The sequence below is a fragment of the Pilosibacter sp. NGB245 genome, assembly GCF_057397225.1.
Map to the genome: position 1 here is coordinate 1,637,994 of NZ_CM171584.1, position 57,671 is coordinate 1,695,664.

Sequence of the window (57,671 nt, forward strand, 5' to 3'; positions counted from 1 at the left end):
TGCGAGATCCGGGATGACGGAGAAGACCTTCCTGGTGCCGGAGCTGGAGGCGGGACACTCCGGGGAATCTGTCTCTGAGACGGAAGGGGAAATTTATGGTATCGGGATCGAAAAAGGAGCCGGAAATTTGTTCTGGTTTCACAAAGAAGTACGCAGGACGCCCGGAAACTGAACTTTTTCTTGATTTTCCATATGGTATGTATTATAATTTCTACTGAAACACTGCTGTTTTATCGTAAAAACTTATAAATCAGAGGATGAAAAGCATTTATGGAGAAATCACTTACTTTAGACTGGGGAACAGATGAGCTGCACGAGGAGTGCGGCGTTTTCGGAATGTACGATCTGGACGGAAATGATGTTGCGTCTACCATTTACTACGGATTGTTCGCTTTACAGCACCGCGGACAGGAGAGCTGCGGAATCGCGGTGAGCGATACATACGGACCGAAAGGTGTTGTCAATGCCTGTAAGGGGATGGGACTCTGCAACGAAGTCTTCACGTCAGAGAAACTGGAAAAATTAAAGGGAAATATCGGTGTCGGTCATGTCCGGTATTCCACGGCCGGGAGCAGTACGATCGAGAATACCCAGCCGCTCGTTTTAAACTATGTGAAGGGAACTTTAGCGCTGGCGCACAACGGAAACCTTGTCAATGCGCCGGAGCTCCGCAGAGAGCTCGCTTACGACGGAGCGATTTTCCAGACCACGATCGACTCCGAGGTCATCGCCTACCACATCGCGAGAGAGCGCTGCAAGGTGGGAACCGCTGAGGAAGCCGTGGCAAACGCGATGAAGAAGATCAAGGGTGCCTACTCCCTTGTGATCTCCAGCCCGAGAAAGCTGATCGGCGCCCGCGATCCGCAGGGATTCAAACCGCTCTGTATCGGAAAGCGCGATAATGCCTATATCCTGACCTCCGAGACATGTGCGCTTGACACGATCGGTGCTACCTTTGTTCGCGACGTGCTTCCGGGCGAGATCGTGACGATCAATAAGGATGGCATCAAGTCCAACCTCGCGATGCATGACCCGAAAAAAGAGGCGAGATGTATTTTTGAATATATTTACTTTGCGAGACCTGACAGCGTCTTTGACGGCGTCGGCGTCTACCACTCCAGGATCTATGCGGGCCGCTGCCTTGCAAAGGATTCCCCGGTGGACGCAGATATTGTTGTCGGCGTTCCGGAGTCCGGAAATGCTGCCGCCCTCGGATATTCCATGGAATCCGGAATCCCGTATGCGATGGCGTTCGTAAAGAACTCCTATGTCGGAAGAACTTTCATCAAACCGGGACAGAGCAGCCGTGAGTCTGCGGTCCGGATCAAACTGAACGTCTTAAAAGAGGCCGTGGAAGGAAAGCGCGTCGTTATGATCGACGACTCTATCGTCCGCGGAACGACCAGCAACCTGATCGTGGATATGCTGCGTGAGGCAGGAGCGAAGGAAGTCCATATGCGGATCTCCGCGCCGCCGTTCCTTTACCCGTGCTACTTCGGAACCGATATTCCGTCCAGCGAACAGCTCATCGCCCACAACCGTACCGTGGATGAGATCTGCAAGGTGATCGGAGCAGATTCTTTAGCCTACTTAAAGATGGAGCGCTTAAGTGAAATGGCAAACGGACTTCCGATCTGTACGGCATGCTTTTCCGGAGAGTATCCGGTGGATCCGCCGGAAGAAGACATCCGCGGAAGTTACGAAAAATAATCAGGGAAATTCAACGTTCCACAAAGCTCCGCAGTTGGCGGAGAATTCGTGAAAATATATTGAATTAGAAAAACATTGAATTAGAAAAGAGGATTTTGTCATGAACGACAGATACCAGAGCCCGCTCTCTGAGCGATACGCAAGCAGGGAAATGCAGTACATTTTCTCTCCGGAGAAGAAATTCCGCACATGGAGAAAATTATGGATCGCATTAGCTGAGACAGAAAAAGAACTCGGTCTTCCGATCACAGATGAGCAGATCGAAGAGTTAAAAGCCCATGCGGAGGATATCAACTTCGAGGAAGCAAAAGCGAGAGAGAAGCTTGTCCGCCATGATGTCATGTCCCATGTATACGCTTACGGACTCCAGTGCCCGAAGGCAAAGGGGATCATCCATCTGGGTGCAACTTCCTGCTACGTCGGCGACAATACAGACATCATTCTTATGACAGAGGCGTTAAAGCTCGTCAGAAAGAAACTCATCAACGTGATGAAAGAACTTTCCGACTTTGCGGATAAATATAAAGAACTTCCGACACTGGCCTTCACACACTTCCAGCCGGCGCAGCCGACAACGGTCGGAAAGCGTGCGACCTTATGGCTGCAGGAACTCTGCCTTGACCTTGAGGACCTTGACCATGTGATCGGTTCCATGAAATTACTTGGCTCCAAGGGAACGACAGGAACCCAGGCAAGCTTCCTGGAACTCTTTGACGGGGATCATGAGAAGTGCCGCGAGGCGGACAGACGGATCGCTGCGAAGATGGGATTCTCCCAGTGCTTCCCGGTATCCGGACAGACGTATTCCAGAAAGATTGACAGCCGTGTGCTCTCTGTTCTTGCCGGGATCGCGCAGAGCGCCCACAAATTCTCCAATGATATCCGCCTTCTCCAGCACTTAAAAGAAGTGGAAGAGCCGTTTGAGAAGAACCAGATCGGATCTTCCGCGATGGCATATAAGAGAAACCCGATGAGAAGTGAGCGTATCGCTTCCTTAGCGAACTATGTGATGTCCGATATGATGAACCCGATGCTCGTCGCTTCCACCCAGTGGTTTGAGCGTACTCTTGATGACTCTGCGAACAAGCGTCTTTCCATTCCGGAAGGATTCTTAGCGATCGACGGCATCCTGGACCTCTACTTAAACGTTGTCGACGGTCTTGTGGTATATCCGAAGGTGATCGAGAAACACTTAATGGCAGAGCTTCCGTTTATGGCGACCGAGAATATCATGATGGATGCGGTAAAAGCCGGCGGAGACAGACAGGAACTCCATGAGCGCATCCGTGAGCTCTCCATGGAGGCAGGAAAGAACGTCAAAGTGGAAGGAAAGGACAACAATCTCTTAGAGCTTATCGCTGCAGATCCGTCCTTCAATTTAAGCCTCGACGAGTTAAAGAAGACTATGGATCCGAAGAAGTATGTCGGCCGCGCACCGAGACAGGTTGATGAGTTCCTTGATGAGGTTGTCCGCCCGATCTTAAAGGAAAATGCGGATCTTCTCGGAGTAAAAGCGGAGATCAATGTATAATGGAACATGCGAGCAGCATCAGTACAGAATATTATAAAGTATTTTATTATGTAGGGCGCCTCGGCAGCATTACCGCTGCAGCAGAGGCGCTCTGCATTTCCCAGCCTGCGGCGAGCCAGGCGGTCAAACAGCTGGAGAAGGCGTTGAACACGAAACTTTTCCTGCGGACCCAGAAAGGTGTAAAACTGACCACGGAGGGAAAACTCCTGTATCCTTATGTGGAGCGCGGGATGGAAAACATCCTGGACGGCGAGGAGATGTTAAAGCGCCTCGTGGATATGGACATGGGAGAGGTGCGGATCGGCGCGAGCGATATGACACTGCAGTTCTACCTGCTTCCGTACCTGGAGACCTTCCACGAGCGATATCCGAATATCAAGGTCATGGTCTCCAATGCGCCGACGCCGGAGACGATCGAGTCTCTGTACGAGGGAAAGATCGATTTCGGCGTTGTGAGCACGCCGTTTGACGCGAGACCGGAGGTGGAAGCCTTTGAGGTGAAGAAGATCCGGAATACCTTTGTCGCCGGAAACAAGTTCTGGACGCTGAAGGGAAAGCGGATGGAGTACGGGGAACTGGAGCATCTGCCCTGTATTTTCCTTGAAAAGGATACGAGTACGAGAAAGTTCATGGACCGTTTCCTGGAAAAGCGCGGGATCGTCCTGGAACCGGAGTTTGAGCTCGCCACCAGTGATATGATCGTCCAGTTCGCGATCCGGAACATGGGGATCGGCTGCGTGATGGAGGAATTCGCGAAGGAGAAGATCGAGAGCGGAGAACTCTTTGAGCTTGCCTTCCGGGAGATGATGCCGGAGCGCGAGATCTGCGTCGTGACGGACCGGAAGGTACCGATCTCACCGGCGGGAGAGCGGTTTTTAGAAGTGCTGAGGGAACGTCGGGGGTGACGGATCCGGCCGTGTATAGTAATGCATAAACTGCTATTATGGACTTCATAATAAATATTGACTTTACTTATGGAGACTTTTGTTGTAAACTATGAAAGTGTCATGAATATGACAGCTACAACTGCGTAAGACGCCGGGATGCGCAAAGTGCATTCCGTTTGAACGTCCAAAGGAGGATATTAGAACATGGTTAGAGCAATCGTAGGCGCCAACTGGGGCGACGAGGGAAAAGGCAAGATCACAGATATGCTGGCAAAGGAATCCGACATTATCGTTCGTTTCCAGGGTGGCAGCAACGCTGGTCACACAATTATCAACAATTACGGAAAATTTGCCCTTCACCTGCTTCCGTCCGGTGTTTTCTACAATCATACGACAAGCATCATCGGAAACGGTGTGGCATTAAACATCCCGTTCCTTGTAAATGAGTTAAACGACCTGACAAGCCAGGGAGTTCCGATGCCGAAGATCCTCGTATCCGACAGAGCACAGATCTTAATGCCGTACCACATTTTATTTGATACTTATGAGGAAGCGCGTCTGGCAGGTAAGTCTTTCGGCTCCACAAAGTCCGGAATTGCTCCGTTCTATTCTGATAAATACGCAAAGATCGGTTTCCAGGTCAACGAGTTATTCGGTGATGAGAAGGAACTGATGGATAAGATCAAAAACGTCTGCACACTGAAAAATGTGATGTTAGAGCATTTATATCATCAGCCGGCCCTTGATCCGAAGGAAATCTTCAATACACTTATGGAGTACAAGGAGATGGTCGCTCCGTATGTATGCGACACATCCAAATACCTTCGCGATGCGATCAAGGCAGGAAAGAATGTCCTTTTAGAGGGCCAGCTCGGTTCCTTAAAGGATCCGGATCACGGTATCTACCCGATGGTTACATCTTCCTCCACATTGGCTGCATACGGCGCGATCGGCGCAGGCATTCCGCCGTACGAGATCAAGAACATCACAACAGTCGTTAAGGCTTACTCCAGCGCAGTCGGCGCAGGCGCATTCGTCAGCGAGATCTTCGGAGACGAGGCAGACGAGTTAAGAAGACGCGGCGGCGACGGCGGTGAGTTCGGTGCGACAACAGGACGTCCTAGAAGAATGGGATGGTTCGATGCTGTTGCTACAAGATACGGCGTTCAGATCCAGGGTTCCACAGAGGTTGCCCTCACGGTTCTTGATGTTTTAGGATATCTTGACGAGCTTCACATCTGTGTAGGCTACGAGATCGACGGAAAGGTAACAAAAGACTTCCCGACAACTCCGGAGCTTGAGAAGGCAAAACCGGTATACAAGACTCTTCCGGGCTGGAAGTGCGAGATCCGCGGAATCAAGAACTACGAGGATCTTCCGGAGAACTGCAAGAAGTATATCGAGACGATCGAGGAAGAGATCGGAGTGCCGATCACCATGGTTTCCAACGGACCGGGAAGAGACGAGATCATCATGAGAAAGTAATCCTGATCGATGACCGGAAACTGCAGCGGAACATCGCTGCCGGGAACGGATATCGGATGCAGGGATCAGAGATACAAACAAGTGGAAAAAGCGGCAAATCTATGTCAGAAATGACAAAATTTGCCGCTTTTTTCTTAATTTTTCATAAATCCTGCCATCCTCCAGTTCTTAGCGCTTGCGTTCCCAAAAAAATCCCTGTATAATGGCATTAGTTGATAAAAACCCATGAAGAAGTGGATTGAAAATGAAATTAAAGAAAGTTATGCTTATGGCAGCGCTCGCTGCAGCGATCGGCAGTGTAAATATGGTGACTGCATTTGCAGATGAGACTGCTTCCGGAGAAACAAAGTACGGCTGGGAGAGTGACGCAAAAAACAACTGGCGTTATTATGACAAGGACGGAAACCTCGCAAGCGGATGGATCAAATCCGAAGAGGGAGACGGACGCGGAAATGAAGTATGGTACTATATCGATCCGGCAACCCACATTATGGTCTCCAACACCACAAGAAACATTGACGGCGTTGATTATACATTTGGTGACGATGGAAGCTGGGTAGCGCCGAGAACAACTGCTCCGAAGGGACATATCACAGGAGGAAGATATTACAATACCTGGTCGAACCTCTGCATCCCGCAGATCATCGGAACAACGGAGACAAAAGAAGATGTCGGTGACGACTATATCGGCAGCGAATATAATGCGATCGGAAACCCGTACCGCACACAGGATCTCTGCATGAGCACAGATAACGGTGATGTTGAGATCTATTATCTCGATATGAAGAATAAACCGGATATGGATGCACAGACATTTGTAAATACACTTGTCGGTATTGAGAAAGCACAGAAAGGCCAGGCAACGCAGGCTGCTGCTGTGACGATCGCAAATCAGCAGTATTACAAAGCGTCAGTAACCGGAAAGAAGACAACAAACACTTACTACTGCCGGAAATAGGATGGATATATGGTTGTGATCTATACCAACGGAAGGATCAAAAATGCAAGTGCTCTTGACAGCATTGTCATGAATATTACAACTGCACAGTAACAGGATCAAACGTGTCATTTGCACGATGCCCCCGGGTCTGATGGCTCCGGGGGTCTTTTTATAGACTCTTTTATGGATTCAGGGGGATGGGAATGGTCTTACAATCGATAAAAAGTATTTTTGCACTGTTGATATTGATCGGAATGGGCTTCTATTTCGCCGGAAAGAAATGGTTCGGAAAAAACGGAATGGATTTTCTTTCTAAATTTACGGTGGAGGCGACGCTCCCGTTCTATATGTTTTATAATATCTATCGAGACCTGGAAAGCCGGGAACGCCTTCTGTTCCTGATCACAAAGGTGCCGTATGTGTTTGCGCTGATCTTAATGTGCGTCTGTTTAGCGGCAGTGACGGCAAAGGTGTGCCGCATCAGGGAGGACAGGCGGGATACTTTTATCGTGGCAGCGGGTTTCCCGAATGTCGTTTTTATCGGATTTCCTGTGATCCAGGCGCTCTGGGGAGAGGGGATTACTTCCGTCGGCGCGATCTATTATATCGCGAGCACAGTCCTCTTCTGGACGCTGGGGATCAGTCTGCTGCAGCGGGGAGAAAAAAACGGCAAGAGTGCGAGATGGGCGCAGAATATCAAAAATCTGTTTTGCCCGACGGTCGTAGGAATGTTTCTTGGAATGGCAGCAGTCTTTTTCAGGATCGAAGTCCCTGATTTTATCCTGAAACCGCTGTCCATGATCAGCGGGGTCACATCCCCGTTGGCACTTGTGTTTATCGGAAGCGTGATCCGGAACATGGAAACATCATCGATCAGGATCGGAAAAGATATCGTTGTGGCGGTCCTTATGCGGTTTATCATGGTGCCGGCGACCGCCGTTGTGTTCCTCAGACTCCTGCCGGTGACACAGGAGATGAGAGAGGTATTCTTCATGCTGACCGTGATGCCGGCGATGGCACAGATGGGGATCATGGCGCGGGAGTATGACAGGGACTATGAGTTTGCCTGTACCGTCATCACTGTGACAACCGTGATCAGCATGGTGACGATCCCGGTGTTCATGTACCTGATGCAGAAGTTTGTAATCTTCGGATAGAGGTTCGGAACAGGATCCGCAGTCACTGCATAAAATATCCGGAATGAATCTGTCTGCGTTGGAATCTGCGTCAGATCGTGATGATGTGGGATCCGGCGTGTAAGTTTCGCCGGCGTGAGACAGGCAGGGGACAGAGGAGATGCGGCACGGCGGATATGGAAGATCAGAAGGCTGAAAATCTCTTAAATCTGGCACTTTCCGTTCCGGAGGAGACGAGAGAGCGGACAAAGGAGCTGAATATTGGATATGACAGGGCGGACCGGACCTGGGAGATCATCGTGAAATACCACGGGGATCTTGCGTCTGTGCTGAGAGAAAAATTCCCAACTGTTTCGGGGACATATCTTTTAAATGATTTTGCGATCCTCCGGATCCCGGAGCGGGATGTCCCGGGAGTGATTGCACTTCGGGAAATTGAATATGCGGAGAAACCAAAGAGGCTGTTCTTTGCCCTGAACCGGGCGAGAGCGGCCTCCTGCTTTCTTCCGTCACAGAGCGGAAATGAGGGACTCACAGGAAGAGGCGTTCTGGTGGCGGTGATCGACTCCGGGATCGATCTGTTTCACGAGGATTTCCGGAATGAAGATGGAACTACGAGAATTTTGTATCTGGACGATCAGGTCACCGGGAAGACATATGAAAAGGCGGAAATCGATGAGCTGCTCCGCGGGGAGAAAACACCAGGAAATTTCGGAAGTCCATCGTTTGACACGAGTGGTCACGGGACAGCGGTGGCGGGGATCGCGGCCGGAAACGGGAGAGCAAGCGGCGGGCTGTACCGCGGGGCCGCATATGAGAGCGAGCTGATTGTTGTCCGTCTTGGAATCCCGGATCCGGCAGGATTTCCGAGGACGGCAGAGCTGATAAGCGGGATGGATCTTGCTGTGCGAAAGGCATTGGAGCTGGGGAGACCGATGGCGGTGAACTTAAGCTTCGGAAATACATACGGGTCGCATGACGGCGGCGGACTTCTGGAGAGGTATCTCGATTCCCTGGCGCAGATGGGACGCTTCGTATTTGTGACCGGAGCGGGGAACGAGGGGGATTCCGGAGGACACGCAAGACCGGTGATCGTGCCCGGAAGGATCGCGGAAGTCCGCCTTTCGGTGGGCAATTATGAAACGGGATTCGGAGTACAGATCTGGAAAAATTATGAGGACGGGATGCGGATCTTTCTGAGAGATCCGTCCGGTGACGCGGAGTTCGAACTGCTTCCGATACGTGGGACGGACCGGATCCGGATCGGGGAGACGGAGCTTCTGATCTATTACGGGGAGCCGTCCCCGTTTAATGCCGCCCAGGAGATCTACATCGAGTTCGTTCCGGAGCAGGCGTATGTGGAGAGCGGAATCTGGATTTTCCGGTTTCTCGGAAAGGGGCGGGAAGATACATATGTGGATCTCTGGCTTCCGTCATCCGCCGCACTCGGGCAGAATACGGCTTTTCTCGAACCGTCTCCGGAGACGACGCTCACGATCCCGTCCACGGCGTTCCGTCCGCTCACTGTCGGCGCCTACGACAGCCGGACCGGGATCTATGCCCCGTTTTCCGGCCGCGGGGACACCAGAATCTACCATGCCCAGAAGCCGGATCTCGCAGCGCCGGGCGTCGGGATCATGGCTCCGAAGAGCGGAGGCGGATATGAGGCGGTCACAGGAACGTCCTTTGCGGCGCCCCTCGTCGCCGGAGCCGCGGCGCTTCTCATGGAGTGGGGGATCGTGAGAGGGAATGACCCGTACCTTTATGGGGAGAAAGTGAAAGCGTACCTGAGGAAAGGGGCGAAACGGCTGCCGTCCGAGCTGGAGTATCCGAATCCGAGATTGGGGTATGGGGCGCTGTGTGTTTCTGAAAGTATACCGGAATGAAATGTGGAAGGAACATGAACTTTGCAAATTTCTGAAATATGACAAATTTTTCTTGAAAATACCAAATATCAGAGATATTATAGAAACATATACAAAAACGAGTCCGGAATATCGAAAATCAATGCGCAAATTTTGCAACGTGGAACGATAATCTGAATTCGACTGCGGCGTGTGAAAATGCCGGGGCGTTCGATCCGGTCATTCACACAAATAAGAGATCATGAGGAGGAAAAAGCTATGGAAGCATTGTTTCAGGCCGTAAATGCCATATGCGGGAAGATCCAGATCGTCTCAAACCTGTTCTGGGATTTTCCGACAAACTTTGACTGGTATGCGAAGATCCCGATCCTCGGGAATTTCAGTCTGGCGATCATTCTTTTAGTCGGAACGGGAATTTATTTTACATTCCGTCTGCGTTTTATCCAGGTGCGGAAATTCCGCTACGGACTCCATGTCCTGATGAGGCAGAAGAGCAGCGGAACGGGAATCTCATCCCTCGCATCATTCCTCTTGTCGACGGCGATGCGTGTCGGTCCCGGAAACATCCTGGGTGTCACCGGCGCGATCTCCACGGGCGGTCCGGGCGCTCTGTTCTGGATGTGGATCTCTGCGTTCTTCGGAATGTCGACGGCTTTCGTGGAGGCGACGCTCTCCCAGATCTTTAAAGAGCGAAAAGATGATGAGTATGTGGGCGGCCTGCCATTCTACGGAAGAAGACTTTTGAAGAATGCAGCGTGGGCAGGAGCGGCGCTCAGTGTCCTCTATATTATCTACGCGTTCCTCTGCTTCCCGGCACAGGGCTTCAACACGATCTCTGCGGTCGGCGCAATCGCGGGCGTGTTTACCGGGACCGTGATTGAGACGAATTCGTCCCTTTACTGGATCTCCTTCGCAGTTCTCATTGTTGCGACGGCGATCATCAGCTTTGGCGGGATCAAAAAAGTCACAAAGGTCACAGACCTGTTAGTTCCGGTCATGGCAGTAATCTATATCCTGACGGTTGTCCTCCTCATCGTCTTTAACATCCCGAGGATCCCGTGGTTCTTCGGAGCAGTCTTCTCCGAGGCATTCCGTCCGGAAGCAGTCTTTGGCGGAGCGTTCGGCATCGCATTAAGCCAGGGCATCAAGCGCGGCTTGATGTCAAATGAGGCAGGACAGGGAACCATCACGATGCCGGCAGCGGCAGCAGATGCGAACCATCCGTGTGATCAGGGCTGTGTCCAGGCACTCGGCGTATTCCTCGACACGATCGTGATCTGCACCCTGACAGGTTTTGTCGTTGTCATGGGAAGAATGTGGCTCACGGAGGACAGTGCGGCATGGTTTGAACTCGGGAAACTTGACCGTTTCCTGACATCATGCGGCGCACTCACCGGAACCGGAACCATCTACCATCTTGTGACGATGCTCGTCAGCGTCTGCTTCGGATTGTTTGCGTTCACCTGCTTGGTAGGCTTTATGTCCTTCACGGAGATGTGCGCGAACCGGATCTCGACACGGCCTGCATTTATCAATACGATCCGTGTGCTCTGCCTTGTTGTCATTTCCTTCGGCGTCATCACAAATATTGCCGGCATGGATCTGAGTGCCCTCTGGGATCTCAGTGATTTTGCGAATATCCTCATGGTTTACTGCAACCTTCCGTTACAGTATATCGGATTCAAATATGTGCTTCGGGCGTGGGAACACTTTGAAAAGAATGACGGAACCGCGTTTACCTCGAAAGTTGCGGGGATCGATGTTCCAGTGTGGGATGAACACGCAGAGAAGAGAAAATAGAATATATAAAATATAGAAAGAATGCCGTCTGTTCACCTGGTAAAAAACGGTGACAGGCGGCATTTTGTCATGTCTCGTCTTCCTTTGCCTCCCAGAAATCCCTCTGGACAAACCGGCACACATTTTCCACATAATCAGCGATCGTGTAGTCATCGGCCAGCTCCAGGTAGGATTTTAGCGTTGTAAGGTAAAAACTTGACATAAACGAAACATAGAGCGGCATCGCGATCTTCAGGCGGTACCCTTTGCTTTCCCCGTGCCATCCGCTCTCAGCCAGGATTTCAGCGAGATCATGCTGGATCAGGAACATCAGGGACCCGTTTTTATTTACCTGGTAGATCTTCTGGTACTGGGCAAGGTTTTCCTGCGCCTGTGAGAGCAGGAACGTCAAAAAAATCCGCAGGGAGTTCATGTCCCTGAAATATAAAAGGTCCTCCACCGGACGAAGTCCTTCAATATACATTTTGATGCAGTAGTGGAGCAGATCGTACTTATCCTCAAAATACCGGTAGAAGGTAGAGCGGGAGACCATGGATACCCGGCAGATATCCGTCAGGGAAATCTTTTCAAACGGCATTTCCGCCAGCAGATCCAGAAGCGCTTTCATCAAAAGCAGGTAGGTTCTGCGGACAGAGACATGCTCTTCCTGTATAGGCAGCTTTAACATAAAGCACAAAACTCCTTTATCCATTCCAAATTGGACAAAAACACTCAAATTGTCTCATTTGGCACAATTTTTGAAAACTGGTTCTTGAGTATTTTAACATAAACATAGATAATATTGCAAGTAAAAGGAATGAAATAAAAAAGATCCTGCTGCAGGGTATGCGAGAAAGAAAGGCAGATGGAGCAGGAGAGGAAAAGCGGAGGCGATCGGATGATCAGAAAGAAAGATGTACGAAGAATGGCAGCAATCCTCTGCGTGATGACCGGAATGTCCGGGATCCCTGCCTATGCGGCAGTTCCGGAGACGCTCGGAGCGAAGCCGGGTTGGAATCAGATTTCCGGAAATTGGTACTACCTTATGGGAAACGGTGCCTGGAGCACAGATTTTATCGAGGATGAAAATACATGCTACACGTTCACAAAGGACGGGATCTTCTCCTATGCGAGGAAAAATCCGAACACGCGGGGCGGAGCGTACCCTGTTGATATGCTGGATCAGAAGGAACAGGAACTCTTTGATGAGATGAATGATGAGAAGAGCGACCTGTTTTTTGATGCTTATCCGGATGCCGAGGACGACTATGACAACGGGGATGTAGAGTTTTACGATGGGCAGGCGAGCTTTGTCCTGGACCAGACGTTAAATGAAATCGCAGAGAAACGGCTCTCTCTCGCAATGGAGAAGGGATATTCGAAGAGCAGAAATATGATCCCGGGCGAGGGAACGGTGAGCGATTACATAAAGAACGTACTTCCGGAGAGAAAGAGTGCGACATTTTTTGAGATGTACCTCTGGGGACCGGAGGAGACGTACGATCCGTATGATTCTGTCATGATCCGGATGCAGGAAAAGGCGGACCGGAAGAACGATAAAAAATATTCTCTGGAATACTACCGCAGAATGGGAATCGCCCATGAAAACAGAGACGGAAAAGACTACTATATGGTAGTTCTGGAGCGGTAAGAAAAAAGAAATGACCGGGCAGTCCCGCGCCAGATCCGCGGTGCAGGACCGGCTGCATTTCAGAATTGAAGGAGAGAAGACATGGGAGAGAAGTTAAAGAACGCGCTCCGCGGGCATAAGGAGAAGAAAAAGAGCCAGAGCGGCGGCTTTTCCTATATGCTTGCGTCGTTCATCATCCATAAACGCGCGTGGATCGAGACAGTCTTTGTGATTGGCTGTCTCTTATCACTTTTGACGATGAATTTCGTCAATGTAAACTATGACCTGACAAAATACCTTCCGGATACAGCGGAATCGGCGATCGGACTTGACGTCATGCGTGACAAGTTCGGTTATCCGGGAACTGCGCGGGTCATGGTGAAGGATGTCTCACTATATGAGGCGAAGCAATATAAAGATGAGATCGCAGAGATCGACGGCGTGGACCAGGTGCTGTGGTGCGACAGTTCCGTCAACATCTACGCCGGGGAAGATTTCATCAATGAGAGCGACATCAAGGATTACTATAAGGACAGAAACGCAGTCTTCGATATCACGTTTGTCGAGGAGAGCGATTCCAGCCGGACTTCCAACGCGATCAATGAGATGAAAAATCTTCTCGGCGACAAAGGCTGTTATGTCGGAATGGCGGTCCAGAACAAATCCATGACTGAGTCCATGGAGAGCGAGATGAGCAAGATCCTCGTGGTGGCCGTTGTCATGATCTTTGCAGTGCTTTCCGTGACGACGACGGCATGGACGGAACCGATATTATTCCTGTTGGTTATGGGTGTCGCGGTCCTCTTAAACAAAGGAACGAACATTTTTATCGGAACGGTCTCGTTCCTGACGGAAAACGTCTCGATCATATTGCAGCTGGCGACGTCCATGGACTACTCGATCTTCCTGCTCGATGCGTTCATGAATTACCGCAAACAGGGAATGAATGAGGAGGACGCGATCATCAACGCCGTTCAGGAGGCGATCAACTCGATCTTCGCCAGCAGCCTGACGACAGTCGTCGGCTTCCTCGCCCTTGTAACGATGAAGTTCTCGATCGGCTTTGACTTAGGTCTCGTCCTTGCGAAAGGTATCGTGTTCAGCCTTCTGACCGTCGTATTCTTCATGCCTGCAATGATCCTGAAGTTTGCGAAGCTCAATGAGAAGACGAAACACCGTTCCTTCATGCCGGATTTCCACGGCCTTGGAAAGGTGATCTACCGGATCCGCCCGATCGTGTTCGCGGTGATCGTCCTTGTGACGCCGCTTGCCTACACAGCGCAGGGATTAAACGACTTCCTCTACGGAAATGATTCCATGGGTGCATCGGAAGGAACCCAGGTCTATGAGGATGACCAGGAGATCACGAAGATCTTCGGACGAAGCAACATGCTGCTCGCCCTGTATCCGAACACTTCGGAGGTCAATGAGCGGGCGATGGCGAAGGAGATCAAGGATCTCTCCTATGTAAAGAGCGTGACGGCCCTGGCAGACACGCTGCCGGAGGGGATTCCGGAAGAGTTCCTTCCGAAGTCCACGGTGGAACTCTTACATAAAGGCGGTTACTGCCGGATGCTGATCTACACAAGAACAAAGACGGAGAGTACGGAGGCGTTCAAGGATTCCGATGCGATCCAGGAGATCGTAAAGAAATATTATCCGGATGGCAGCTATCTCGTCGGTGAGACGCCGTCGACCCAGGATATCAAGTCCTTCATCGTCAAGGACTATGAGAATGTAAATGTGCTGTCCCTTGCGGGCGTATTCCTCGTCGTTATGATGAGCTTCAAGTCGGCAGTCATGCCGATCCTCGTCATCATCCCGATCGAGGTGGCGATCTTCATCAACATGGCGATGCCGTATTTCCAGGGCGTTGAGATGGTGTACATGGGCTACATCATCGTCAGCAGTATCCAGCTGGGTGCGACGGTCGATTACTCGATCCTCTTAGCAAACAACTATCTGGCGAAGAGAAAGACGCTCTCGAAGAAAAAAGCCTGCGTGGAAGCGATCGCGGCGTCCTGTTCCTCGATCTTTACATCCGGTTCCATCATCACGCTGGCCGGATATATTGTATACATGATCTCGTCCACAACGGCGATCGCCGACCTTGGCCACCTGATCGGACGAGGCGGACTGTTCAGCCTTGTATTGGTACTGACAGTGCTTCCGCTGCTCCTGACCTTGTTTGACAACTTTATCGTCGGGGAGAAGCCGGCAGCGGCGCTTGCGAAACGTCTTCACCGCCGGGTGAAGAACCGGAGAGAAAAACGGAACGCGAAAAAAGGTGAGACGGAAGAAGATACAGAGGAAGGCGCGGATCCCTACGAGGACGATGAAAACGAAGCGGCGGCAGGCAGGGAGCCGGAGATGACAGATAGAGAAGGAATGGAGGAGAACGGTGATGAGACAGAAAAATAGAAAGATCATGGCAGCGGGAATGGCAGCTGTCACGCTCTGCACTAGCCTTGTTTCCACGCCGGTCTATGCGGCGGAGGCGTCTGTGAGCGTCGATGAATCGATGTACGTGAACCTGGATTACTATGGTTCTGTAGATAAGGTGAATGTTGTGAAAGGAGTGAGCTTAAACGGACTCACGAGCTTCACGGACTATGGAAATTATCTCGATGTCACAAATATGACCAACAATACGGCCCCGGAGATCGGAGACGGAAAAGTTACCTGGAATCTCCCGGCCGACACAAAGGGATATTTTTACTATAAAGGAGCGATCGACAAGGACACGGTGACACTTCCGTGGACGATGGATGTCTCCTACAAATTAAACGGAGTCCCGACGGATGCAGAGAAGCTCGCCGGAGCTTCCGGACTCGTGGAGGTCCATGTGACCGCGAAACCGAACGATGCGGCGAGAGATTATGATAAGAACAATATGCTGCTCGTTGTCGCGATGCTCGTCGATATGAGCAAATGCTACAGTGTCGAGGCGGAAGGCGCGCAGACGCAGAGTCTCGGTTCCCAGACCGCGATCATGTATACGGCGCTTCCGGGCGAGGACGGCGACTATACAATCCGGATCGGCTCTGACAAATTCGAGACATCCGGCGTCATCATGGCGATGGTCCCGGGAACCGTGAAAGACCTTGAGCATATCGTGGACTTAAAGGATGCGAAGGACACCTGGAAAGGTGCCGGAGACCAGTTGTATGACAGCATGGACCAGCTGGCAGCTTCTTTGGAGAGCATGAGAAGCGGCGTCAACGAGCTGAAACAGGGATTAAACGAGGCGGAGAATGCGAGAGGCATCATCAGCGGTTCCAAAGATGAGATCCTGGACAGCAATGACCAGGCACTTGCATCCTTAAATGCCCTTTCCGAGCAGCTCGGAACGATCATCCCGTATATCCAGACGGCGAAGGATGCCTCCGAGGTTGCCCACAGCAGTCTGACGGATGTTGTCAATACGCTCGGAAATATGCAGGAACCGCTCCGGAAGCTTGATACGAGTCTTCGCGGTTTAAAGAGCAGCTCCGGAAGTGCGTCTGTGAGCGTTGATGACGTGGTATCAGCAGTCCAGCAGATCAAAAAGCTGGACACACAGCTCCAGAAGAGTATCGTGGACTTTATCAAAAATCTTGCATCATCCCAGGCATCCATGGAGGATGCGATTGCGGATTACTACGATGTTGAGGCAGGGGATGCGGATGAACAGGCACTTGCCGAGGCGGCTGCGGGAGCAGATACTTCCGCCGGTCACGCCGGTCTGCTGAATGCCCAGGAGCTGATCGGGATCTTAAAACAGAAGGAGAAAGCGCTCCGCCAGGTTGCTTCCTCCAGCAATGCGCTGGTTTCCGACACATCGAATATGCTGGATGATGTGTCGAATGTCGCGAGATATCTTGCGCAGACGACGGATCAGATGGATTATCTGATCGAGGATACGAAGGCTCTGAAGGATTCCCTGGACGTCTATTATCCGGATCTTCAGTCTGCGCTGGATGATTCCAAAGAGCTTGTGAACCGTACAACGGATGCGCTGAATAACAGCACGAACTCTCTGACACTTGTACAGAATACGGTCCGTGCGAGCTCTGACAGCCTTGATGCGGCGGCGAAGGATTCCATCAAGGGAAGTCTGAATGTCCTGAACAAGAGCCTGAATGTTCTCGACAGCACCAGCTCCATGAGAAAAGCCGGACGCACCATGAAGGATACGATGGACAATGAGTGGAGTGATCTTGAGGATGACACCAACTTCTTAAATATGGATCCGAGTGCGGAGAAGGTTTCCTTTACTTCCGATGAGAATGCGGAGCCGAATACCCTGCAGATCATCATGCGCACGGAGGAGATCAGCGTGGATGATGATGCAGAGCTTCTCGATGCAGAGACAGAGAAGGCAGCAGTCAATCCGCTTCAGAGAATGTGGAACATGCTTGTCCAGATGTGGAAGGCGATCGTTGAGATTTTTAAGAACAGGTAAATAAAGGATATGTGACAGATCTGTGCAGGAGGACGTGCGGCAAATTTATTTTGCCCTGTGCCGGAGCAGGGGAGACCCCGTACTCCGGAACCGTTTTTCTGCACATATTGACATATGGGAGAAAAATTTCCGGGAAGGAGAAGAAAAAGGATATGAAGAGATTCGGAAAGAAAGCCATCGTTTTTTTTCTTGCGGCGGTCTTTGCTGCTGCGGCAGTAGTTCCGGCTTTTGCTGCGGATAAGACGGCGGTTGGGAAGATCTATCTGACGATCGACGGTACGGTGGGCTTAAAGGATGACTCTGAGGACGTCACAGTGACGCCGTACGGCGATAATACGGACCGTTACTATGTGGATTCCATCTATATCGAAAACAACGACGGAAACGGCTATACGGAGTCCAATCCTCCGAAGGTCACGGTGACGTTATCGGTCGCGGATGAGGATTCTTGTTATTTTTCCGGGACGGCGTCGAAGGATTTCCGGCTCACGCTTTCGGATTCTGCGAAATCGGGTTATGGGAAGGCGGAGTATGTGAAGGCGGTGAAGAGGGATGACAGGAGCACGCTGGAGCTGACATTTCGTCTGACGCTCGATAAGAAGACGACCTCTTCAACGACGAGCACCATCAAGTCACCGGCAGGTGCTGCCTGGTCCCCGAATGCGTACGGGACGGGAACATGGCAGGCGGTCAGCGGGGCGAAGTATTACCAGCTCCGGCTTTTGAAGGATGGAAGTCTCACAGGGGATGAGTTTACGATCTATGGGACGGCTTATGATTTTTCGAGACTGATGGGAACGACGGGCTCCTACAGTTTTGAGGTCCGTGCGGTGAAGGCTTCGAACAATACGAAGAGTGCCTGGGTGCGTTCCGGGGAGATCGGATCGTATGCCTCCGGTTCCTGGAAGCAGAGTGCGGACGGAAGATGGTGGTGGGACTACGGTGACGGGACGTGGCCGGCGGCGAAGTGGCTGTATATCAACGGAAAGTGGTATTATTTCCAGGAGGACGGATATATGGCGACCGGCTGGATCACCCTGTATAATAAGTCCTATTATCTGGATCCGTCAAGCGGAGCGATGTACAGGAGCGAAAGGACGCCGGACGGGCTTTACGTGAATGAAAGCGGCGTGTATGTGCCGGGAATGTAATGTGAAACAGTTTTTTATGGATTTAACATGATCGACGCATAGAAAATACCGTCTTTCCACGTAAAGCGCGCATCCCCATGATACCGCTCTGCGATCATGCGGATGGATTCTGTTCCGATCCCGTATCCTGAGTGCTTGGTGGAGAGAAGCTTATCCCCGGACCAGTTCGGGCTTCCGGAGCTTGTATTGTCGGCGGTGATGGAAAGCATGGAGGAGCCGGTCTGGACCACATGGAGCCGGATGAAAGGCTGGATTTCCGCATCGATGCCTGCACACGCATCCACCGCATTCTCCAGCAGATTTCCGATCAGAACACAAAATTCCGTTTCCGGGATCACCGGCGGGTCATCCATCTGGATAGAGACCTGCATGGTGATCCCGTTTTTTTCTGCCTGTTCCGCGTAGAAGGAGAGGATCGCGTTGATGGCATAATTTTTACAGTAGGAGCGGATATCCTGAGGCTTGAACATCTTCTCATAGTCGTTCAGATAATCCTTCAGGGAAGCAAGATCCCCACGGTCGGCACAATCCCTGATGACGGTCAGATGCTGCCGGAAATCGTGCCTTGCCCGGCGGTTATCCTGAATTCTGGCGGTGAGAAGATTGTACTGGTCCGACTGGATCTTTAGAAGCTTTTCCATCGTTTCGGATTTTGCGGCGGCTTCTGCCTGATCCTTAAAGAACTGGAGCAGCAGGATCTGTGTGTGGCTGGTGAGGAACATGCAGACCAGAAGAAGGATCCTCGCGATAAGATGCGCCTGATTGAAGCTTCCGTCCCGGATATTGCCGGTCAGGAGAACAATGATCATGGTTGTGGAAAACGGCAGGAGCCAGGCGGTTCTCCAGATCGCAGGAGCCTGAATCGCAGAAAGACTGTCCATGATCTCGATCAGCCGCTTCACCATAAAACAGGCAGTGAGGAGTACGAGGATCAGTGTGATAATGCCGGACTGCCAGGTGTAGAATCCGCAGTTAAAAAACTTTTTGCAGATAAAAAAGGAGCAGGCGCGGATCACCATCAGGTAGTCCAGAACAAAGGTGTACTGGAATGTGATGATGCCGATATTCGTCTGAACCAGATAGTAGAGGAAGGCTCCAAAAATGGGGATCGCCAGATACTGTACATATACGGCGGGAAACCCCAGATAGACCAGTATCGCGAAGATCGCCAGATAAACCGTCTCCGCCACAACGGAGATCAGGATCGCTCTTTTTCCGGAGCAGCGAAGGTACGCATGAAGGGGCAGGTACGCGAACATATGGAACGGGTAGGTGCTGCAAAATTCATTAAAAAGAAGTTCTGTCATAGTGACCTCCCCGGACTATGGAATAGGAATATTCGAGAAACTGTTCCCGGACTTCCTTATATTTTAAACGGCTGATCGGGATCTGGACTCCGCTCTTTAGAAGAAAACGATCTTCCAGGAGCTTTTCCACATCTTCAAAGTTTACGAGGATCCCCTTGATGCAGTCAGAAAACCATGGGTACTGGAGCAGGAGTGCGGAGAAGTCTTTCTGACTCATGGAGACTGCCAGTTCCTGCCCATCTTTAAAATGCACAAGGACCTGTCGTCTTACATATTCGGTGTAAGAGATTTCATGGACCAGAAGCTGTGTCCTTCCGCAGGCAGTTGCAACCTCCACGGATCTGGACTGTTCCGCAGCCTGAAGTCCGCACCGGTCGAGGGCAGAAAAAACACCGTCCTTCCCGATCGGCTTCAGGAGATAAAAGGACGCGTTCACATTGTAGCTTTCCACGGCAAACTCCGGAGAGGTGGTGATAAAGATGATCCTGCAGTCATGATCCGTCTGCCGGATCCGTTTTGCAGTCTCCATTCCGGTGATCCCGTCCATGTAGATGTCGAGAAAAATAAGGTGATATTTTCCGGCTGTAAAAGTGTCTAAGAAGGCCTCCCCACTGGAAAAAAGATCCATGGTCCGGCACTGGAGCCGATGCTGTTCCATATATGTATTGATCAATCCGACAAGCCGGTCGGAATCTGTTTTTAAATCATCAATGATCGCAATGTTCATATTCTGCCGCACCTCCGATGTAATAAGCTAAAGTTATTTTACCATGTTTTTGGGGAAAAGTGTGGAAGAATGTAAAAAATCATGGTAAGCCTTTTATGGTTAAATAAATATCAATCTTTTACATCTTGTGTCGAAAAATGACATCTTGTGCAGGAAATCTTGACGATAAAACGAGAAGGGGAGAAAATTTAAGAAAAGCCGGATCAATCTGTGCAATGGTAAGAAAATATCGATAAAGGGAGGACAGGCATATGAGAAAACGTCAGGAGATAAGGCGGATCGCAGCGTCGATTATGGCAGCGGTAATGATGGTGACCGCAGTGCCGTTTGGCGGAGCAGCATATGGAAATGAAGTACCCAGGGGGGGGGTATAGTAAACACTGAAGATACAGAGACGCTTACGGCGTCGGATTCGAACAGTGAACATAAGAAGAATTCTGATTCCAATGCGGATGCGAAGACAGAGATGGAAGCAGCAAAAAAGAGGAACAGATTGCGCTCTTTTGATGCGGAAACTACTATTACAGGATCTGGAGAAGAAAATGATCCCTATGTAATTTATAGTTCTGGGGACTGGGTCAAGGTGATGACACAGGGAACGAAATATAATAAATACGGTAATCTACAGGGATATTTTGCATTAGGAGAAAATATTGATTTAAGTGAAGCTGGTGAGTGGAGTGCATCAAACTTAAGCAAAACGTTTGATGGACGTGGATATGAAATCAGTGGACTAAAACAGCCGTTATTCTATGTTGTGACCGGAACGGTAAAAAATCTTAAAGTGCAGGTCGAAATAGACAATGGGGAAAAAGAGACCGGTGCAATTGCAAGATATACGCAGGATAACGCAAGGATAACGAATTGCGCAGTAAGTGGAAATGTTGAAATAAGTGCCTGCAAACCGGTGGGAGGTATTGTTGGACAGTGCCAGGGAATAACATGTATAGAGAATTGTTTTGTTAATTTAAATGTAGCGAATACATATGAAGATGCAAAGAAGAATAATGTCCCCTTAGCGGGCGGACTGGTTGGAAGTGTCAGCGCTTACAACCAGTTGAATATTAAGAACTGCATAGCACTCGGAACAGTAAGTACGATCTGTGGGGAAGGCTGTGGAGGCCTGGTAGGAGGACATAGTATAGGCGTTAACATTTCTCAATGCGTTGCATTGCAGGAAAAAGTTATAACAAATTTAGAATCTAGTTACTATGTAGGAAAGATATTTGGTAATTCATATGGCATTGTTAATGGGACAGGCAATTATGCATATGATAACATGTCGGGAGGAGCAAAAGGGACTGGTAAATTCAACACAGTAGGACTTACTAGAGTTGTTTCGAAGGACATCTGTCTGACAAAGGAATTCTGGGAAGATACGATTGAGTTGAGTGCTGAAAGCTGGACAGTTGAGGATGGATCTCTTCCGGTATTAAAGACATCTGGGATCGACCCGGCAAAAGAGCTCACAAGCGGAGAGCCGCCAATCTATCTGGCAAAAACAAATACAGTTAGTGGAACTGTGAAATCTGCAGATGAAACTGGAATTTCGGAAGCGACGATTATATTTCAAAATGAAAATGGAACAGAGATCACTACGAACAGTGCGTCGGATGGAACATTTACGATTGAAGTTCCGGATGGCACTTATACGATTATCGTGAAAAAAGCGGGATATCTGACAGTGACCAACGAGAATATTGGGATTCCGTCATCAGAGGAGATGACAATTGTGATGCAGGCAAATCCCGTTACACTTGGATCCGACAAGACTGTCAGCACAGAATTTAAAACAACCGATGCAGCATCAACGATAGCATCGGATACGATTGAAATTTCCTATACTGGTACAGATGCGTTAGAGGTATCGGATCTTGCAGTGTCTTCGGAAGAGAAGGAATTAAAGGATTATTCTGGCGTGATCATTACAGAAATTGAAACATCAGAGACACCTGACACACTGAATGCAAGAAATGTGAACATCAGCTTTGCAAAATCTCTGGATTTTGGATCTGCAAATAAGAAAACGGCATACCTTTTTTACAAAAACAGTCTGGTCGGTGAAATCACGCTGAAGAAAACAATCGGGAAGGTTCAGCTTCCAAAGCCGGCAAATGCAAAGTGGGATGATACGGTAAAAGGAAAAGCAGTATGGGATGCAGTGGAAAACGCATCGGGATATCAGGTACAGCTGTATAAAGATGGAGCTTTGAAAATTTTACAGACTGTTTCCGAGCAGTCTCAGACGAGCTATGACTTTACCTCTGAAATCAAGGAAACGGGAGACTATACATTTAAGATAAAAGCGCTTGGAAATGAGACTTATGAAGAAAGTCTGGAGACAGAAAGCGAAATATATACTTTTACTGAGCAGAGCCTTCAGGATGTGAAGCTGGCAGCAGAAAATGCACTGAAAGAGCTGGCTGTGACCAACGAGACAACTGAGGGTGTAGTTCTTAAAACAGTTACAAATGTATGTACGAACGAGAGAATTAAAGCTGCATGGTCATCTGAGCATGGTTTTACACTTGAGAGAGCGACAGATGGCGATGATCCAGGAACGGATGGTAAGATTCAGGGAAGGATCATTCTGACTTTAAACAAAACTGACGGGGCTTCTGAAACGCTGGAATTAGAAGTAGATCTCAAAATCCTGCCTAAATTTAAGGTGACATTTGAAGCTGGCAATGAGACATTCACAGGAACAGTTCCGACACAGGAAAATGTGACGGAAGGAACTGTCATCAAGCTTCCCGAGAATTCATTTACCGTATACGGAAAGAACTTTACCGGATGGAGTGCCGGGGATGGAACACTGTATCAAAAAGACTCAGAATATACAATGCCGAGAGGAAATGTCACGTTCACAGCAATGTGGGAAGATGATGTATGGGATGGAACTAAAACGAAAAAACCTAATCAAGATACAGAGGGCTATTATCTGATCAGTACAGGTGCTGAGCTTGCCTTTTTCCAAGATAAAGACCTTGGAAAAGCAAAATTGATGTGCGATATAAACCTTGGTGGTTATCCTTTCAAGGCAATAGAAAAAGTGTCAGAATTTGACGGTTGCGGTCATTCCATTAAGGGACTTAATATTGTCAGTGGAAATTTAATTTATACAGGTTTATTCCAAATATTGATGAAGGATAATATAAGCATCAGGAACCTGAATATTGAAAACGCAAAAATCACATATACTCGTGACAAGGCTTCCCCGGATATCGGAATTCTGGTAGGAAAAGTACATGGTGGAAAGCTCTCGATTGAGAATTGCTTTGTGAGTGGTGTAATTGTAGCAGGAGAAAAATATAAAACGGATGCAGGCGGTCTTATCGGGTATGTCACAGATGGATCAAATGTAACGATCCGTTCTTCCTATGCGAATGCCAGAATACAGAACGCCGGAAGTGATTCATTCGTGGGTGGATTTGTTGGACTGGCGGGAGGAACCGGAATTGTAACGATTGAGAACTGCTATGCGATTCCTGATATTCGAACAGGAGAACATATAGGAGGATTTGCTGGAGCAGGAAATGGCGCAGTCATCAGGAACAGCTATGCGGCAGGGGAAAGCCTTCCGACGGGAATTGTTGCAGGTGACACAAGTGGTCTTGCTGAAATGGGAACAATCCAAAATAGCGTCAGCATTTTCCCTGAAATGACATCCGTAAACAGAATCAGCAAGGGCGGAACACTTTCTGGAAACTATGGATTTGTGGGAACGACAGCGAGTGATAAATCCGGAAACATTCTGACACCAAAGCCAGAAAATGTTGGTAAGGATCAGCCATACGGAGCAGATGTATCGGAGACTTGCCTGAAATCAGAGGAGTTCTATCAGGATACTCTTGGCTGGGACTTTAGAGACGTGTGGACCATGCCGTCTGCAGAGAGTGGTTACCTGTTCCCTGTATTAAAAGAACAGAAAGAATCCATGATTCCAACCCTCTCTCTGGACATGGATCCGGCGGTTATCAGTGTCAGTCTGGATCAGCAGCAGGTGACTCTCTATCCGAGGGGAAGTCTGAAGCTTACAGCGAGGGTTCACAGTAAGAATGGCGCATCAAGAGATGTAAAATGGGTCAGCAGTGATCCGGCAGCCGTTCATGTGACAGATGATGGAACGGTGGCCGTCCACAAAGATGCAGCGGCTGATACCTACAAAGTTACTGCAGTCAGCCAGTTTGACGAAAGCAAACAGGCGGACTGCGAGATCACTGTAGATAATCGTAAGTACACGGTCAGCATTGCCCGTGAGGATACTAAAAACTCTCCAAATGCCGAGATCGGAGTATATTGGAGCAGAGAGGACGCAGAAGGTGCATCGAATGCGTCTCCGGTGGCAGAAGGCAAAGGAACAACAGATTCCCTGATCACATTCCAAGCCAAGGCTGGTTCTGAGATATATCTGAAATTTAAGGACCTTGCTGAGAAAGATGTAGTAAACAAAATAACGGTAACAGATAAAGATGGAAAAACATTTGAAGCAAAGTTGTGCAGCATAGATCCGTTTATCGGACATTTCACGATGCCGTGCGGTGATGTCAAAATTGAAGTAAAATACGCAACAGATATTACATATTATCAGTACACCTGGTTTGTCGGACAGGACTGGAGTACATGGGGAACGACAGCGACCTACACGACTACAAGCTGGGGAAACAGTGATAAGGTCGGATCTCTTAAAATTACAAATATCATCAATGGTAAACTGTTTGATGATTTTGTTATCAAGGGAATATCCAGATATAAGGGAGCCCCGATCGATCCGAAGAGAGTATCTGATAAAGCTTCTCTCACACAAAATGGAACGTACTATGTGGATCATTCAACAGATTATCCAACCCTGTACGTATATCTTGACGGACCTGGAATGATCTCCGTAAATATTAAGGTGAAGGATGATAAGAACGCGTCATATAACATTGTACAGAAATCAGGAAACAGCAGCTACTATACTTTGGATAAACCAACAGCCAAAGCTGGCGAAACGATCACAGCGACGTTGACACCAGCTGGCGTTCAGTGGCTGAAAGACAATCCGACGGAAAATGCGGTATTTACCTACGAAGGTGGTTTAAACGTTGTCCTGTTCCCGCCGAGATTTAAACAGCAGGCGGATGGAAGCTGGACTGCATCTCTCACGATGCCCGCATGTGACATTGTGACGAATGTGATCTTTGGGGCGAAGAAAAAAGCCAAAATCGAGGGGACAGACAAAGAATTTACCTATGATGGAAATCTGCACCGAATTGATGAGGACGTTCGGGCATCATGGGGAGAGTACGATATCTCTGAGGATCTGCGGAATCAGTATGAAGTGATATACAGCGGTATTAACGGAACCGATTATAACAGCAAAGTGGCACCGACAGACGCAGGAACCTACAAATGCACGGTAAAGATCAGCGACGATAATACGGATTATGAGTGTGCCCCGATCACTCTGACACTTACGATCAAAAAAGCAGCAATGAAAACACCGGATACTCCGACAGCTGCAGGGATTGGAGCCAATACGATCACTTTAAATCCGCCGACAACATTTACGGATGAAACTCAGATTCCAGAGTTATGCGGCTTTGAATATCGCCTTGGAGACGGGGAATGGCAGGATTCTGCAGTGTTTGCGGGATTACTTCCGGACACGGACTATCATTTCTATGTGAGAGTGAAGGAAGGACGGAATACAGAGGCATCAGAAGTGAGCGGAGTACTGGATGCGCGGACGAAGACGGCATCTGAGCCGGTTGATCCGGATAAGCCAAATCCAGACAAGCCGAATCCAGATAAGCCGAATCCGGACAAGCCGAATCCGGATAAACCAGACCCGGATAACCCAACACCGGATGATCCGACCCCGTCGAGACCTGGAACGGGTTCTGGTGGATATTCAGATGACTCTGATGATTCCGATGATTCCGGAGAACCGGCAGCAACAAACAGAACTCATTCTGACGGAACCTGGAAAAAGGATCAGAATGGATGGTGGTATGAACTTCCGGGCGGCAGATATGTATCGGGTTCCCATGTGACAGATTTGGTATCCGGTACGCAGAGCGAACAGGTGGCATGGAGACGGATTGGCGGCGCATGGTGGGCATTCGGTGCCGATGGCTATCTGAAGAACGGATGGATCTGGGATGCGGCAGCAGGAAAATGGTATTACGTGGATGAAAAGCGCGGAATGCTTACTGGCTGGTATCAGGATCCGCAGGACGGCAGATGGTACTATCTGGATCTTACGACGGGGGAGATGCTGACCGGATGGCGGCAGATCCCTGGATGGGGCTATATGTATCTGAATCCATTCGCGGAGACGCAGACATGGTTTTATGATGAAGCGTCCAGAATGTGGGTCTATGATACGGAAAACACCAGAAGACCTTATGGCTCCCTCTACATGAACGAAAAGACACCGGATGGATATTTCGTGGATGAGAATGGAGTCTGGAAGGAAAATTAAACATTTCGTGAGCTTTTTCAACAGATGAAATAAGAAAAGTGTCCCAGGGAGATGTCCCAGGGGCACTTTTTTCTTCCATTTTCCGCCAAATAATGATATGATGGATACCGGCAGCATAAAGCGCGAAGGAAAGATGCCGCTGTTTAGGCATTTTACAGCGGCGAAAAGACAGGAAATTGAATGCTGCATAGAAAGGTGAGCACGACAATGAATTTTATTGTACCAGCCGGTTATACTCCGGATATTGACTTAAAAGAGACCCAGATCGCCATCAAGGTCGTGAAGGATTTCTTCCAGAAGGAACTTACAAAACAGTTAAATCTGACCCGAGTTTCCGCTCCGTTATTTGTAACGCCGGAATCCGGATTAAATGATAACTTGAACGGTGTGGAGCGCCCGGTTGCCTTCGATATCAAGGAAGGCGGAAGAAAGGCAGAGATTGTCCACTCCCTGGCAAAATGGAAACGTTACGCGTTGAAACAGTACGGCTTCCAGCCGGGTGAAGGTTTATACACCGATATGAACGCCATCCGCCGCGATGAGGACACCGACAACATCCACTCCATCTATGTGGACCAGTGGGACTGGGAAAAGGTGATCACGAAGGAGGAGAGAACACGCGAGACACTGGAAGAGACTGTCCGTGCCGTATATAAGGCATTAAAGATCACAGAGGACTATATGGCATACGAGTACGACTATATCGGCCGTGTTCTCCCGGAGCACATCGAGTTTATCACATCCCAGGAGCTTGAGGACCTCTACCCGGATCTCACCCCGAAGCAGAGAGAGTATGAGATCGTGAAGCTTCACGGCGCTGTGTTTATCGAGCAGATCGGCGGAAAGTTAAAATCCGGAGAGCCCCACGATGGACGTGCTCCGGACTATGATGACTGGAAATTAAACGGCGATATTATCGTCTACTATCCGGTTCTCGACATTGCCCTTGAGTTAAGCTCCATGGGTATCCGCGTGGACGAGATCTCCCTGCACGAGCAGTTAAAGGCGGCAGGCTGTGAGGAGCGCGAGAAGCTTGCATTCCAGAAGGCATTGTTAAACGGAGAGCTTCCATACACCATCGGCGGAGGTATCGGACAGTCCCGTATCTGTATGTTCTTCTTAAGAAAAGCCCATATCGGTGAGATCCAGTCTTCCTTGTGGCCGGATGAGGTCCGTGAGGAGGCGAAGAAGGCGGGAATTCCGCTGCTGTAAGCAGCAGGCGGATGCGGATCTGCACAGACTTATTATGAGAACGACCCGGCGGCGCAAGCCTGACCGGTATTAAATATTCAGGAAAACAGTTACGGTCCACAAAGATGTGTGCGGTAACTTTTCCTGCTTATGGAGGTAAAAAAATGGCAAATGAACGTTTGAGGGAACTCAGGACCCTGATGAAAGTGAGAAATGTGGACGCGTACTATGTTCCGTCTTCCGATTTCCACGATTCTGAGTATGTGGAGGACTATTTCAAATGCCGCGCATTCCTGTCCGGCTTCACAGGTTCCGCGGGGACCATGGTGATCACCCAGGCTTTTTCCGGCATGTGGACGGACGGAAGATATTTCGTTCAGGCAAAGAGAGAGCTGGAAGGTCAGGACACACGTCTGATGGCGATGGGAGAGGAAGGCGTTCCGACGATCGAGGAATACCTGACGGATCATATGCCGGAAGGCGGAGTTTTAGGCTTTGACGGCCGCGTGGTCAATGCAGCCCAGGGAAGAAAATTTGAGGCGATGATGGCGAAGAAACACGCGACTCTCTCCGTGGGGGATGACCTTGCCGGGGAAGTATGGGAAGAACGCCCGATCCTTCCGGCACCGGAAGTCTGGACTCTCGATGTGAAATATGCAGGTGAGACTGTGACGGAAAAACTGATCCGCCTCAGATCCGAGATGGATGAGAAGAATGCGTCCGTCCACATCTTATCAAGCCTTGACGATATCGCATGGCTCTTCAATATCCGCAAGAATTCGGATGACGGAAATGTGCTCGCACCGGCGTTTGCTCTGATTACGGAAGACGAGGCGAGACTCTTTATCGCCAGCCGTAAATTCTCTCCGGAGCTGCGCGCTTATTTTGAAAAGAATCATGTGACGATCGAAAAATACGACGCGATCTATGATGCGGTGGCGGAGTTAAAGAATGAGACGGTTCTCCTGGAACCGGAGAAGGTAAACTTTGCCCTCTATAAGAAGATCGACGCATCCAACCGCGTTGTGGAGGCCATGAACCCGACTTCCCTCATGAAGGCGGTGAAGAACCCGGTGGAGATGGAAAACCTCCGCAAGGCCCATTTAAAGGACGGCGTTGCCCTGACAAAATTCCTGTACTGGATGAAGAAAAACGCCGGAAAGGTCGCTCTCACGGAGACAGAAGCTGCAGAGCGTCTTGAGGATTACCGGAAAGCCCAGGAAGGTTATCTCGGACCGAGCTTCACGACGATCTCCGCATTCGGATCCAACGCCGCGATGTGCCATTACCACGCGACAAAGGAGCAGGAGAGCCCGGTCGGAACAGACGGATTCTATCTTGTTGACTCCGGCGGACAGTATTATGAGGGAACCACGGACGTGACGAGAACGATCGCGATCGGCCATGTCACGGACGAGATGAAGGTTCATTTCACGCTTGTCATGATGGGAATGCTGCGTCTGATGCATGCGAAATTCTTATATGGCTGCCGCGGACTCAATGTGGACTATCTGGCAAGAGGCCCGCTCTGGGAGCGCGGACTCGACTTCAACCATGGCACCGGTCACGGCGTCGGCTTCCTGTCTGCGGTTCATGAGCGCCCGAACGGTATCCGCTGGCGCATCGTTCCGGAGCGCCAGGACTCCTGCGTCCTGGAAGAGGGAATGCTGACTTCGGACGAGCCGGGACTTTATATTGAGGGAAGCCACGGCATCCGTACCGAGAACCTGACGATGTGCAGAAAAGCGGAAAAGAACGAGTACGGCCAGTTCATGTGCTTTGAGAACATGACTTTCGCGCCGATCGACCTCGACGCGGTGGACATTTCCGTGATGGAGCCGTCCGATGTGAGAAACTTAAATGAGTACCATAAAGCGGTCTACGAGAAACTTTCACCGTTTATGACGGCGGAGGAGAACGAGTGGTTAAAAGAGGCGACAAGACCGATCGGGGAGGATTATACATGGCGGATCTAGAGAAAAATATCCTTGTGGTGATCCCGGTAAATGAGGATCATAAAAAGTTCCTGGAAGAGAAAGCTGCATCTGGCAACAAAAACTGCTGCGTCCGCTATGTGAACGGCAGCGATGTCACAGCTAAGGATGTAAAAGAGGCAAACGTGATCATCGGAAATGTCGATCCGGCACTTGTAAAAGAGGCGAAAAATCTGGAACTGTTCCAGTTAAACTCTGCCGGTGCAGACCAGTACATCAAACCGGGGATCCTTCCGGAACAGGCGGTGCTCGCAAATGCGACGGGTGCTTACGGGCTTGCCGTATCGGAACATATGCTGGCGCTGACTTTTGATCTGATCCGCCGTTTTAACCAGTATCATGCGAACCAGGCAAAGCACATATGGCAGTCCATGGGAAATATCACCTCTGTGGAAGGTTCGACGATCCTGGTGCTCGGACTCGGAGATATCGGCGGGGATTACGCGAGAAAGTGCCATGCACTCGGCGCTCATGTGATCGGTGTCCGCCGCACGAACCGGAATAAACCGGATTATCTGGATGAGCAGCATACGATGGACGATCTGGACGAGCTTCTCGGAAGAGCAGATATCGTTGCGATGGTGCTTCCGGGCGGAGACGCTACAAACCACATCATGGACGAGAGAAGACTGCGCCTGATGAAAAAGGGCGCGTACCTGATCAACGTCGGACGCGGAAATGCCGTTGACCCGGAGGGACTTTACAAGGTCTTAAAAGAGGGACATCTCGGCGGCTGCGGACTCGATGTGACGGAGCCGGAACCGCTTCCGGCGGACAGTCCGCTCTGGGACCTCGGAAACCTCGTGATCACGCCTCATGTGGCCGGAAACTTCTTCCTTCCGGAGACATTTGAGCGGATCGTAAGGATCGCGGGAGAGAATCTCGCGGCGTGGGCGAACGGGACACCGTACCGGAATGTGGTGGATTTTGCGACCGGGTACCGGAAGTAGATCCGGAATAGTAAGACAGCCGCCTTTTTGCGCGCGTGAAGCGTGCAGGAGGGCGGCTGTTTTTCTATAGCAGTAAAAATTCTGGATAAAAAACACTGGCAGACCGGAACCGGACACTTGCGTGAAGATGAAGTTAGACCCGGGAGACAGTGGGGAGAGGACCGAATGTGTCTTGGAACATTCTCGCGCTGAGCGCGGTCGCCTGCGACGATCTTCATCTTCGCGCGAAAAAACAGGACAGCTGAAAAGCTGCCCTGCAAATATTTCTGAATCCTTATTAGAAGCTCGTCTCGTATTTTTTCTTCTTCTCCGCCTCCGGTGCATAAGCGATCGGATAGATGACGGATGCCATTAAGAGTGAACCGACGACATCGATGACGGAGTGCTGTTTTAAGAACATCGTTGCGAGGCAGATCAAAACCATCAGAACGCCGGATGCCCGGACGATCATCGGGTGTTTCTTTAATTCCTCGCTGTGGCAGATCGCGATGTGAACACCCACGGAGTTGTAAACGTGGATGCTCGGGAAAACGTTGATACATGGATCGATGCTCCAGAGTCTCGATACCAGATAACAGAAGATGTTCTTATCCGGATCGATCGCCGGACGGAAATCTGTTCCGTTCGGGAACAGGGTGCAGACGAGAAGACTGATCGTCATTCCTGTGAAGAGGAAAGTGCAGAGCCTGTAATAGTCATCGCGGTTTTTAAAGAAGAAAAACGCGATGGTCGCGGCAACGTACAAAAACCACATCAGGTAAGGGACGATAAAATATTCGTTGAACGGGATCAGATCGTCGAGCGCCGTGTGCATGACGTGGTAAGGCTTGTTCACATTTTCCTGGAGTCTTGAGAACCAGGGAAGATAGATGAATGCGTAGGATAACATCCATATATGTCCGTATTTTTTTATCAGCTTTTTCAAAGGATGACCTCCTTTATTTTCTGAATTTATGTTCTGTAACAATTTTGTCATATTTCCTTTATGTTGCCACATTATAGCACTTTGGTTTTGCGGTTTCAACCCCCATGAATAAATTTTTATCGAAACGTAAGAAAGGTGTTACTTTTTACGGGTAGGAATTTTCTGAACTGAAAATTCCGTACAATACCGTTGTGGTCGCAGATTTTGCCGATTCGGAATGCGAAGCATCGGCAAAATCCTGTTACAGTATGCGGGCATGGAGTGCCCGTGTACTGTAACAAAGGTGTCAGAAAGTGTTCCGCGGGCAGGAATTTCCTGGGCGGGGAATGTCCGGGGGTGCCGGAAGCTGCTTTGACATTGCTCCGTGTTTATGGTATGGTAAGAGAACATAGAATATTCGGATTTTCGGACCGGAAGGGAGGAAATTCATGGAAAATAGAGAGCTGGTCATGGAAGCATTGAAAGCCAGAAAACAGGCGTATTGCCCGTACTCCGGTTTTGCCGTCGGAGCGGCGCTCCTCTGCGCGGATGGCAGGGTATTTACCGGCTGCAATATTGAAAATGCGGCGTACCCGGCGACAAACTGTGCGGAGCGCACGGCGATTTTTAAGGCAGTCAGTGAAGGAAAAACAGAATTCCGGGCGATCGCCATCGTCGGAGGTCCAAAAGGAAAAGAACCGGAAAACTTCTGCGCGCCCTGCGGCGTCTGCCGCCAGGTGATGGCGGAATTCTGCGATCCGGAGACGTTCCGGATCATCCTCATGAATGGCGCGGGCGAGATCCGGGAATACCTTTTGAAGGAGCTTCTTCCGCTCGGATTTACAGGGAAAGCGCTGGAAATTTGAGCCGCCGGAAAAGAAGCGGAAAGGAACGATAAGAAAAATGACATACAGAGATGTTTTAAAGAGAGTGGACCATACATTATTAAAGCAGCCGTCCACCTGGGAACAGATCCGGGAGATTTGCGATGATGCGGTGAAATTCGGGACCGCGTCGGTCTGCATCCCGCCGTCTTTCGTAAAGCAGGCTTCGGAGTACCTCGGAGAGAAGATGCCGGTCTGTACCGTGATCGGATTTCCGAACGGGTACAACACGACGGCGGTCAAAGTGTTTGAGACGAAAGAGGCGTTGAAGGACGGAGCGGAGGAGATCGATATGGTGATCAATATCGGCTGGGTCAAAATGGGACAGTACGATAAGATCCTGGAAGAGATCAACTCCCTGAAAGAGGTCTGCGGCGATCATATCCTGAAAGTCATCATCGAGACATGTCTCCTCACAGAGGAGGAGAAGATAAAGATGTGTGAGACTGTATCAGCCTCAGACGCGGACTTTATCAAGACATCCACAGGATTTTCCGCCGCAGGGGCGACAAAGCCGGATGTGGCGCTCATGAAGGCCCACATGGCCGCAGAAAAGAAGATCAAGGCGGCCGGCGGTATCGCAGACTTTTGCAATGCGGCGGAGTTTGTCCGTCTGGGGGCTGACCGCCTCGGAACAAGCAGACTTGTAGAACAGGCAAAGAAAGGGGTAGATTTAGATGCCGAAATATAATCGGATCTTTACGATCGTAATTGATTCACTCGGAACCGGTGCAATGCCGGATTCTGAAAAATTTGGAGATGTGGGAGTGGACACTCTCGGACACATCGCGGAACATATGGAACATTTCAATATCCCGAATCTTCAGAAACTCGGGATCGCAAACTTAAGACCGTTAAAGGGCGTGGACCCGGTGGATGCGCCGATGGGACGGTTCACAAAATTCTCGGAGGCGAGCAACGGCAAAGATACGATGACCGGCCACTGGGAGATGATGGGGATCTACACGACGAAGCCTTTTAAGACGTTCACGGATCATGGATTCCCGAAAGAGCTGATCGAGGAGCTGGAAAAACGCACCGGACACAAGGTGATCGGAAACAAGAGCGCCAGCGGAACCGCGATCCTGGATGAGCTGGGAGAGGAGGAGATCGCTACCGGTCACATGATCGTGTATACATCTGCCGATTCCGTCCTTCAGATCTGCGGAAATGAGGAGACATTCGGGCTTGACGAGCTGTACCGCTGCTGCGAGATCGCCAGAGAGATCACGATGAAGGAAGAGTGGCGCGTGGGCCGCGTCATCGCGAGACCTTATGTCGGAAAGAAGAAAGGCGAATTTGTCCGCACCAGCAACCGCCACGATTATGCGTTAAAGCCGACCGGGACAACGGCGCTCGATATCTTAAAGGACAACGGATACGATGTGATCTCTGTCGGAAAGATCCGGGATATCTTCGACGGCCAGGGCATCACGGAGGCATTCCGATCCAAGAGCTCCGTCCATGGAATGGAACAGACGATTGAAATCTGCAAAGATAAGGATTTCAAGGGACTCTGCTTTGTGAATCTCGTGGATTTTGATGCCCTCTGGGGCCACAGGAGAAATCCGGTGGGTTATGGGGAAGAACTGGAGCGCTTTGATGTGAAGCTTGGCGAACTCCTTGAAAACCTCCGGGAAGGTGATCTTTTGATGATAACGGCGGATCACGGAAATGATCCGACTTACACGGGAACAGACCATACGAGAGAAAAAGTTCCATTTATTGCCTATTCCCCATCTATGAAAGAGAAGGGAATGTTTGAGGAACAGAAGACCTTCGGTGTCATCGGCGCGACAGTGCTCGATAACTTCGGACTGAAGAAAGCGGAGAATATGATCGGGGAGTCGATCTTAAAAGAATTAGAATGATCGGGACCTGACTGAGATCTGCGTGGGACTGCTGGTTTCGCGAAACAGGTAAAATAGAATAAAAAAGGAAGATCCGCATCTCTGATATCTGGGAAATGTGGATCTTCCTTTTATGTTCAGGCAGAAGTGCAAAACTTATTCTGCGCCGAGTTTCGTTTTTACATCTTCGATCGACATGTTTTTCTCTTTCACGATCGCGTATAATTCAGCCATCTCTTTAGCTTCGATCTGTTTTTCGATGTCCTTTTTCTGCATTTTTAATGTTTTTAATTTCTGCTCTGTCTCTTCAATGGAAGTGAGGACCTCGTTTAAAAGATCCTGCGGAGCAACTTCGACTTTCTTTCTTCCTCTTGGCATAATGATAATCCCTCCTGTGCAGGTTTCATAATATTGGAATCCATAAACTGGTTCCCTATACGTTATACTATATAACAAGATGTATCGGGAATGCAAGAGAAAAAAAGAAGATGTCAGTCTTTTTTAAAAATCGTGTAGTATAGAAAAGGAAAAATATCATCACAAAAAATTTAAAAAAACTGTTGACAATTCCGAAAAAATAGGTTAAACTGTACAAGCAATCGCGCTTGACGGAAACGTCAGTCGGAAGTAATGGGGTCTTAGCTCAGCTGGGAGAGCATCTGCCTTACAAGCAGAGGGTCATAGGTTCGAGCCCTATAGGCCCCATTCATATGAAAATACATATGTTATGGCGGAATAGCTCAGTTGGCTAGAGCACACGGTTCATACCCGTGGTGTCGAGAGTTCAAATCTCCCTTCCGCTACTTAATGGGATCTTAGCTCAGCTGGGAGAGCATCTGCCTTACAAGCAGAGGGTCATAGGTTCGAGCCCTATAGGTCCCATTTATATGAAAAATTTCATATTGATTATGGCGGAATAGCTCAGTTGGCTAGAGCACACGGTTCATACCCGTGGTGTCGAGAGTTCAAATCTCCCTTCCGCTACTATGGCGGAATAGCTCAGTTGGCTAGAGCACACGGTTCATACCCGTGGTGTCGAGAGTTCAAATCTCCCTTCCGCTACGATTGAAAATCCCGGGGATCTGAGAAGGTTCCCGGGATTTTTTCGATTAAAATAATTTTTCTGAAATATTCTGCTGTACCAAATAAAAAAGAACATCTGCAATGATCTTGAAAACATATGAAAGGCTCTGTTGGTGTCTGGATTTTCACTTAAAAGATTCCCGGTAATACTGTCGCAAGATAATATCCGACCCAGAATGATGCTGAATTCGCGATAAACGAATAGAGAACGAAGTCACCGTTTTCCTTTTTGGGGGACACTCTCTTCAAAAACCTGCAATACAGACCTGCCTCCAGCGCAAAGACTATGATCTCGAAAAAGACATAGCTTGTGATAAAGGCCAACGGACCGGCATTGTAATGAATGATATTGAGAAGCAGATTTAAGAGAATCTGCGTCGTGATATTTACAAGCGCAAGGATCTGCAGCTGTTTTTTCTGCCGGAAGCCGAATAACAGCCCGACGACCATTTCAATTGCGATCGTAAGAAGGATACGGACCGCGAGCGATAAAAGCTCCTTTCGATAATTATAGGAACGATACGCGTTGATCCGCTCGTTTGTGCTCAGGCCCTCATTGTATTCCACGGATCCGATCCGGACGCCCTCCATGTCAACGGTGTAATAAGTATCAAATGCATAACGCCCATAGCTTCCGCTTGATACAAAGGTCCCGGTTTCCGGATAATAAAGGAGAATCTTAAAATCCTCGGGTGGATAATAGGTCCAGGCGATCTCGCCTGTTTCGCTTACCGTCCAGCCCCTCTGAAGGAAATAATATCCGTCAGGATCCTTGTAATCTACAAAAGCTTTCCAGATGTTCCGGTCAAGATCATAGAGCTGCTCATTTCTGGCGGTGCCGTCCCAGACACGTGCAGGTCCTGTACGTTTCTCCTTTGAAAGCAGTGTGCCATAGCACAGATCATCGTCCATATTTTTGAACTGGATGCGCACCGAGGGCTTTGGACCCGTATCAGCTTTTGCGGTGATCGGAAGTGCTGTGACTGTAAAGATCAGATAGAACAGCAACATGAAAAGCCTGACATGCATTCTTTTTTTCATAGCAGGGACCTCCTTTCAGAGCTTGGGTTCATAAAATTATATATCTTTGCTTCTTATATCTGTTTTTATTATAATCGATACAGATATTGGCTGACAAGAAAGAGATATTTACTATTTCCTTACGTTTCAACGCGGATGTGTCCGTACTACTGTATGCGGGCAGGAATTTTCTGAACTGAAAATTCCGGACAATAGAGTGGTGTGTGCATTTCGCTGATTTGGAATGCGAAGCCTCGGCAAAATCAGTTACTGTCTGCGCAAGGAACGAACAGTAACGTGCCCGCGGTGCACTTGCATGAAGTTTAGAAAAAATTTAGCCTTTTTTTAGCGGTTATGTGATATACTATAATCTATATCGTATGTCATATGGTACTGACCCGGTCAGGATGTGTATGGCTGCACGGAAAATTCTGAACATATAAGATTCGGAGGACGTTATGTATCAGTTTATCGTAAATCCCAGTGCCGGTGCCGGAAGAGGATACCGGATCTGGAAACGACTGGAACATCAGCTGGAGATGGACAGCCGGGAGTACCGGGTCTTTTTTACGGAACACCAGGGGGACGCGGCTGAGATCGCAAAAGTACTGACTGCCGAGCGGGATGACGCGAAAGTGATCGTGATCGTCGGCGGGGAAGGAACTTATAATGAAGTGCTGAATGGCGTATCCTTCCGGGGACTCCTGACATTCGGATATGTACCGGCGGGTTTTCGGAATGCGCTGTCGAAGGGATTTGAATCCTTCTGGAAGGTCAACTGTCAGGCAAAACGGATCCTTCATCCGAAATATTACCGGATGCTGGACTATGGGGTCGCAACATTCGGAGATGAGGAGATCGTGAGCAGGCGGTTTGCGGGCCGGTGCGGGATCGGACTGGACGCGGCGATCTGCCATAATCTTCTGTGCTGCCCGGTGAGAAACCAGATGACGAGACTTCATCTGACGAAAATACTCAGATTCGGCCTTGGCCTCAAGCAGCTTTTTCTCGCAAAACCGACAAAAGGATATATTTTGCTTGACGGGACGCAGAAAGTGGAGTTTAATCATATATATTTCATTACGTTTATGGTCCGCAGGGAAGACAAGAAGAAACGGAAGAACAGCGAACTGATGAATGATGATGGCAAGATGACGGTTTATATCGGAAACAGCGCGAGAAAGACAAAAATGATCCCGATCCTCCGGGACCTTGTGATGGGGGTCCGGAAAAAAGAACGTGGGATCCGGGTCTTTGAGTGCAACGAGGCGGAAGTCCATCTGGCAAGACCGCTCGCGGTCCATATGGACGGTGAGAGCTGTATGTGCCAGCAGAATCTCGTGGTGCGCTGTATCCCGAAGCGGATGCGGATGATCGGTTCTTGAGGTGGTATCGGGGCCGGTCTTGGACTGCCCATAAACGGAAGAAGATGAACAGCTATGGAAAGGAGATTCTCATGAGAATCGGACAGGGATATGATGTACATCGTCTGGTAGAAGGGAGAAAACTGATCCTCGGCGGTGTGGAGATTCCGTATGAAAAGGGACTTTTAGGACATTCGGATGCGGATGTCCTTCTTCACGCGGTGATGGACGCGCTTTTAGGGGCTGCGGCTCTCGGAGATATCGGTCAGCACTTCCCGGATTCAGATGAAAGATATAAAGGGATCTCGAGCGTTGAACTTTTAAAAGAAGTCGGAAAGATCCTGCAGGAAAACGGATATCTGATCGAGAATATCGATTCCACGGTGATCGCGCAGAGACCAAAACTTCTGCCGTACCGTCCGCAGATGGCGAAAAATATCGCGGATGCGCTGGGGATCGAGCCTGATCAGGTGAGCGTGAAGGCGACGACGGAGGAAGGTCTTGGATTTACCGGGGCCGGGGAAGGAATCTCCGCCCAGGCGATCGCGCTTTTGAGTTCGGTTGCGGATTACGCGCCGGAGGACCGCGTCGGAGTGATCTCCGGGGGCTGTGGAGGCTGCCCGGGCTGTAAACAGCAGGGATGAAAAGAGACTCACAGACAGAAAGATAGATGAAGGAGCTAAGGTATGAAGATCTACAATACACTTACAAAGAGAAAAGAAGAATTTGTTCCGGTCGAGCCGGGAAAAGTAAAAATGTATGTATGCGGGCCGACCGTGTACAATTTTATCCATATCGGAAACGCAAGACCGATGATCGTATTTGATACGGTGAGACGTTACTTTGAATATAAAGGATACGATGTCAATTATGTATCCAACTTTACCGATGTCGATGACAAGATCATCAAGAAAGCGATCGAGGAAGGCGTTGACGCCGAGACGATCTCCAAACGCTACATCGCAGAGTGCAAAAAAGACATGGAAGGCATGAATATCGAACCGGCGACAAAGAATCCGCTCGCGACGGAAGAGATCTGCGGCATGTTAAACATGATCAGCACCCTGATCGAGAAAGGCTACGCCTATGTTGCTGCGGACGGAACGGTTTATTACAGTGTCCGCAAGTTTAAAGATTACGGAAAGCTGTCCCACAAGAACCTGGATGATCTTCAGTCCGGTTTCCGTGAGATCAAGGTAACCGGTGAGGAAGGAAAACAGGACCCGAACGACTTTGTTCTCTGGAAGCCGAAAAAAGAAGGTGAGCCGTACTGGGAGTCCCCGTGGTGCGAAGGCCGTCCGGGCTGGCATATCGAGTGCTCCGTTATGGCAAAGAGATACCTCGGTGATGAGATCGATATCCATGCGGGCGGCGAGGACCTGATCTTCCCGCACCATGAGAATGAGATCGCCCAGAGTGAGGCAGCAAACGGAAAGCCCTTCGCGAAATACTGGATGCACAACGCATTCTTAAATATCGACAATAAGAAAATGTCCAAATCTCTCGGAAACTTCTTCACTGTCCGCGAGATCAGCGAGAAATATGATCTCCAGGTACTCCGTTTCTTTATGCTGAGCGCACATTACAGAAGTCCGTTAAACTTCAGCGCAGATCTGATGGAATCTTCCAAGAACGGTCTTGAGAGGATCTTAACCGGAATGGAGAAACTCCGCGAGATGGAGGCAAAGGTATCCGGAGACGCGATGACAGCGGAAGAGCAGGAGAATCAGAAAAAGGCAATGGAGCTCGTTGCAAAGTATGAGGCGGCGATGGATGATGATTTCAACACCGCGGACGCGATCTCTGCGATCTTCGAACTTATCAAGCTCTCCAACTCTACAGTATCCGAGACGAGCACAAAGGCATATGTTTCCTGGATGAAGAATGAGATCCAGAGACTCTGCGATGTGATGGGAATCATCACGGAGAAGAAGAAAGAGGTTCTTGACTCCGAGGTGGAGGACCTGATCGCCCAGAGACAGGCGGCGAGAAAGGCAAAGAACTTTGCACTTGCAGATGAGATCAGAGGAAAGCTTCTCGACATGGGAATCGTTCTCGAGGACACAAGAGAGGGCGTAAAATGGAAGAGAGCTTAATCCTCTTAAAGGAAAAATTTCACTTAAAAGAGACGGACGCGAACCAGTATTCCCCACTGGTCCTCGCCTATCTCGGGGATGCGGTGTATGAGATCCTGATCCGGACGATCGTTGTGAGCGAGGGAAATATGCAGGTCAATAAGCTGCACAAAAAATCTTCGGCTCTCGTAAAGGCTGCCGCACAGGCGGAATTCCTGATGGCGATCGAGGAAGACCTCACGGAGGAGGAACATGCCGTTTATAAGCGGGGAAGAAATGCAAAATCCTTTTCCATGGCGAAGAACGCGACGATGAAGGATTACCGGATGGCGACAGGCTTTGAGGCTCTGATGGGATATCTTTACCTGTCCGGAAGAACGGAACGCATGGTGGATCTTGTGGCGCTGGCAATGACAAAGACCGGAAAAGCTGACTCCGGCGATACGGAAAAACAAAAAGAGGAGAACTCCGATGAGATATGAAGAACTGACGATTGAAGGGCGCAACGCTGTTTTGGAGGCGTTCCGCTCTGGAAAGACCATCGACCGGCTGTTTGTCCTTGACGGATGTCAGGACGGACCGGTGCGCACGATCGTGAGAGAGGCGAAAAAGCATGACACGATCGTAAACTTTGTTCCGAAGGAACGTCTGGATTCCATGTCCGAGACGGGACACCATCAGGGCGTGATGGCGTATGCCGCTGCTTACGAGTACGCTGAAGTGGAAGATATTTTGAAAATCGCGGAAGAGAAGGGCGAGCCGCCGTTTTTATTCCTGCTTGACGGAATTGAGGATCCGCACAACCTTGGAGCGATCATCCGTACCGCGAACCTTGCGGGCGCTCACGGAGTGATCATTCCGAAACGCCGCGCGGTGGGACTTACTGCGACGGTTGCGAGAACCTCCGCAGGTGCGTTAAACTATACGCCGGTCGCAAAGGTCACCAATATGGCGGCGACCATCGAGGATTTAAAGAAACGCGGCATCTGGTTCGTCTGCGCTGACATGGGTGGAGAGAGCATGTACCGTTTAAACCTCACCGGACCGATCGGCCTTGTGATTGGAAATGAGGGGGAGGGCGTGAGCCGTCTTGTGAAGGAAAAATGCGATATGATCGCGTCGATCCCAATGAAGGGTGATATCGATTCCCTGAACGCGTCCGTTGCGACAGGTGTTCTCGCGTATGAGATCGTGAGACAGAGACTGGCGAAGGCATAGGATTTATATTTTTGCTTATGATAAAAAGACCTGCGGAGAGGAGTTCCGCAGGCCTTTTTTATTCGAGGAGGATTTCCTTCATAATAAACATTTGCTCCGGTCAGCCCGGGCGTCCTGAGTGAGTGCGCATCATTGGCGCGTTCACGTCTTTTTCGTAACAGGAATTTCCTGTAACACGAAAAAGGCTTCCCGGATATTCCGGAAAGCCTCATGGTTTAAGCTGCCTAGCAGATTTGAACTGCCGACCTCCGCCTTACCAAGGCGACGCTCTACCAGCTGAGCCAAGGCAGCGAACACATTTACTGTGTTTTTCGAACCTCCAATATAGTATCATGGATCAACAGGTTTGTCAACGATAAAAATAAAAAAATTTGAATAAATTTTTCATACAAAAAGATCAATTCCTCGGAAAGCTCATGGAGGTTCAAACATGTGCAGGGAACATTTTCCGTTCTGCTTTCATATTTTGTAGTAAAAAAGATATTGAGGTGTTAATATGCCAGAGAATCCAACATCAATGCCGGAACCGTCGGGAGAGAATACGGCGGAGGTTGTAGCAGGGAAGAATGACGCAAATGTACCGGAGACACCGGCCGAGCCATTAGGAGGAGTTTTTGTTTATCCGGGAGACGATGATCTTGCGGGAATCCCTGTGCCGCCCATCGCTTCACCGGGCGGAAGACCTGTTTATCCTGGGGATGACGATCTCGCTGGAATCCCGACGACACCGGTCGCGCCGTCTGGCGGTCGCCCTGTCTATCCCGACAATACCATCGGACGCCCGGGCTTTCCGGCGATTTCTTTTCCGGTCACATATCCGACGGTCTCAGGAGGAAATTACTACAGCAGAGTCCGGTTTTTAAATGCCAGCACTTCGGGCCGAACTCTGGACGTCTATATCGATGGCCGGAATATCTTTTCCGGTTCCGAATTTGCCACGATCTCTTCTTATATCCGCGTGACGGACGGATTCCATACCGTCACTGTGCGCAGGACCAACGGTCAGATCTATTATCAGCAGACGATTGCCTTTGTGTCCGGTGAGAGGCTCACGATGGTGATCTTAGACACGGTTTCCGGAGTGTCCCTGACCCGTGTCTCCGACATGGGCTGTACGAACGTTCCGTCAGGTTACGGCTGCCTCCGTGTCGCGAACATGTCCTACGCGGGATCCAGCTACGATGTGCGGACCTTCAACAACCAGACAGCATTTGCGGGGGTCGGATACAAGGAAGTGACGAGCTATAAACAGACATCCAGCGGAACCTATACCTTCTTTGTGACAGGTTCCCAGTATGCAGTTTCGGCCTTAGGCGAGCTTCCGGTCCTTGTCCTTTCTTCTATCGTCGGCGTTTCCTGTCCGACCTGCACCGTGTCGAATCCGCTTCTCACCTTCAACGTCAATGTTCGTGCTGGAAGAGCCTACACCTGCTATATTATCGGAAATCCGTGGTCCGGCCTCTTCCGGGTGTATGTCCTTGAGGACTGAAGCATGTTGTGGCAGGATTGCATTATTTGTAAAAATCGTCTATAATCTGCGTAATAGATAAAAGGAATGTGCCTTACGCATTCCGGCACCGGGAGCAGCCGTGGATAGAATGAGCAGACGGACAGGGGCGGGAAATGCCAGTCTGCTTTTCTTTCCGGATGCTGCCGGAAAGAAAATACAGATACGGGAAAAAGGAGTATTATGAAGAAAAATTACGAAATGGACATGTGCAGCGGTCCGATCCTCGGAAAACTGCTCACCTTTACGATTCCGCTGATCTTTTCCGGAATCCTGCAGCTTCTGTTCAACGCTGCGGATGTGATCGTTGTGGGACGTTTCGCGGGTAGCCAGTCTCTGGCGGCGGTGGGTTCCACAACGGCGCTGATCAACCTGATGATCAATATCTTTATCGGACTGTCCGTGGGTGTCAATGTCATCGTGGCGAGATATTACGGAGCGAAGCGGGAAAAAGACGTGCAGGATACGATCCACACGGCCATGGCACTCAGCATCGTCAGCGGCCTTTTTCTGATCATTGTGGGTCAGCTTCTCTCGAGGCCAATGCTGGAACTCATGGGAACTCCGGACGATGTGATCGATAAATCTACGATTTATATGCGGATCATCTTTATCGGCATGCCTGCGAATATGATCTACAACTTCGGAAGCGCGATCCTTCGCGCGGTGGGAGACACGAAGCGCCCGCTGTATTTTCTTACGGCGGCGGGCGTGATCAATGTGGTCTTAAACCTCTTTTTTGTGATCATGTTCCGGATGGATGTGGCGGGAGTTGCTCTGGCGACCGCAATCTCCCAGGCGATCTCGGCGTTCCTGGTGATCCTTTGCCTGATGGAGAGTGAGGGTTGTCTGAAGCTTCATTTAAAAGCTCTGAAGATCCACCGCTCAAAATTCCGCCAGATCATTCAGGTAGGCCTTCCGGCGGGGATGCAGGGCGCAGTATTTTCTATTTCCAATGTTCTGATCCAGTCCTCTGTGAATTCCTTCGGTTCTGTCGCAATGGCGGGAAATACGACATCCCAGAATATTGAGGGATTCATCTATAACGCCATGAATGCGGTTTATCAGGCAAACTTAAGCTTCACAAGCCAGAACTTCGGCGGCAAAAAGTATTCGAGGATCAACCGGATCATGGTTACCTGCCTCGGCGTTGTGACAGCCGTGGGACTCGGAATGGGAATCCCGGCTTATCTTTGCGGACATGCCTTGATCCGGATTTATTCCTCGGACCCGGAGGTCATGGTATACGGAATGAGAAGACTTGTGGTCTTTGGAACGACATATTTCCTCTGTGGGATCATGGATACGATGGTGGGCAGCATCCGCGGTCTCGGATACTCCGTCATGCCGATGTGCGTCTCCCTTCTGGGAGCGTGCGGACTCCGGATCGTCTGGATCTTTACGGTGTTCCAAGTATACCATAACCTGACGGTGTTATACTTATCCTATCCGTTTACCTGGATCGTCACGGCGACGGCCCATATGATCTGCTTCTATATCGTTAGGAGAAAACTCCCGAGGGAAGATGCGTGATAAACAGCATCAAAAGAATCCAACGAATGCAGATCTGACCAGAAAGGAAACAACAGAATTGAAACGATACAAAAAATACATCACCCCGTATCTCAGTGCCTTCGTGATCGGTCCGCTGATGATGCTCACCGAGGTGGCGGGAGAGGTCATGCTCCCGAAATTTATGTCCATGATCATCAACAACGGTGTCGCGGACCGGAATCTCGCCTATATCGGAAAGATGGGGGCCCTGATGGTACTGACCGTCCTCTTTATGGCGGTGGGCGGGATCCTCGGCGCTTATTTTTCCGCAAAGGCGTCCATCTCCTTTACCAGTGACATGAGAAACGATCTCTTCAGAAAGGTTCAGCAGTTCTCCTTTGAGAACATCGACGGCTACAGCACCGGTTCTCTCGTCACGAGGCTCACGAACGATGTCCAGCAGGTTCAGAACGTCCTGATGATGGGGCTCCGTATGGCGCTTAGAGCGCCCGGAATGTTCCTCGGCGCCCTGATCATGGCGTTTATGATGAACCGTCAGCTTGCGGTCATCATCCTCATCGTGATTCCGCTTCTTCTCACGGCGATCATTCTGATCTTAAAGACCGCATTCCCACGCTTTGGGGAGATGCAGAGGAGACTGGACTGTTTGAATTCCGGGATTCAGGAATCCCTGACGAATGTCCGCGTGGTCAAATCCTTTGTCCGGGAGGATCATGAGATCGAAAAATTCAGCAGACTGAACCGCGACTTAAAGGAGAGCAGTCTCCGGGCCCTCCGGATCGTGATCACTACGATGCCGGTGATGATGTTCGCCATGAACGTGACGACACTGGCTGTCGTCTGGTATGGAGGAAATATCATCATTGCCGGAAAGATGCCGGTGGGGGATCTCACTGCGTTTACGACGTATATCGTGCAGATCCTGATGTCCCTCATGATGCTTTCCATGGTATTCTTACAGAGCTCCCGCGCCAGCGCATCCATGAAGCGGATCAATGAGATCTTCGACACAGAGATCGGCTTAAATGATGATAACGCGAAAAATAAGGATAAAAAAGTCACGGAAGGTCGTGTGGAGTTTAAAAATGTAAGCTTTGGCTACAGCGGAGAGCACGGGAGAAGGGATCTCGTTCTGGAAGGGATCTCCTTTACGGCAGAACCGGGACAGACGATCGGGATCATCGGCTCCACGGGAAGCGGAAAGACCTCCCTCGTGCAGCTGATCCCGAGACTCTATGATGTGACCGGAGGCGAAGTCCTTGTCGACGGCGTGAACGTCAAAGAGTACTCTTTAAAACACCTTCGTGAGGGTGTCGGCATGGTCCTTCAGAAAAATGTCCTTTTCTCGGGAACGATCGAGGAAAATCTCCGATGGGGAAATGAGGACGCGCCGATGGAGGATGTGATCCGGTTTTCAGAGAGCGCCCAGGCAGATCCCTTCGTTAAGACCTTCAAAAACGGGTACGACACCGAGATGGGGCAGGGCGGCGTCAATGTCTCCGGCGGTCAGAAACAGCGTCTCTGTATCGCGAGAGCACTCTTAAAGCGCCCGAAGATCCTGATCCTGGATGATTCCACCAGCGCTGTTGACACGGCGACGGAGGCGAAGATCCGGGAGAGTCTCTATCATGATCTTGGGGATACCACAAAGATCATCATCGCCCAGAGGATCTCCTCCGTTCAGGAGGCAGACCAGATTCTGGTACTGGAGGACGGAAAGATCATCGGTCACGGAACCCACGAGGAACTTTTAAAGACCTGTGAGACATACAGCGAGATCTATACGACCCAGATCGGAAATCAGTCCATTGGGGCAGGAGAGGAGGCGGCAGTATGAGCGTCACGAGAGCAGGCCGCGAAGCGAGTCTGAAAAAACGATATGCCGGACGCGTGGCAGCCGCACCGAAAAGGAGAGGAATGGGAAGAGGACCGGGTGCTCCCAGAGGCGGAGGACGCCCAAAGAGCACAGGAGCGGCCTTAAAGCGCCTGCTTTCTTATCTGGAAGCGGACAGGCTCCGGATGGGGATCGCATTTTTCTGTGTCATTGTAAACACGGTGGCGACACTGACCGGTTCCTATATGCTGCGCCCGATCATCAACCGCTTTATTGCACCGCCGGACGGAAGTCCCGGAAATGTGGCGGGACTTTTTAAAGGGTTGACCATGATGGCGTGCGTCTATCTTCTGGGAGTTATCGCAAATTATCTCCAGTCAAGACTGATGTTAGAGGTTGCCCAGAGCGCCCTTGTGCGGATCCGGACAGACCTCTTTACAAAGATGCAGAAGCTTCCGGTGAGATTTTATGATACAAATTCCAATGGGGATCTGATGAGCCGCTTCACAAACGATGTGGACACCATCGGAAATATGCTGAGCAGTACTCTTGTGCAGCTCTTTTCCGGAACCTTAAGCATCATCGGAACCCTGTTCCTCATGCTCTACACAAATATCTGGCTGACAGCTGTGACCCTGATCATGATCCCGCTCATGCTGCGGGCCGGTGGAGAAGTCGCGAAGCGGAGTCAGAAATACTTCAGCGCCCAGCAGTCGGCTCTCGGTGCTTTAAATGGATACATCGAGGAGACCATCACCGGACAGAAGGTAGTAAAGGTCTTCTGCCACGAGGAGATCGCGGAGGAAGAATTTGATATATTAAACAGGGATCTCCGCGAAAAACAGATCCGCGCCCAATTTCTTGGGGGCATGATGGGACCTGTGATGAACAACTTAAGTCAGATAAACTATTCCCTGACGGCGTGCATCGGCGGGATCCTCTGTGTGGTGAAAAACTTCGATGTCGGCGGGCTCACGGTATTTTTGAACTTTTCGAGACAGTTTTCAAGGCCGATCAACGAGATCTCCATGCAGGTCTCCAACGTGTTCTCAGCCCTTGCCGGAGCGGAGCGCGTTTTCTCCGTGATGGATGAGGAGCCGGAGGCGGCGGATGATAAGGACGCAGTATCCATGGACGGTATGAGCGGGGAAGTGGTATTAGATCATGTGACCTTCGGCTATAACCCGGACAAGGTCATCTTAAAGGATATCAGCCTCTACGCGAGGCCGGGACAGAAGATCGCCTTCGTGGGTTCCACAGGAGCCGGAAAGACGACGATCACGAACCTCATCAACCGCTTCTACGATATCCAGAGCGGGACCATCACTATCGACGGCGTTGATATCTGCCATATTAAGCGGGACGAGCTGCGCCGCCACATCGCCATGGTTCTTCAGGACACCCACCTGTTTACGGGAACGGTCATGGAGAATATCCGCTACGGAAGGCTTGATGCCACAGACGAGGAGGTCATTCAGGCGGCGAAGATGGCATCTGCCCATTCCTTTATCATGCGGCTTCCAAAGGGCTATGACACCGTTCTTGAGAGCGACGGCGCGAATCTGAGTCAGGGCCAGAGACAGCTTCTTAATATCGCGAGAGCGGCGGTATCCAAGGCACCGATTCTGATCCTCGATGAAGCGACGAGCTCCGTCGATACGAGAACAGAAAAGCACATCGAGCAGGGCATGGACCGTCTGATGGCAGAACGGACCACCTTTGTGATCGCCCACCGCCTCTCCACCGTGCGCAACGCCAACGCCATCATGGTTCTGGAGAATGGAGAGATCATCGAGCGCGGTGATCATGAGGATCTCCTGAAAGAAAAAGGACGTTATTACCGATTGTATACAGGTATGGCTGAATTAAATTAGTAAAAACTAACAGAAAATGGAAAAAAGTGGACGGAATCGCGGTTCCTGTCCGCTTTTTTTGTTGAAAACTTCATTTTCTTAAGTGGTCTCCCACCTTGTTTTTGTTTTTTTTTTGATACAAACGCCGAAAAAGGCCATTTCTGTTAAAAAGTTAACCGATTTCTAATTGTAGAAAAATTCCAAATATGCTATACTACGAGGTGATGGGTACTATGAAATTTTATAGAAAGAAGGTTTGTTAAATGGGTCTGAGCACATTTATAGGCGGCGTTCATCCTTATGAGGGAAAAGAACTGTCCGCAGATAAGCCGATTCAGGTGATCCAGCCGAAGGGTGAGCTGGTTTATCCTCTCTCCCAGCATATCGGTGCTCCGGCGAAACCGCTTGTTGCCAAGGGTGACAAGGTCCTGGTTGGCCAGAAGATCGCTGAAGCAGGCGGCTTCATTTCCGCAAATGTTATCTGTTCCGTATCCGGTACAGTAAAGGGAATCGAACCGCGTCTGGTTGCGAACGGAGCAATCGTACAGTCCATTATCGTTGAGAACGATAACGAGTACACAGCAATCGAAGGTTTTGGCGAAAAACGCGATTACACAAAACTTTCCAAGGAAGAGATCCGGAATATCGTAAAAGAAGCCGGTATCGTAGGTCTTGGCGGCGCAGGTTTCCCGACCAACGTAAAACTTGCACCGAAGGATGACAATGCGATCGATCACATTATCGTAAACGCGGCCGAGTGTGAGCCGTATCTGACAAGTGACTATCGCCTGATGATGGAGCAGCCGGAGAGACTGATCGGCGGCATCAAAGTCATGTTAAGCATGTTCCCGAACGCGAAAGGCGTGATCGGAATCGAGGAGAACAAGCCGGAGGCGATCAAGCTTCTGGAAGGTCTCGTAAAAGACGAGCCAAAGATCACGGTATGTCCGTTAAAGACAAAGTATCCGCAGGGCGGCGAGCGTTTCCTGATCTATGCGGTTACAGGCGGACGCGAGATCAACTCCACGATGCTTCCGGCGGATGCAGGATGTATCGTAGATAACGTAGACACTGTTATTTCTATTTATAACGCTGTCTGCGAGAGCACACCGTTAATTCGTAAGATCATTACTGTTACCGGTGATGCGGTTAAAAACCCGCAGAACTTCCAGGTTCCGCTTGGTATGTGCTACCGCGAGATCCTTGAAGCTGCAGGCGGCTTTAAGGAAGAGCCGGAGAAGATGATCTCTGGTGGTCCTATGATGGGACAGGCATTGTTCTCTCTGGACATTCCGGTAATGAAGAACTCCTCTGCGCTTACCTGCTTCACAAAAGATCAGGTTGCGGCAAATCCGGAATCTCCGTGTATCCGCTGTGGACGCTGTATCGAGGTATGTCCAGGTCATGTTGTTCCGCAGATGATGATGGCGGCAGCAGAAAGAAATGATCTTGCCCTGTTCGAAAAATTAAATGGTATGGAGTGCTGCGAATGCGGCTCCTGTACTTTCATCTGCCCTGCACACAGACCGCTGACACAGGCATTCAAAGAGATGCGTAAAGCTGTCATGGCAGCCAGAAGAAAGAAAGCGTAGGAGGTGTGACAAATGAGTAAATTATTAAACGTATCATCATCCCCTCATGTACGCTGCGGTGTTTCCACAAAGAACTTAATGTACGATGTGGCGATCGCAATGCTTCCGGCTACGATCTGGGGCGTGATGCAGTTCGGTATCTATTCCCTTATCGTTGTTGTTGCAACGGTTCTTTCCTGTGTACTCAGTGAGTACCTTTTTGAGACACTGATGCACAAGCCGGTTACCATCAGTGACGGCAGTGCCCTTGTCACAGGTATGATCTTAGGCTTAAATATGCCGCCGGCAATTCCGTTATGGATGCCGATCCTTGGCGGTGTATTCGCGATCATTGTCGTAAAACAGCTTTACGGCGGACTTGGTCAGAACTGGATGAACCCGGCTCTGGCAGCGAGATGCTTTATGTTGATCTCCTTTGCACAGGCTATGACAAAGTTCACAGACCCGGTAACAGACGCAGTTGCGAGTGCAACTCCTCTTGCGGCGATCAAAGCCGGTGATACATATGATCTTGCAGCTATGTTCATTGGTAAGATTCCGGGAACCATCGGTGAGGTTTCCGTAATTGCCCTTTTAATCGGTGCAGCTTACCTGCTCGTTAAGAAAGTAATTACGATCCGCATCCCGGCAGCATACATCCTTTCCTTCGCAGTATTTGCATTTATCTTCGGCCAGCACAATATTAACTACGTGCTCGCAGAGGTTTGCGGCGGCGGACTGATCTTCGGTGCATTCTTCATGGCTACCGACTATGTAACAAGCCCGATCACTGCAAAAGGACAGATCGTATTCGGTATCTGCCTTGGTATTTTAACAGGACTGTTCCGTATCTTCGGAAGTGGTGCAGAGGGCGTTTCCTACGCAATTATCTTCTGCAACATGCTTGTTCCGTTGATTGAGAAGGTAACTCTCCCGACAGCATTCGGAAAAGGGGGTAAGAAAAATGGCAGCAAGTAAGTCTGGATTTATGAAAGATGCCCTGATCCTTTTTGCGATCACCCTGGTTTCCGGTTTATGTCTCGGTGTTGTCTATGATGTGACAAAGGCTCCGATCGAGGCGGCTACCATCGCAGCCAACAACGCAACCTACAAACAGGTCCTTCCGGAGGCAGAGAGCTTCGATGATGTGGAAGGTTCCACAGAAAAGATCGCTGAGACAGCAGATGAGATCGCAAACCTCGGCTTCGGCGGCGTTGCGATCGAGTCCGTTCTCGAGGCAAAGGACGCAAGCGGCGAAGTAGTAGGACATGTGATCAACTCCCTGTCCAACGACTCCTACGGCGGAGCTGTCAAGCTCTCCATCGGCTTTGATGCAGACGGCACTATCACAGGTGTTGGTATCCGTGAGACAAGTGATACTCCTGGTCTTGGCTTAAAGGCAAAAGATGATGACTACAGAAATCAGTACGTTGGCAAGAACTGCGAGAGCTTAAGCGTAACAAAATCCGGTTCTGCGTCTGACACTGAGATCAATGCCATCAGCGGTGCCACCATCACATCAAACGCTACAACAAACGCAGTCAATGCAGCTTTATACTATCTGCATAACTGCTTAAACTAGGAGGTGGGCATTCATGAATAAATGCGTAGAACGTTTATATAACGGTATTATCAAGGAAAACCCAACCTTCATCCTGATGTTAGGTATGTGTCCGACTCTTGCGACGACAACATCCGCCATCAACGGTCTCGGCATGGGACTTTCCACAACAGCCGTACTGATGTTTTCCAACCTGCTGATCTCCGCACTGCGTAAGATCATTCCGGACAGAGTCCGTATTCCGGCATTCATCGTAGTCGTAGCCAGCCTGGTTACAGTCGTACAGCTCTTAATGCAGGGCTACGTTCCGTCCCTGTATGCATCCCTGGGTATTTATATCCCGCTTATCGTTGTTAACTGTATCATCCTTGGCCGTGCAGAGGCATATGCCTGCAAGAACGGTCCGGTTGAATCTTTCTTCGATGGTCTTGGTATGGGACTTGGATTCTCCCTTTCCCTTACCGTCATCGGTATGTGCCGTGAGTTCTTCGGTGCAGGTGCGATCTTCGGACACACCATCATTCCGGAAGCTTACCACATTTCCATCATCATCCTTGCACCGGGTGCTCTGTTCACTCTGGCTATGCTTTCCGCGATCCAGAACAAGCTCCGTCTTCCATGCGCGACCAACGGTGACGCACCGAAGTCTGACCTTGTATGCGGCGGTAACTGTGCAAGCTGTGCAGGCTGTGTCAGCATGACAAACCATGCTGCTCTTGCTGAGAAGAAGGCAGAGGAAGCAGCAGCCGCAGCGGCAGCAAAGAAGGCAGCAGCAGAGAAGGCTCTCGCAGCTAAGAAGGCAGCTGAGGCTGCAAAAGCGGCAGAGGCAGCTAAGACTGAAGCAGCAGATGCCGGCAAAGAAAATTAAGGAGGAAATGGAGAAATGAAAGAACTTTTATTGATCGCCATCGGTTCTGCCCTGGTGAATAACGTTGTTTTAAGCCAGTTCCTCGGTCTTTGCCCGTTCCTTGGTGTATCCAAGAAAACAGAGACAGCAGCTGGTATGGGCGCTGCAGTCGTATTCGTTATTACGATCGCATCTGCCTGCACAAGCCTTGTTTATGATTTCGTTCTCGTAAAGCTCCATATCGAGTATTTACAGACGATCGTATTTATCCTTGTAATCGCGGCTCTGGTTCAGTTCGTTGAGATGTTCTTAAAGAAGAACATGGTTAGCCTTTATGAGGCACTCGGCGTATACCTTCCGTTAATTACAACAAACTGTGCGGTTCTCGGTGTTGCGCTGACAAACGTACAGAAGGGCTACAACTTCATTCAGAGTGTCGTAAACGGTATCGGTATTTCCGTTGGATTCCTGATCGCCATCGTCCTGCTTGCAGGTATCCGTGAGAAGATCGAGCACAATGATGTGCCGCACGCTTTCCAGGGATCCCCGATCGTCCTGATCACAGCAAGCTTAATGTCGATCGCTCTCTTCGGATTTTCCGGAATGATTTAAGGAGGAACGAGAGATGAACATGACAGGCATTATCATCGCTGCTGCGGTTGTCGGTATCGTCGGTATCGTCATCGGCGTACTCCTTGGAATCGCCAGCGAGAAGTTTAAAGTAGAAGTAGATGAGAAGGAAATTCTGGTTCGTGCAGAGCTTCCGGGCAACAACTGCGGCGGCTGCGGTTACGCAGGCTGTGACGCTCTCGCAAAAGCAATTGCAGAGGGCAAGGCAAAGGTTGATCAGTGTCCGGTCGGCGGCGCTCCGGTAGGAGAAAAGATCGCTGCGATCATGGGCGTTGAGGCTGGTTCCGCTGAGAAGAAGGTTGCATTTGTAAAATGTAAAGGTACCTGCGATAAGGCAACTGTGAAATACAACTACTATGGTATTGACGACTGCCACAAGATCGCAGATGCAGTTCCGGGCGGCGGCTCCAAGGGATGTAACTACGGATGTCTCGGTTCCGGAAGCTGTGTAAAGGCATGTCAGTTTGACGCGATCCATGTTGTAAACGGTGTTGCCGTTGTCGATAAGGAGAAGTGCGTTGCCTGTGGTAAGTGTGCGGAGGCTTGTCCGCGTCACCTGATCGAGCTTGTTCCGTACAAGGCAAACCACCTCGTACAGTGCAGCTCCCACGACAAAGGACCGGCTGTCAAGAAGGTCTGCGAGGCAGGCTGTATCGGATGTACGCTCTGCACAAAGCAGTGTGAATTCGATGCGATCCATATGGATAACAACGTTGCTGTGATCGATTACACAAAGTGTACCGGCTGCGGCAAGTGCGCGGCTAAGTGCCCGGCACATGTTATTATCTGATTGGATAACAACTTGTAGAAAAATGAAAGACCCGCGGAAGGCAGAAATGCTTTCTGGCGGGTCTTTTTTGTGTAATAGGAGAGTACAAGGAATTTCCTATTACACAAAAGGCACTAACGTGACAATGATACATACTCGCGCGAAGATGTAGATTGTCGCAAGCGACCGCGCGAGAATACGCCAAGGTGCATTCTTTATTATTTTCACTAAAGAGATTTGGATGATTAGAACAGTTGGGAGAAGATTATTTGAAAAAAGATCCCAGAGAAGTGCCTGTATAGAACTCCCTGGGATCATATTCTTGTTTGTTCCGGATTTAAATAAGATTGACCTGAGTCAAATCAGAATGTATTGCCTACTGGATCGTCGTGCCGCCTTTACCTGCTAAAGCACTCTTTGCACCATCAAGGGAAGTGATGATCGCGCGTCGTCCTTTTCCTGCGTTGATGAAGTCGATGGAGCTTTCAACCTTCGGCAGCATCGACCCTGTCTTAAAGTGGCCTTCCCCGGCATAGCGGGCTGCCTCAGCCGTTGTCATCTTATCGATGTTGATCGGATGGTCACTGCCGTAGTTTAATACGACATTCGGAACACCTGTGATGAACATCAGGACATCAGCGTCAAGCTCCTTCGCGAGAAGTCCGGCTGCGCGGTCTTTCTCGATCACAGCGCTGGCACCCTTTAGGTGGGAGCCCTGTTCCATAACCGGGATTCCGCCGCCGCCTGCAGCGATCACCGGCTGGTCAGCATCAGCGAGGGCGCGGATCGCGTCGATCTCAACGATTGCGACCGGCTTCGGAGCCGCAACGATACGGCGATAGCCTTCGCCTTCCTTCACAATGAAGTTGCCCTTTGCCTCTTCCTCTTTTGCCTCCTCGGCGTTCATCACACGTCCAACCACCTTCATTGGAGTGTAGGAGGACTCATCGTACGGGTCAACTGTAACCTGTGTTAAGATCGTAGATACAGCTTTGTAAATGCCGCGTTTGATAAGCTCGGAGCGGAGAGCGTTCTGGAGATCGTAGCCGATATATCCCTGGCTCATTGCGGAGCAGACAGACATCGGAGCCGGAGTGTAACCTTCGTGATTTTTCGCAAATTCATTTAACGCGGTGTGGATCATACCGAGCTGCGGAGTATTTCCGTGGGTGATCACAACCTGCCAGCCGTCCTGAATAAAATCAGCGATGGCTTTCGCTGTTTTTGTAACGGCTGTCTTCTGCTCCGGAAGGTTCGTTCCGAGAGCGTCATGTCCAAGTGCTAAAACAAGTCTTTTCTTTGCCATATCTAATACCTCATTTCTATTATGTACCGATATCGTCTGGGCAGATAAAATTGCGCGGGAGCCGCGGATAAGTTTTCTCCGCGGACCGGCACAAAACGGTCTGCGCCTGTGTATTTTCAGATATTTTACCATATTTTGATAGATTATGGAAGAAAAAACTCAAAGTTTTATGATTGAGTACAGGAGAAATTTCCTGAACTGAAAATTATATATGGCGCTGCGGCGGCAGAAGCTTACGGGATGAATTTTATGCCGGAATGAAAGAGAATTGAAAGAAATAATTTTTTGCATTTTCAGATAACTTATGCTAAAATAGGAACAACTGAGTCGAGAGATCACTGTGGCGTGCGCTCTGTGTGGCGGCAGTGAATGATCCCCAACACGGGGAACGTAAGGAGGAAACAATTTTGAAGCTGTTATCGATAGCAATTCCATGCTACAATTCAGCGGCGTATATGGAAAACTGTATCAAGTCTCTGCTTCCGGGCGGAAACGAGGTGGAGATCCTGATCGTGGATGATGGTTCCACAAAAGACAATACGGCGGAGATCGCTGACCGTTATGAGAAAGAATATCCGGGTATCTGTAAGGCGATCCACCAGGAGAACGGTGGACACGGCGCTGCGGTTAACGCGGGATTAAAGGCCGCGACCGGAATCTATTTTAAGGTTGTGGACAGTGATGACTGGGTAAATGAGCAGGCCTACAGGCAGGTGCTCGACACCCTGCGCCGCTTTGTTTACGGAAAAGATACCCTGGATATGCTGATCACAAACTTTGTCTATGAGAAACAGGGCGCGAAGCACAAGAAAGTCATGAACTATAATCTGGCGCTTCCGAAGAACGAGATCTTTACCTGGAGCGATGTGAAGGTGTTCGTTGCAGGACAGTATATCCTGATGCATTCTGTCGTTTACAGAACGGAACTTTTGAGAGACTGTAAACTGGAGCTCCCGGAGCACACATTCTACGTGGACAATATCTTCGTCTACGAGCCGCTCCCGCATGTACATACGATGTACTACCTGGATGTGAACTTCTACCGCTACTTTATCGGCCGCTCCGACCAGTCTGTCAATGAACAGGTCATGATCGGAAGAATCGACCAGCAGATCCGCGTGACGAAGCTGATGCTTGGCTACTATGATGTGACGAAGATCCAGAATAAGAAGCTCCGCCACTATATGGTCCGTTACTTAGAGATCATGATGGTCATCTGCTCGATCCTCGCGATCAAGTCCGGCAGCGAGGAGAATATGGCAAAGAAAAAAGCATTGTGGGAAGAGTTAAAGAAATCCAATCCGGCGCTCTACCTGCGACTCCGCTGGGGCTTCTTGGGACAGGGCATGAACCTTCCGGGAAAAGGCGGAAGATCCCTCTCCATCGCGGGATATAAGATCGCGCAGAAATTCTTCGGATTTAACTAGGCGCCTGGAGACGGATCGATGTTGAAGGAGAAAACCGTTACGATCATGTCCGGTAGAAATAATATCGTTCTGAAGAAAGAAGGACCAAGGGTTCATAATGAATCCAAGGTCCTCTTTTTGTGTTAAATTAATCTGTAATGAAGAAATAACACACATTTATTCTAACTCAAAACAGGCAGTTCTGCCAATACTAATAGTTTCCAATGTTCTTCAAGAAGGAAACGACCGACAAAAACTATCATGAAGATCCCCGGCCGCACAGAATTTATGGGGTAAAGGGAAGGGTACTTTTAGAGGCTACTTCCCGTGTTATTCTTATTTTCCAAGAATGATCTTGATGATCAATACCGTCACCACACAGATCATCACCGGACGGATGATCTTTGCACCGTTTTTGATGGCGAAACCGGCGCCTAGATAGTTTCCGAGAACATTGCAGAATGCGCATGGAACTGCAATGGCGTACAGCACGTTTCCGGAAAGAACGTAGGAGAGAAGCGCCGTGTAGTTGGAGACGATCAGCGTGAGCTTCGCGTTTCCGGAGGCGGTGCGGATATCATATTTTAACAGGAAGGTAAAGAGCAGCATCGCGATCGTTCCGCCGCCCGGACCGTACATACTGTCATAGAGACCGAGGGTCATGCCGATGAGGAGCGCCTTCAGGGCGACAGGAACCGTCAGGGATTTCCGTGTGTCCGTATAGTTCCAGGCATTCTTCATAAAGATCACAAGGATCGCGGTGAGCGGAAGAAGAACCATCAACATGGAACGGATCTGCTCCTCCTTCAGGTAGAAAATGATCCTCGTGCCGAGCATGGAGGAGAGAAAGGCGGTTATGGCGCTGATCAGCGTGACCTTCAGGTCGAGGCAGCCGCTCTTAAAATATTTCCATGCGGCGATAGTGCTTCCGAAGGCACACTGGAATTTATTGCAGCCGTAGACGTAGTAGATCGGCATTCCGCACATCATATAGGCCGGGAGCGCAATCAATCCGCCTCCACCAGCGATGGAGTCGATAAATCCCGCAATAAAGAGGAGCGGGCAGAGCCAGATGAGATTGTGGACATATTCCATAGATATTCCCCCTTGTATTTTGCGGCTGCCAGATGAAAAAATGCCGAAATGCCGCTTTTTCTGATGGAATCTCAAGCAGAGACCTATTCTTCCATACTATATAAGAATCCGGAAAAAGTCAATCGGTTTTCTGAAACCTTGACATAACCTGGATTCTATGGTAAATTTATTGAGTTAAAATGC

General features: G+C 49.8%; 45 protein-coding genes, 6 tRNA genes, 1 pseudogene and 1 other annotated feature (1 of these 53 only partly in view). Of the genes and pseudogenes, 43 read left to right on the forward strand and 9 right to left on the reverse strand.

Translation table 11 applies throughout. The features are described 5' to 3' along the window. Positions 1–13: 13 nt before the first annotated feature. From ACXMYH_RS07400 to ACXMYH_RS07440, 9 genes are all read left to right on the forward strand, one after another. A complete protein-coding gene (locus ACXMYH_RS07400; protein WP_329752319.1) occupies positions 14–172 on the forward strand; it encodes a hypothetical protein in 159 nt (52 codons plus the stop codon). Positions 173–270: 98 nt separating this feature from the next. Next, positions 271–1,710 (forward strand): amidophosphoribosyltransferase, encoded by a 1,440-nt coding sequence (gene purF / locus ACXMYH_RS07405; protein WP_118531651.1) that lies wholly within the window; start codon positions 271–273, stop codon positions 1,708–1,710. 100 nt (positions 1,711–1,810) lie between these two features. After that, positions 1,811–3,241 carry an adenylosuccinate lyase gene (purB, locus tag ACXMYH_RS07410; protein WP_118296731.1) on the forward strand — a complete coding sequence of 477 codons (1,431 nt, stop codon included), beginning with the start codon at positions 1,811–1,813 and terminating at the stop codon, positions 3,239–3,241. After that, positions 3,241–4,146 carry a LysR family transcriptional regulator gene (locus ACXMYH_RS07415; protein ID WP_118296729.1) on the forward strand — a complete coding sequence of 302 codons (906 nt, stop codon included), beginning with the start codon at positions 3,241–3,243 and terminating at the stop codon, positions 4,144–4,146. The genes purB and ACXMYH_RS07415 overlap by 1 nt, the downstream gene beginning before the upstream one ends. Before the next feature lie 186 nt (positions 4,147–4,332). Beyond that, positions 4,333–5,613, forward strand: coding sequence for an adenylosuccinate synthase (locus ACXMYH_RS07420; protein ID WP_486555793.1), 1,281 nt, complete (start codon positions 4,333–4,335; stop codon positions 5,611–5,613). 244 nt (positions 5,614–5,857) lie between these two features. After that, on the forward strand, positions 5,858–6,571 hold the full coding sequence (locus ACXMYH_RS07425) for a hypothetical protein (RefSeq protein ID WP_486555794.1): 714 nt from the start codon (positions 5,858–5,860) through the stop codon (positions 6,569–6,571). Between the two features lie 185 nt (positions 6,572–6,756). Continuing rightward, complete coding sequence (locus ACXMYH_RS07430; protein WP_486555795.1) at positions 6,757–7,710, forward strand: AEC family transporter; 954 nt, start codon at positions 6,757–6,759, stop codon at positions 7,708–7,710. A 155-nt stretch (positions 7,711–7,865) separates the two neighbouring features. Next, complete coding sequence (locus tag ACXMYH_RS07435) at positions 7,866–9,575, forward strand: S8 family peptidase (RefSeq protein ID WP_486555796.1); 1,710 nt, start codon at positions 7,866–7,868, stop codon at positions 9,573–9,575. A 237-nt stretch (positions 9,576–9,812) separates the two neighbouring features. Continuing rightward, positions 9,813–11,354, forward strand: a complete 1,542-nt coding sequence (locus ACXMYH_RS07440; protein ID WP_486555797.1) for an alanine/glycine:cation symporter family protein — start codon at positions 9,813–9,815, stop codon at positions 11,352–11,354. A 67-nt stretch (positions 11,355–11,421) separates the two neighbouring features. Here the strand turns inward: ACXMYH_RS07440 and ACXMYH_RS07445 are convergent, their stop codons facing one another. Next, on the reverse strand, positions 11,422–12,021 hold the full coding sequence (locus ACXMYH_RS07445) for a TetR/AcrR family transcriptional regulator (protein WP_486555798.1): 600 nt from the start codon (positions 12,019–12,021) through the stop codon (positions 11,422–11,424). A 210-nt stretch (positions 12,022–12,231) separates the two neighbouring features. Between ACXMYH_RS07445 and ACXMYH_RS07450 the strand changes: the two genes are divergently transcribed. From ACXMYH_RS07450 to ACXMYH_RS07465, 4 genes are all read left to right on the forward strand, one after another. Next, positions 12,232–12,984 (forward strand): hypothetical protein, encoded by a 753-nt coding sequence (locus tag ACXMYH_RS07450; protein ID WP_147352730.1) that lies wholly within the window; start codon positions 12,232–12,234, stop codon positions 12,982–12,984. Between the two features lie 81 nt (positions 12,985–13,065). Further along, the gene (locus ACXMYH_RS07455; protein WP_118531630.1) at positions 13,066–15,384 is read left to right on the forward strand and encodes an efflux RND transporter permease subunit; all 2,319 of its coding nucleotides are present in this window, start codon (positions 13,066–13,068) and stop codon (positions 15,382–15,384) included. Next, complete coding sequence (locus tag ACXMYH_RS07460) at positions 15,368–17,407, forward strand: hypothetical protein (protein WP_486555799.1); 2,040 nt, start codon at positions 15,368–15,370, stop codon at positions 17,405–17,407. Before ACXMYH_RS07455 ends, ACXMYH_RS07460 begins: the two co-directional genes overlap by 17 nt. A gap of 152 nt (positions 17,408–17,559) precedes the next feature. Then, the gene (locus ACXMYH_RS07465) at positions 17,560–18,558 is read left to right on the forward strand and encodes a hypothetical protein (protein WP_215702792.1); all 999 of its coding nucleotides are present in this window, start codon (positions 17,560–17,562) and stop codon (positions 18,556–18,558) included. Positions 18,559–18,572: 14 nt separating this feature from the next. Here ACXMYH_RS07465 and ACXMYH_RS07470 read toward each other — a convergent pair whose 3' ends face one another. Both ACXMYH_RS07470 and ACXMYH_RS07475 read right to left on the reverse strand, forming a co-directional pair. Further along, positions 18,573–19,865 (reverse strand): GHKL domain-containing protein, encoded by a 1,293-nt coding sequence (locus ACXMYH_RS07470; protein ID WP_486555800.1) that lies wholly within the window; start codon positions 19,863–19,865, stop codon positions 18,573–18,575. Continuing rightward, positions 19,846–20,592, reverse strand: a complete 747-nt coding sequence (locus ACXMYH_RS07475) for a LytR/AlgR family response regulator transcription factor (RefSeq protein ID WP_486555801.1) — start codon at positions 20,590–20,592, stop codon at positions 19,846–19,848. The genes ACXMYH_RS07470 and ACXMYH_RS07475 overlap by 20 nt, the downstream gene beginning before the upstream one ends. A gap of 251 nt (positions 20,593–20,843) precedes the next feature. Between ACXMYH_RS07475 and ACXMYH_RS07480 the strand changes: the two genes are divergently transcribed. The 6 genes and pseudogenes from ACXMYH_RS07480 to ACXMYH_RS07505 all read left to right on the forward strand — a co-directional run bounded on the left by ACXMYH_RS07480 (position 20,844) and on the right by ACXMYH_RS07505 (position 31,196). After that, a complete protein-coding gene (locus ACXMYH_RS07480) occupies positions 20,844–20,966 on the forward strand; it encodes a hypothetical protein (RefSeq protein ID WP_486555802.1) in 123 nt (40 codons plus the stop codon). Between the two features lie 212 nt (positions 20,967–21,178). Further along, positions 21,179–21,412: pseudogene (locus ACXMYH_RS07485) on the forward strand (hypothetical protein); the annotation flags it as partial. Between the two features lie 459 nt (positions 21,413–21,871). After that, positions 21,872–27,061 (forward strand): carboxypeptidase regulatory-like domain-containing protein, encoded by a 5,190-nt coding sequence (locus tag ACXMYH_RS07490; RefSeq protein WP_486555856.1) that lies wholly within the window; start codon positions 21,872–21,874, stop codon positions 27,059–27,061. A 207-nt stretch (positions 27,062–27,268) separates the two neighbouring features. After that, complete coding sequence (gene asnA, locus ACXMYH_RS07495) at positions 27,269–28,273, forward strand: aspartate--ammonia ligase (RefSeq protein WP_118533574.1); 1,005 nt, start codon at positions 27,269–27,271, stop codon at positions 28,271–28,273. Positions 28,274–28,416: 143 nt separating this feature from the next. Further along, positions 28,417–30,228, forward strand: a complete 1,812-nt coding sequence (locus ACXMYH_RS07500) for an aminopeptidase P family protein (RefSeq protein WP_485663343.1) — start codon at positions 28,417–28,419, stop codon at positions 30,226–30,228. Further along, positions 30,216–31,196, forward strand: coding sequence for a D-2-hydroxyacid dehydrogenase (locus ACXMYH_RS07505; protein ID WP_486555803.1), 981 nt, complete (start codon positions 30,216–30,218; stop codon positions 31,194–31,196). The genes ACXMYH_RS07500 and ACXMYH_RS07505 overlap by 13 nt, the downstream gene beginning before the upstream one ends. A 277-nt stretch (positions 31,197–31,473) precedes the next feature. On the opposite strand, the gene ACXMYH_RS07510 is transcribed toward ACXMYH_RS07505, so the two are convergent. Beyond that, positions 31,474–32,121 carry a phosphatase PAP2 family protein gene (locus ACXMYH_RS07510; RefSeq protein ID WP_486463653.1) on the reverse strand — a complete coding sequence of 216 codons (648 nt, stop codon included), beginning with the start codon at positions 32,119–32,121 and terminating at the stop codon, positions 31,474–31,476. A 428-nt stretch (positions 32,122–32,549) separates the two neighbouring features. Between ACXMYH_RS07510 and cdd the strand changes: the two genes are divergently transcribed. Genes cdd through ACXMYH_RS07525 form a run of 3 tightly spaced genes read left to right on the forward strand, consistent with a single transcriptional unit; the run spans position 32,550 to position 34,855 of the window. Further along, positions 32,550–32,966 (forward strand): cytidine deaminase, encoded by a 417-nt coding sequence (gene cdd / locus ACXMYH_RS07515; RefSeq protein WP_215702255.1) that lies wholly within the window; start codon positions 32,550–32,552, stop codon positions 32,964–32,966. A gap of 37 nt (positions 32,967–33,003) precedes the next feature. Next, a complete protein-coding gene (deoC, locus tag ACXMYH_RS07520) occupies positions 33,004–33,675 on the forward strand; it encodes a deoxyribose-phosphate aldolase (protein ID WP_486555804.1) in 672 nt (223 codons plus the stop codon). After that, on the forward strand, positions 33,662–34,855 hold the full coding sequence (locus ACXMYH_RS07525; RefSeq protein ID WP_405580229.1) for a phosphopentomutase: 1,194 nt from the start codon (positions 33,662–33,664) through the stop codon (positions 34,853–34,855). Before deoC ends, ACXMYH_RS07525 begins: the two co-directional genes overlap by 14 nt. A gap of 135 nt (positions 34,856–34,990) precedes the next feature. Here ACXMYH_RS07525 and ACXMYH_RS07530 read toward each other — a convergent pair whose 3' ends face one another. Continuing rightward, positions 34,991–35,212 carry a hypothetical protein gene (locus ACXMYH_RS07530; RefSeq protein ID WP_118533554.1) on the reverse strand — a complete coding sequence of 74 codons (222 nt, stop codon included), beginning with the start codon at positions 35,210–35,212 and terminating at the stop codon, positions 34,991–34,993. Positions 35,213–35,466: 254 nt separating this feature from the next. Between ACXMYH_RS07530 and ACXMYH_RS07535 the strand changes: the two genes are divergently transcribed. From ACXMYH_RS07535 to ACXMYH_RS07555, 5 genes are all read left to right on the forward strand, one after another. Next, positions 35,467–35,539, forward strand: a tRNA-Val gene (locus ACXMYH_RS07535). Positions 35,540–35,563: 24 nt separating this feature from the next. After that, positions 35,564–35,637 (forward strand) — tRNA-Met (locus tag ACXMYH_RS07540). Between the two features lie 6 nt (positions 35,638–35,643). Continuing rightward, a tRNA-Val gene (locus ACXMYH_RS07545) sits at positions 35,644–35,716 on the forward strand. 28 nt (positions 35,717–35,744) lie between these two features. Further along, positions 35,745–35,818: transfer RNA gene (locus ACXMYH_RS07550), tRNA-Met, on the forward strand. Between the two features lie 4 nt (positions 35,819–35,822). Continuing rightward, a tRNA-Met gene (locus ACXMYH_RS07555) sits at positions 35,823–35,896 on the forward strand. A gap of 150 nt (positions 35,897–36,046) precedes the next feature. On the opposite strand, the gene ACXMYH_RS07560 is transcribed toward ACXMYH_RS07555, so the two are convergent. Then, complete coding sequence (locus ACXMYH_RS07560; protein ID WP_486555805.1) at positions 36,047–36,958, reverse strand: hypothetical protein; 912 nt, start codon at positions 36,956–36,958, stop codon at positions 36,047–36,049. 437 nt (positions 36,959–37,395) lie between these two features. Between ACXMYH_RS07560 and ACXMYH_RS07565 the strand changes: the two genes are divergently transcribed. The 5 genes from ACXMYH_RS07565 (at position 37,396) to rlmB (ending at position 41,594) form a co-directional block, all read left to right on the forward strand. Beyond that, positions 37,396–38,322, forward strand: a complete 927-nt coding sequence (locus ACXMYH_RS07565; RefSeq protein ID WP_118299215.1) for a diacylglycerol/lipid kinase family protein — start codon at positions 37,396–37,398, stop codon at positions 38,320–38,322. Between the two features lie 71 nt (positions 38,323–38,393). Continuing rightward, on the forward strand, positions 38,394–38,945 hold the full coding sequence (ispF, locus tag ACXMYH_RS07570; protein WP_118532113.1) for a 2-C-methyl-D-erythritol 2,4-cyclodiphosphate synthase: 552 nt from the start codon (positions 38,394–38,396) through the stop codon (positions 38,943–38,945). A 42-nt stretch (positions 38,946–38,987) separates the two neighbouring features. After that, positions 38,988–40,397 (forward strand): cysteine--tRNA ligase, encoded by a 1,410-nt coding sequence (cysS, locus tag ACXMYH_RS07575; RefSeq protein ID WP_118531943.1) that lies wholly within the window; start codon positions 38,988–38,990, stop codon positions 40,395–40,397. Then, positions 40,382–40,858, forward strand: a complete 477-nt coding sequence (locus ACXMYH_RS07580) for a Mini-ribonuclease 3 (protein ID WP_118531945.1) — start codon at positions 40,382–40,384, stop codon at positions 40,856–40,858. Before cysS ends, ACXMYH_RS07580 begins: the two co-directional genes overlap by 16 nt. Then, positions 40,848–41,594, forward strand: a complete 747-nt coding sequence (gene rlmB, locus ACXMYH_RS07585) for a 23S rRNA (guanosine(2251)-2'-O)-methyltransferase RlmB (RefSeq protein ID WP_015554667.1) — start codon at positions 40,848–40,850, stop codon at positions 41,592–41,594. The genes ACXMYH_RS07580 and rlmB overlap by 11 nt, the downstream gene beginning before the upstream one ends. Before the next feature lie 218 nt (positions 41,595–41,812). On the opposite strand, the gene ACXMYH_RS07590 is transcribed toward rlmB, so the two are convergent. Continuing rightward, positions 41,813–41,885, reverse strand: a tRNA-Thr gene (locus ACXMYH_RS07590). A 205-nt stretch (positions 41,886–42,090) separates the two neighbouring features. On the opposite strand from ACXMYH_RS07590, the gene ACXMYH_RS07595 reads away from it, so the two are divergent. The 10 genes from ACXMYH_RS07595 to ACXMYH_RS07640 all read left to right on the forward strand — a co-directional run bounded on the left by ACXMYH_RS07595 (position 42,091) and on the right by ACXMYH_RS07640 (position 53,702). Continuing rightward, positions 42,091–43,083: a DUF4397 domain-containing protein gene (locus ACXMYH_RS07595; RefSeq protein ID WP_215702475.1), complete on the forward strand. Its 993-nt coding sequence runs from the start codon at positions 42,091–42,093 to the stop codon at positions 43,081–43,083. 201 nt (positions 43,084–43,284) lie between these two features. Further along, complete coding sequence (locus ACXMYH_RS07600) at positions 43,285–44,634, forward strand: MATE family efflux transporter (RefSeq protein WP_486555806.1); 1,350 nt, start codon at positions 43,285–43,287, stop codon at positions 44,632–44,634. A 58-nt stretch (positions 44,635–44,692) separates the two neighbouring features. Next, positions 44,693–46,453: an ABC transporter ATP-binding protein gene (locus ACXMYH_RS07605; RefSeq protein WP_486555807.1), complete on the forward strand. Its 1,761-nt coding sequence runs from the start codon at positions 44,693–44,695 to the stop codon at positions 46,451–46,453. Further along, positions 46,450–48,324 carry an ABC transporter ATP-binding protein gene (locus ACXMYH_RS07610; protein ID WP_486555808.1) on the forward strand — a complete coding sequence of 625 codons (1,875 nt, stop codon included), beginning with the start codon at positions 46,450–46,452 and terminating at the stop codon, positions 48,322–48,324. The genes ACXMYH_RS07605 and ACXMYH_RS07610 overlap by 4 nt, the downstream gene beginning before the upstream one ends. Before the next feature lie 242 nt (positions 48,325–48,566). After that, entirely contained in the window at positions 48,567–49,895 is a 1,329-nt protein-coding gene (gene rsxC / locus ACXMYH_RS07615; protein ID WP_021904897.1) for an electron transport complex subunit RsxC, read from the forward strand. Positions 49,896–49,907: 12 nt separating this feature from the next. After that, positions 49,908–50,852, forward strand: coding sequence for an RnfABCDGE type electron transport complex subunit D (locus tag ACXMYH_RS07620; protein WP_015554661.1), 945 nt, complete (start codon positions 49,908–49,910; stop codon positions 50,850–50,852). After that, positions 50,839–51,456, forward strand: a complete 618-nt coding sequence (locus ACXMYH_RS07625) for an RnfABCDGE type electron transport complex subunit G (protein WP_015554660.1) — start codon at positions 50,839–50,841, stop codon at positions 51,454–51,456. The genes ACXMYH_RS07620 and ACXMYH_RS07625 overlap by 14 nt, the downstream gene beginning before the upstream one ends. 13 nt (positions 51,457–51,469) lie before the next feature. Beyond that, positions 51,470–52,303 carry an electron transport complex subunit RsxE gene (gene rsxE, locus ACXMYH_RS07630; protein ID WP_117484144.1) on the forward strand — a complete coding sequence of 278 codons (834 nt, stop codon included), beginning with the start codon at positions 51,470–51,472 and terminating at the stop codon, positions 52,301–52,303. A gap of 15 nt (positions 52,304–52,318) precedes the next feature. Then, positions 52,319–52,894, forward strand: a complete 576-nt coding sequence (rsxA, locus tag ACXMYH_RS07635; protein WP_021904899.1) for an electron transport complex subunit RsxA — start codon at positions 52,319–52,321, stop codon at positions 52,892–52,894. A gap of 13 nt (positions 52,895–52,907) precedes the next feature. Further along, positions 52,908–53,702, forward strand: a complete 795-nt coding sequence (locus ACXMYH_RS07640; protein WP_117484145.1) for an RnfABCDGE type electron transport complex subunit B — start codon at positions 52,908–52,910, stop codon at positions 53,700–53,702. Positions 53,703–54,057: 355 nt separating this feature from the next. On the opposite strand, the gene arcC is transcribed toward ACXMYH_RS07640, so the two are convergent. After that, positions 54,058–54,987, reverse strand: a complete 930-nt coding sequence (arcC, locus tag ACXMYH_RS07645; protein WP_405580256.1) for a carbamate kinase — start codon at positions 54,985–54,987, stop codon at positions 54,058–54,060. A gap of 407 nt (positions 54,988–55,394) precedes the next feature. Here arcC and ACXMYH_RS07650 point away from each other — a divergent pair, with 407 nt between their 5' ends. Continuing rightward, positions 55,395–56,414 (forward strand): glycosyltransferase family 2 protein, encoded by a 1,020-nt coding sequence (locus ACXMYH_RS07650; protein WP_215702480.1) that lies wholly within the window; start codon positions 55,395–55,397, stop codon positions 56,412–56,414. 315 nt (positions 56,415–56,729) lie between these two features. On the opposite strand, the gene ACXMYH_RS07655 is transcribed toward ACXMYH_RS07650, so the two are convergent. After that, complete coding sequence (locus tag ACXMYH_RS07655; RefSeq protein ID WP_117484147.1) at positions 56,730–57,488, reverse strand: sulfite exporter TauE/SafE family protein; 759 nt, start codon at positions 57,486–57,488, stop codon at positions 56,730–56,732. A gap of 175 nt (positions 57,489–57,663) precedes the next feature. Then, positions 57,664–57,671: a binding site (T-box leader), on the forward strand (it continues 266 nt past the right edge of the window).

Excerpts from the sequence above, each read along its gene's own strand:
- ACXMYH_RS07400 (WP_329752319.1), top strand. The coding sequence starts at position 14 with ATGACGGAGAAGACCTTCCTGGTGCCGGAGCTGGAGGCGGGACACTCC.
- purF (WP_118531651.1), top strand. The coding sequence starts at position 271 with ATGGAGAAATCACTTACTTTAGACTGGGGAACAGATGAGCTGCACGAG.
- purB (WP_118296731.1), top strand. The coding sequence starts at position 1,811 with ATGAACGACAGATACCAGAGCCCGCTCTCTGAGCGATACGCAAGCAGG.
- ACXMYH_RS07415 (WP_118296729.1), top strand. The coding sequence starts at position 3,241 with ATGGAACATGCGAGCAGCATCAGTACAGAATATTATAAAGTATTTTAT.
- ACXMYH_RS07420 (WP_486555793.1), top strand. The coding sequence starts at position 4,333 with ATGGTTAGAGCAATCGTAGGCGCCAACTGGGGCGACGAGGGAAAAGGC.
- ACXMYH_RS07425 (WP_486555794.1), top strand. The coding sequence starts at position 5,858 with ATGAAATTAAAGAAAGTTATGCTTATGGCAGCGCTCGCTGCAGCGATC.
- ACXMYH_RS07430 (WP_486555795.1), top strand. The coding sequence starts at position 6,757 with ATGGTCTTACAATCGATAAAAAGTATTTTTGCACTGTTGATATTGATC.
- ACXMYH_RS07435 (WP_486555796.1), top strand. The coding sequence starts at position 7,866 with ATGGAAGATCAGAAGGCTGAAAATCTCTTAAATCTGGCACTTTCCGTT.
- ACXMYH_RS07440 (WP_486555797.1), top strand. The coding sequence starts at position 9,813 with ATGGAAGCATTGTTTCAGGCCGTAAATGCCATATGCGGGAAGATCCAG.
- ACXMYH_RS07445 (WP_486555798.1), bottom strand. The coding sequence starts at position 12,021 with ATGTTAAAGCTGCCTATACAGGAAGAGCATGTCTCTGTCCGCAGAACC.
- ACXMYH_RS07450 (WP_147352730.1), top strand. The coding sequence starts at position 12,232 with ATGATCAGAAAGAAAGATGTACGAAGAATGGCAGCAATCCTCTGCGTG.
- ACXMYH_RS07455 (WP_118531630.1), top strand. The coding sequence starts at position 13,066 with ATGGGAGAGAAGTTAAAGAACGCGCTCCGCGGGCATAAGGAGAAGAAA.
- ACXMYH_RS07460 (WP_486555799.1), top strand. The coding sequence starts at position 15,368 with ATGAGACAGAAAAATAGAAAGATCATGGCAGCGGGAATGGCAGCTGTC.
- ACXMYH_RS07465 (WP_215702792.1), top strand. The coding sequence starts at position 17,560 with ATGAAGAGATTCGGAAAGAAAGCCATCGTTTTTTTTCTTGCGGCGGTC.
- ACXMYH_RS07470 (WP_486555800.1), bottom strand. The coding sequence starts at position 19,865 with ATGACAGAACTTCTTTTTAATGAATTTTGCAGCACCTACCCGTTCCAT.
- ACXMYH_RS07475 (WP_486555801.1), bottom strand. The coding sequence starts at position 20,592 with ATGAACATTGCGATCATTGATGATTTAAAAACAGATTCCGACCGGCTT.
- ACXMYH_RS07480 (WP_486555802.1), top strand. The coding sequence starts at position 20,844 with ATGAGAAAACGTCAGGAGATAAGGCGGATCGCAGCGTCGATTATGGCA.
- ACXMYH_RS07490 (WP_486555856.1), top strand. The coding sequence starts at position 21,872 with ATGTCGGGAGGAGCAAAAGGGACTGGTAAATTCAACACAGTAGGACTT.
- asnA (WP_118533574.1), top strand. The coding sequence starts at position 27,269 with ATGAATTTTATTGTACCAGCCGGTTATACTCCGGATATTGACTTAAAA.
- ACXMYH_RS07500 (WP_485663343.1), top strand. The coding sequence starts at position 28,417 with ATGGCAAATGAACGTTTGAGGGAACTCAGGACCCTGATGAAAGTGAGA.
- ACXMYH_RS07505 (WP_486555803.1), top strand. The coding sequence starts at position 30,216 with ATGGCGGATCTAGAGAAAAATATCCTTGTGGTGATCCCGGTAAATGAG.
- cdd (WP_215702255.1), top strand. The coding sequence starts at position 32,550 with ATGGAAAATAGAGAGCTGGTCATGGAAGCATTGAAAGCCAGAAAACAG.
- deoC (WP_486555804.1), top strand. The coding sequence starts at position 33,004 with ATGACATACAGAGATGTTTTAAAGAGAGTGGACCATACATTATTAAAG.
- ACXMYH_RS07525 (WP_405580229.1), top strand. The coding sequence starts at position 33,662 with ATGCCGAAATATAATCGGATCTTTACGATCGTAATTGATTCACTCGGA.
- ACXMYH_RS07530 (WP_118533554.1), bottom strand. The coding sequence starts at position 35,212 with ATGCCAAGAGGAAGAAAGAAAGTCGAAGTTGCTCCGCAGGATCTTTTA.
- ACXMYH_RS07560 (WP_486555805.1), bottom strand. The coding sequence starts at position 36,958 with ATGAAAAAAAGAATGCATGTCAGGCTTTTCATGTTGCTGTTCTATCTG.
- ACXMYH_RS07565 (WP_118299215.1), top strand. The coding sequence starts at position 37,396 with ATGTATCAGTTTATCGTAAATCCCAGTGCCGGTGCCGGAAGAGGATAC.
- ispF (WP_118532113.1), top strand. The coding sequence starts at position 38,394 with ATGAGAATCGGACAGGGATATGATGTACATCGTCTGGTAGAAGGGAGA.
- cysS (WP_118531943.1), top strand. The coding sequence starts at position 38,988 with ATGAAGATCTACAATACACTTACAAAGAGAAAAGAAGAATTTGTTCCG.
- ACXMYH_RS07580 (WP_118531945.1), top strand. The coding sequence starts at position 40,382 with ATGGAAGAGAGCTTAATCCTCTTAAAGGAAAAATTTCACTTAAAAGAG.
- rlmB (WP_015554667.1), top strand. The coding sequence starts at position 40,848 with ATGAGATATGAAGAACTGACGATTGAAGGGCGCAACGCTGTTTTGGAG.
- ACXMYH_RS07595 (WP_215702475.1), top strand. The coding sequence starts at position 42,091 with ATGCCAGAGAATCCAACATCAATGCCGGAACCGTCGGGAGAGAATACG.
- ACXMYH_RS07600 (WP_486555806.1), top strand. The coding sequence starts at position 43,285 with ATGAAGAAAAATTACGAAATGGACATGTGCAGCGGTCCGATCCTCGGA.
- ACXMYH_RS07610 (WP_486555808.1), top strand. The coding sequence starts at position 46,450 with ATGAGCGTCACGAGAGCAGGCCGCGAAGCGAGTCTGAAAAAACGATAT.
- rsxC (WP_021904897.1), top strand. The coding sequence starts at position 48,567 with ATGGGTCTGAGCACATTTATAGGCGGCGTTCATCCTTATGAGGGAAAA.
- ACXMYH_RS07620 (WP_015554661.1), top strand. The coding sequence starts at position 49,908 with ATGAGTAAATTATTAAACGTATCATCATCCCCTCATGTACGCTGCGGT.
- ACXMYH_RS07625 (WP_015554660.1), top strand. The coding sequence starts at position 50,839 with ATGGCAGCAAGTAAGTCTGGATTTATGAAAGATGCCCTGATCCTTTTT.
- rsxE (WP_117484144.1), top strand. The coding sequence starts at position 51,470 with ATGAATAAATGCGTAGAACGTTTATATAACGGTATTATCAAGGAAAAC.
- rsxA (WP_021904899.1), top strand. The coding sequence starts at position 52,319 with ATGAAAGAACTTTTATTGATCGCCATCGGTTCTGCCCTGGTGAATAAC.
- ACXMYH_RS07640 (WP_117484145.1), top strand. The coding sequence starts at position 52,908 with ATGAACATGACAGGCATTATCATCGCTGCTGCGGTTGTCGGTATCGTC.
- arcC (WP_405580256.1), bottom strand. The coding sequence starts at position 54,987 with ATGGCAAAGAAAAGACTTGTTTTAGCACTTGGACATGACGCTCTCGGA.
- ACXMYH_RS07655 (WP_117484147.1), bottom strand. The coding sequence starts at position 57,488 with ATGGAATATGTCCACAATCTCATCTGGCTCTGCCCGCTCCTCTTTATT.